The sequence below is a fragment of the Mesorhizobium sp. B2-4-18 genome, assembly GCF_006441385.1.
Lineage (GTDB): Bacteria > Pseudomonadota > Alphaproteobacteria > Rhizobiales > Rhizobiaceae > Mesorhizobium > Mesorhizobium australicum.
Genome location: NZ_VFUW01000019.1, coordinates 1 through 51303, shown reverse-complemented (window position 1 = coordinate 51303; position 51303 = coordinate 1). Strand labels below are relative to the sequence as shown.

At 63.9% G+C, this 51303-nt stretch carries 51 protein-coding genes; 35 read left to right on the top strand and 16 right to left on the bottom strand.

Features of this window, described 5'->3' with window-relative positions:
- Positions 1-245, top strand: a 245-nt coding sequence (locus FJ527_RS29520; RefSeq protein ID WP_210241273.1) for a hypothetical protein, incomplete at its 5' end; no start/stop codon positions are given.
- A 150-nt stretch (positions 246-395) separates the two neighbouring features.
- On the opposite strand, the gene FJ527_RS28965 is transcribed toward FJ527_RS29520, so the two are convergent.
- Together FJ527_RS28965 and FJ527_RS28960 are read right to left on the bottom strand one after the other, a co-directional pair.
- Entirely contained in the window at positions 396-1187 is a 792-nt protein-coding gene (locus tag FJ527_RS28965; RefSeq protein ID WP_140824674.1) for a hypothetical protein, read from the bottom strand.
- A 77-nt stretch (positions 1188-1264) separates the two neighbouring features.
- The gene (locus FJ527_RS28960) at positions 1265-2296 is read right to left on the bottom strand and encodes a LacI family DNA-binding transcriptional regulator (RefSeq protein WP_140711836.1); all 1032 of its coding nucleotides are present in this window, start codon (positions 2294-2296) and stop codon (positions 1265-1267) included.
- 134 nt (positions 2297-2430) lie between these two features.
- Between FJ527_RS28960 and FJ527_RS28955 the strand changes: the two genes are divergently transcribed.
- The 3 genes from FJ527_RS28955 to FJ527_RS28945 are packed head-to-tail and all read left to right on the top strand — an operon-like array spanning position 2431 to position 5099.
- Positions 2431-3522, top strand: coding sequence for a fatty acid desaturase family protein (locus FJ527_RS28955; protein WP_140711838.1), 1092 nt, complete (start codon positions 2431-2433; stop codon positions 3520-3522).
- A gap of 27 nt (positions 3523-3549) precedes the next feature.
- A complete protein-coding gene (locus FJ527_RS28950; protein ID WP_015314574.1) occupies positions 3550-3864 on the top strand; it encodes a MocE family 2Fe-2S type ferredoxin in 315 nt (104 codons plus the stop codon).
- Positions 3865-3869: 5 nt separating this feature from the next.
- Positions 3870-5099 (top strand): FAD-dependent oxidoreductase, encoded by a 1230-nt coding sequence (locus FJ527_RS28945; protein WP_140824673.1) that lies wholly within the window; start codon positions 3870-3872, stop codon positions 5097-5099.
- Between the two features lie 288 nt (positions 5100-5387).
- Here the strand turns inward: FJ527_RS28945 and FJ527_RS28940 are convergent, their stop codons facing one another.
- From FJ527_RS28940 to hslV, 5 genes are all read right to left on the bottom strand, one after another.
- Entirely contained in the window at positions 5388-6347 is a 960-nt protein-coding gene (locus FJ527_RS28940) for a DUF1402 family protein (RefSeq protein WP_140719330.1), read from the bottom strand.
- A 170-nt stretch (positions 6348-6517) separates the two neighbouring features.
- On the bottom strand, positions 6518-7828 hold the full coding sequence (gene hslU / locus FJ527_RS28935) for an ATP-dependent protease ATPase subunit HslU (protein ID WP_015314577.1): 1311 nt from the start codon (positions 7826-7828) through the stop codon (positions 6518-6520).
- A gap of 4 nt (positions 7829-7832) precedes the next feature.
- A complete protein-coding gene (locus tag FJ527_RS28930) occupies positions 7833-8432 on the bottom strand; it encodes a DUF2585 domain-containing protein (RefSeq protein ID WP_140792020.1) in 600 nt (199 codons plus the stop codon).
- 8 nt (positions 8433-8440) lie between these two features.
- A complete protein-coding gene (locus tag FJ527_RS28925; protein WP_140792018.1) occupies positions 8441-8956 on the bottom strand; it encodes a GNAT family N-acetyltransferase in 516 nt (171 codons plus the stop codon).
- A 47-nt stretch (positions 8957-9003) separates the two neighbouring features.
- Entirely contained in the window at positions 9004-9555 is a 552-nt protein-coding gene (gene hslV / locus FJ527_RS28920) for an ATP-dependent protease subunit HslV (RefSeq protein ID WP_015314580.1), read from the bottom strand.
- Between the two features lie 235 nt (positions 9556-9790).
- Between hslV and hisB the strand changes: the two genes are divergently transcribed.
- The 9 genes from hisB to coaA all read left to right on the top strand — a co-directional run bounded on the left by hisB (position 9791) and on the right by coaA (position 15560).
- Positions 9791-10390: an imidazoleglycerol-phosphate dehydratase HisB gene (gene hisB / locus FJ527_RS28915; protein ID WP_140792016.1), complete on the top strand. Its 600-nt coding sequence runs from the start codon at positions 9791-9793 to the stop codon at positions 10388-10390.
- Positions 10391-10394: 4 nt separating this feature from the next.
- On the top strand, positions 10395-10871 hold the full coding sequence (locus FJ527_RS28910; protein WP_140792014.1) for a DUF2628 domain-containing protein: 477 nt from the start codon (positions 10395-10397) through the stop codon (positions 10869-10871).
- Between the two features lies 1 nt (position 10872).
- On the top strand, positions 10873-11523 hold the full coding sequence (hisH, locus tag FJ527_RS28905; protein ID WP_140824672.1) for an imidazole glycerol phosphate synthase subunit HisH: 651 nt from the start codon (positions 10873-10875) through the stop codon (positions 11521-11523).
- A gap of 3 nt (positions 11524-11526) precedes the next feature.
- The gene (locus FJ527_RS28900; protein WP_140824671.1) at positions 11527-11817 is read left to right on the top strand and encodes a DUF1330 domain-containing protein; all 291 of its coding nucleotides are present in this window, start codon (positions 11527-11529) and stop codon (positions 11815-11817) included.
- Positions 11818-12567 (top strand): 1-(5-phosphoribosyl)-5-[(5-phosphoribosylamino)methylideneamino]imidazole-4-carboxamide isomerase, encoded by a 750-nt coding sequence (hisA, locus tag FJ527_RS28895; protein ID WP_015314585.1) that lies wholly within the window; start codon positions 11818-11820, stop codon positions 12565-12567.
- The gene (locus tag FJ527_RS28890; protein WP_140620590.1) at positions 12564-13400 is read left to right on the top strand and encodes an arginase family protein; all 837 of its coding nucleotides are present in this window, start codon (positions 12564-12566) and stop codon (positions 13398-13400) included. Before hisA ends, FJ527_RS28890 begins: the two co-directional genes overlap by 4 nt.
- A complete protein-coding gene (gene hisF / locus FJ527_RS28885; protein ID WP_181166531.1) occupies positions 13397-14191 on the top strand; it encodes an imidazole glycerol phosphate synthase subunit HisF in 795 nt (264 codons plus the stop codon). The genes FJ527_RS28890 and hisF overlap by 4 nt, the downstream gene beginning before the upstream one ends.
- A gap of 61 nt (positions 14192-14252) precedes the next feature.
- Entirely contained in the window at positions 14253-14576 is a 324-nt protein-coding gene (locus FJ527_RS28880) for a phosphoribosyl-ATP diphosphatase (protein WP_015314588.1), read from the top strand.
- Positions 14577-14600: 24 nt separating this feature from the next.
- Complete coding sequence (coaA, locus tag FJ527_RS28875; protein ID WP_140660227.1) at positions 14601-15560, top strand: type I pantothenate kinase; 960 nt, start codon at positions 14601-14603, stop codon at positions 15558-15560.
- A gap of 57 nt (positions 15561-15617) precedes the next feature.
- Here coaA and FJ527_RS28870 read toward each other — a convergent pair whose 3' ends face one another.
- From FJ527_RS28870 to FJ527_RS28850, 5 genes are all read right to left on the bottom strand, one after another.
- A complete protein-coding gene (locus FJ527_RS28870) occupies positions 15618-17165 on the bottom strand; it encodes a DegQ family serine endoprotease (RefSeq protein WP_140824669.1) in 1548 nt (515 codons plus the stop codon).
- A gap of 186 nt (positions 17166-17351) precedes the next feature.
- Positions 17352-18071 carry an MBL fold metallo-hydrolase gene (locus FJ527_RS28865; RefSeq protein ID WP_140824668.1) on the bottom strand — a complete coding sequence of 240 codons (720 nt, stop codon included), beginning with the start codon at positions 18069-18071 and terminating at the stop codon, positions 17352-17354.
- Between the two features lie 70 nt (positions 18072-18141).
- A complete protein-coding gene (locus FJ527_RS28860) occupies positions 18142-19308 on the bottom strand; it encodes a diphosphate--fructose-6-phosphate 1-phosphotransferase (protein WP_015314592.1) in 1167 nt (388 codons plus the stop codon).
- 153 nt (positions 19309-19461) lie between these two features.
- Positions 19462-20229: a L,D-transpeptidase gene (locus FJ527_RS28855; protein ID WP_140824667.1), complete on the bottom strand. Its 768-nt coding sequence runs from the start codon at positions 20227-20229 to the stop codon at positions 19462-19464.
- 64 nt (positions 20230-20293) lie between these two features.
- Positions 20294-20563 carry a hypothetical protein gene (locus FJ527_RS28850; RefSeq protein WP_140660229.1) on the bottom strand — a complete coding sequence of 90 codons (270 nt, stop codon included), beginning with the start codon at positions 20561-20563 and terminating at the stop codon, positions 20294-20296.
- Here FJ527_RS28850 and FJ527_RS28845 point away from each other — a divergent pair.
- Complete coding sequence (locus tag FJ527_RS28845; RefSeq protein ID WP_140824666.1) at positions 20562-21185, top strand: LysE family translocator; 624 nt, start codon at positions 20562-20564, stop codon at positions 21183-21185. The two genes, FJ527_RS28850 and FJ527_RS28845, sit on opposite strands and share 2 nt — an antisense overlap.
- Positions 21186-21215: 30 nt before the next feature.
- Here the strand turns inward: FJ527_RS28845 and FJ527_RS28840 are convergent, their stop codons facing one another.
- On the bottom strand, positions 21216-24002 hold the full coding sequence (locus FJ527_RS28840) for an autotransporter outer membrane beta-barrel domain-containing protein (protein WP_140824665.1): 2787 nt from the start codon (positions 24000-24002) through the stop codon (positions 21216-21218).
- Between the two features lie 226 nt (positions 24003-24228).
- Here FJ527_RS28840 and FJ527_RS28835 point away from each other — a divergent pair, with 226 nt between their 5' ends.
- Positions 24229-25554: a tetratricopeptide repeat protein gene (locus FJ527_RS28835; RefSeq protein ID WP_140824664.1), complete on the top strand. Its 1326-nt coding sequence runs from the start codon at positions 24229-24231 to the stop codon at positions 25552-25554.
- Positions 25555-25634: 80 nt separating this feature from the next.
- Positions 25635-27089 carry a xylulokinase gene (gene xylB, locus FJ527_RS28830; protein ID WP_140824663.1) on the top strand — a complete coding sequence of 485 codons (1455 nt, stop codon included), beginning with the start codon at positions 25635-25637 and terminating at the stop codon, positions 27087-27089.
- 299 nt (positions 27090-27388) lie between these two features.
- On the opposite strand, the gene FJ527_RS28820 is transcribed toward xylB, so the two are convergent.
- Positions 27389-27751 (bottom strand): nuclear transport factor 2 family protein, encoded by a 363-nt coding sequence (locus FJ527_RS28820; protein ID WP_140620574.1) that lies wholly within the window; start codon positions 27749-27751, stop codon positions 27389-27391.
- A gap of 113 nt (positions 27752-27864) precedes the next feature.
- Between FJ527_RS28820 and xylA the strand changes: the two genes are divergently transcribed.
- A complete protein-coding gene (gene xylA, locus FJ527_RS28815) occupies positions 27865-29190 on the top strand; it encodes a xylose isomerase (RefSeq protein ID WP_140824662.1) in 1326 nt (441 codons plus the stop codon).
- Between the two features lie 207 nt (positions 29191-29397).
- Complete coding sequence (locus FJ527_RS28810; RefSeq protein ID WP_015314600.1) at positions 29398-29607, top strand: hypothetical protein; 210 nt, start codon at positions 29398-29400, stop codon at positions 29605-29607.
- A 10-nt stretch (positions 29608-29617) separates the two neighbouring features.
- Here FJ527_RS28810 and FJ527_RS28805 read toward each other — a convergent pair whose 3' ends face one another.
- Entirely contained in the window at positions 29618-30595 is a 978-nt protein-coding gene (locus FJ527_RS28805; RefSeq protein ID WP_015314601.1) for a GlxA family transcriptional regulator, read from the bottom strand.
- 79 nt (positions 30596-30674) lie between these two features.
- On the opposite strand from FJ527_RS28805, the gene FJ527_RS28800 reads away from it, so the two are divergent.
- From FJ527_RS28800 to FJ527_RS28765, 7 genes are all read left to right on the top strand, one after another.
- Positions 30675-31592, top strand: a complete 918-nt coding sequence (locus FJ527_RS28800) for a 3-keto-5-aminohexanoate cleavage protein (RefSeq protein ID WP_023772124.1) — start codon at positions 30675-30677, stop codon at positions 31590-31592.
- Between the two features lie 22 nt (positions 31593-31614).
- Positions 31615-32244, top strand: a complete 630-nt coding sequence (locus tag FJ527_RS28795; protein ID WP_140660233.1) for an HD domain-containing protein — start codon at positions 31615-31617, stop codon at positions 32242-32244.
- Complete coding sequence (locus tag FJ527_RS28790) at positions 32241-33335, top strand: carnitine 3-dehydrogenase (RefSeq protein WP_140620568.1); 1095 nt, start codon at positions 32241-32243, stop codon at positions 33333-33335. Before FJ527_RS28795 ends, FJ527_RS28790 begins: the two co-directional genes overlap by 4 nt.
- A 4-nt stretch (positions 33336-33339) precedes the next feature.
- Entirely contained in the window at positions 33340-34503 is a 1164-nt protein-coding gene (locus tag FJ527_RS28785) for an acyl-CoA dehydrogenase (protein ID WP_140660235.1), read from the top strand.
- 3 nt (positions 34504-34506) lie between these two features.
- Positions 34507-36585: an acetate--CoA ligase family protein gene (locus FJ527_RS28780; RefSeq protein ID WP_140824661.1), complete on the top strand. Its 2079-nt coding sequence runs from the start codon at positions 34507-34509 to the stop codon at positions 36583-36585.
- Positions 36578-37360, top strand: a complete 783-nt coding sequence (locus FJ527_RS28775; RefSeq protein ID WP_140824660.1) for a carnitinyl-CoA dehydratase — start codon at positions 36578-36580, stop codon at positions 37358-37360. The genes FJ527_RS28780 and FJ527_RS28775 overlap by 8 nt, the downstream gene beginning before the upstream one ends.
- 216 nt (positions 37361-37576) lie before the next feature.
- Entirely contained in the window at positions 37577-38518 is a 942-nt protein-coding gene (locus tag FJ527_RS28765) for an alpha/beta hydrolase (protein ID WP_140824659.1), read from the top strand.
- A gap of 18 nt (positions 38519-38536) precedes the next feature.
- On the opposite strand, the gene FJ527_RS28760 is transcribed toward FJ527_RS28765, so the two are convergent.
- Positions 38537-39238, bottom strand: a complete 702-nt coding sequence (locus tag FJ527_RS28760; protein ID WP_181166528.1) for a GntR family transcriptional regulator — start codon at positions 39236-39238, stop codon at positions 38537-38539.
- A gap of 216 nt (positions 39239-39454) precedes the next feature.
- Here FJ527_RS28760 and FJ527_RS28755 point away from each other — a divergent pair, with 216 nt between their 5' ends.
- The 10 genes from FJ527_RS28755 to FJ527_RS28705 all read left to right on the top strand — a co-directional run bounded on the left by FJ527_RS28755 (position 39455) and on the right by FJ527_RS28705 (position 51147).
- Positions 39455-40495, top strand: coding sequence for an ABC transporter substrate-binding protein (locus tag FJ527_RS28755; protein WP_140660240.1), 1041 nt, complete (start codon positions 39455-39457; stop codon positions 40493-40495).
- Positions 40496-40568: 73 nt separating this feature from the next.
- Positions 40569-41654: an ABC transporter ATP-binding protein gene (locus FJ527_RS28750; protein ID WP_140824658.1), complete on the top strand. Its 1086-nt coding sequence runs from the start codon at positions 40569-40571 to the stop codon at positions 41652-41654.
- Positions 41651-42577 (top strand): ABC transporter permease, encoded by a 927-nt coding sequence (locus FJ527_RS28745; protein WP_015314612.1) that lies wholly within the window; start codon positions 41651-41653, stop codon positions 42575-42577. The genes FJ527_RS28750 and FJ527_RS28745 overlap by 4 nt, the downstream gene beginning before the upstream one ends.
- Positions 42574-43374, top strand: coding sequence for an ABC transporter permease (locus tag FJ527_RS28740; protein WP_140824657.1), 801 nt, complete (start codon positions 42574-42576; stop codon positions 43372-43374). Before FJ527_RS28745 ends, FJ527_RS28740 begins: the two co-directional genes overlap by 4 nt.
- A gap of 64 nt (positions 43375-43438) precedes the next feature.
- Positions 43439-45025, top strand: a complete 1587-nt coding sequence (gene ggt, locus FJ527_RS28735; protein WP_140824656.1) for a gamma-glutamyltransferase — start codon at positions 43439-43441, stop codon at positions 45023-45025.
- A gap of 247 nt (positions 45026-45272) precedes the next feature.
- Complete coding sequence (locus tag FJ527_RS28725) at positions 45273-46793, top strand: acyl--CoA ligase (protein WP_181166529.1); 1521 nt, start codon at positions 45273-45275, stop codon at positions 46791-46793.
- A gap of 2 nt (positions 46794-46795) precedes the next feature.
- A complete protein-coding gene (locus tag FJ527_RS28720; RefSeq protein WP_140824654.1) occupies positions 46796-47776 on the top strand; it encodes a 2-dehydropantoate 2-reductase in 981 nt (326 codons plus the stop codon).
- Positions 47777-48532: 756 nt separating this feature from the next.
- On the top strand, positions 48533-49171 hold the full coding sequence (locus FJ527_RS28715; RefSeq protein ID WP_224525446.1) for a hypothetical protein: 639 nt from the start codon (positions 48533-48535) through the stop codon (positions 49169-49171).
- A gap of 137 nt (positions 49172-49308) precedes the next feature.
- A complete protein-coding gene (locus FJ527_RS28710; protein WP_246677833.1) occupies positions 49309-49866 on the top strand; it encodes a hypothetical protein in 558 nt (185 codons plus the stop codon).
- Positions 49867-50013: 147 nt separating this feature from the next.
- A complete protein-coding gene (locus FJ527_RS28705) occupies positions 50014-51147 on the top strand; it encodes a glycosyltransferase family 9 protein (RefSeq protein ID WP_246677832.1) in 1134 nt (377 codons plus the stop codon).
- The last annotated feature ends 156 nt before the right edge of the window (positions 51148-51303 follow it).

Sequence of the window (51303 nt, the reverse complement as noted above, 5' to 3'; positions counted from 1 at the left end):
CGGCCATGGCCGATGAACTCATCAGCGCCGCGAAGGCGACGCCCAAAAGCAGTTTCTTCATTGTATTTCTCCTCCACTTTTGGTGTCCGGTTGCACCGATCTCTCCGGAATCCCCGTTCTGCCTGGGGAATCTCTCCCGATTACCGTCTCTCTCCCCGGGTTGCGCCTGCCGTTTGCTGGAACGCCAAGGCCTCTTGATGAAACAGATGTTCCGGAACGAAAGAACCAAAATACGTGACTGGTGAAATATTTATTCCATTTGCTCGGGAGGCGTCAAGGGAGATTCCAGAACCGGATGTGCGATTTTGGCGGACACGGGAATGCGGTGCGGAGCCGACGGCGTCTGCGCGCCGGGTCCATTCCTTGGATGCCGTCGGCGGGCGATGGCATGGCGTTCAGAAATGCCAGATGTCTCTCTGCAACAAGAGGTCGAGCGGCGCTCTCCAGACCCTGCACGACGCCGCCTGCTTCACCTGCCGTTCGACACTGAGCTTGCCGTTGAGATCGAAGAAAGCTTCAATTCGCCTTCGGGCATGGAGCTTCTTTCCCCTGGTACTGTAGTTGCGGATCGGCAGCCAGTGGCGGCTGATCGTTCGCCCATCCTGGGATAGCGCGACGCCGGTACAGAATTGTTCCGGGGTGTGCAAATGCACGATTTCACTGACTTTCTCGCTGGCCGCGTATGCTCGCTCCAGCGCCGGAATGTTGTGATGATGAACGCCAAGGACGCCGCTCGCCCACATCGTTTCATCTCCGATCAGGATGCGGCCTCCAATGGAGAGCCCCTCGCCTTCGAGCGAGCGATAGGGAGCCTTTGGGCGCCCTTCGCACCGCCACATTATCGAGGACAAGGCTGAAATTCGGTTGAAACAGCGCGATATGTCGCCGGTCGGATACATGTCCGCATCCATGAAGAACAGGCGCTCGCAACGTTGAAGCAGATCGATGATGCCGGCGGCCTTGATGCCAAATCTGTATCGATTGCCGAAGGACATCTCGGTCTGTCTCTGAGCCGTGAGCTCGATCGCTTCGATGGGATAGCCGTCGAAAATGGAGGGTCGGTCGGTCAGCACCGTGATCCTGGCACCCGGGCAATAGTGAAGCAAGCGAAGCGCGCTGAAGAGCGCGCCACGCGCATAGAGCTCGTCGCTCCCAAAAGCGATGTACCCAAACCCATCCCCGTCCATTGGGTATGTATATATTAGCGATCGGTAATGCGTCAATTTGGATGCAGGTCGGGCGCTATGCTTTAGGCCAAAGCTCGCTAGATGTTCTCGGGCAGGTAGATGTCGAACGGCAGGAAGGTCTGGCCGGGTGCGTTGGCCGCGCCCGTCTCGATGGCATGCGCCATGAGGCCGAGCAGTTCGCGGCACAAGGCAGCCAGCGGCGTGGAGATCACCATGGTCAGCACCCCGTCCGCCAGGGCGGACCGCGAGACCGCCGATATCTCGTTGCAGACGACCGCCGGCATCTCGGCGGGCCTGGCCTGCCGCAGCGCCGCGACCGCGCCTTCCATGCCACCGCCCGCGACGTAGCAGCCGACGAGGTCCGGGTGGCGGCCGAGCAGGTCGAGCAGCGTGTCCTGCGTGATCTGGTTGGCCTCGAGATTGACCAGCGTTTCCAGCAAGGTGAAGTCCGGTGCCTGCTCGCGGAAGAAGGAGCGGAAGCCGATCTCGCGCAGTTCATGGCCGTGGAAGCGGTGGCTGCCGACGAAGAGCGCGACCTTGCCCGGCCGCTTCGCCGCCTTGGAGATCATCCAGGCCGCGGTGCGGCCGACCTTGCGGTTGTCAAGGCCGACATAGCCCTCGCGAATGCCGGCCGCGAAGTCGGACAGCAGGGAAAAGACCGGCAATCCCTTGGCCTTCATCTCCTCGACGGTGACCGTCAGCGCCGGGTGATCGGGCCCGACCAGGGCGACCGCCCTGCATTTAGCCGCCAGCTTGCGCGTGCGCTCGACGATTTCATCCGGCGTCAGCGAACTGGCGAAGTCGATGATGGCGACGCCGCGGAAGCGCTGCGATTGCGACAGCGCGAGTTCGAGCTGCCGCGCGAACTCCGTGTAGAAGACGTCGTTGCCTCTCAAAAGCAGGAAGCCCAGCCGGTATTCCGGCAGCTCGTGGCGCATCCTCTGCTTGATCAGGCCGGCGGCATGATAGCCGATCTCGGTCGCGGTCTCGTAGACGCGGCGCGCCGTTTCCTCGCGTACCGGCAAGCGATTGTTGAGCACGCGGTCCACCGTGGCGACACTGACGCCGGAGACGCGCGCCAGATCAGTGATGGTCGGCCGTTTCGCCATGATCGCCCTCGCTCGATTGCCTGATATCGATACCTTACTTTGATAGGAAATGATAGAAACTATCTTTGTGATGTTGAGTCTATCATGGCGCGGCGTTATTCTGGGTATCGAGCCCGTTGCCTTGGGAGGCAATCATGACCGCAGCGCCGTCACGGCGTGACTACAGCCTGATCGGCCGCGACGCCCGGCTTGCCGTCGAGAACGGCCTGTCGGCCGCCGAGTGGTATCACACCGACATTCCCCGCAAGCAGATGAAGGAGCTGATGCAGCGCTCCGATGGCCCGGCGATCCGCGACACCGCGATCTGGCTGACCGCCCTCATCGTCAGCGGCGCCGGCGGTGCCTGGTTCTGGGGCAGCTGGTGGTGCGTGCCGTTCTTCTTCGTCTATGGCGTGCTCTACGGCTCGTCGACCGATTCACGCTGGCACGAATGCGGCCATGGAACCGCGTTTCGCACGCAGTGGATGAATGACGCGGTCTATCAGATCGCCTGCTTCATGATCATGCGCAACCCGGTGACCTGGCGCTGGAGCCACACGCGCCATCACACCGACACCATCATCGTCGGCCGCGATCCCGAGATCTCGGTGATGCGGCCGCCGGACCTGGCGCGCCTCTTCCTCGGTTTTGTCGGCGTGCTCGACGCCTGGCACGCGATGTCGGACATGCTGCGCAACGCCGCAGGCAACATCAGCGCTGCGGAAAAAACCTTCATTCCCGAACAGGAGCAGCCCAAGGCGATCCATATTGCCCGCATCTGGACGGCGATCTATGCAGCGACTATCGCGCTGGCACTCTATACCGGGTCGTTCCTGCCTTTGATGCTGGTCGGCCTGCCCCGGCTCTACGGCGCCTGGCATCATGTGATGGTCGGCCTGCTGCAGCATGGCGGCCTTGCCGACAACGTCACCGATCATCGGCTGAACAGCCGTACCGTCTACATGAACCCGATCAGCCGCTTCATCTACTGGAACATGAATTACCATGTCGAGCATCACATGTTCCCGATGGTGCCCTACCATGCGCTGCCCAGGCTGCACGCGCTGATCAAGCACGATTTGCCGGCGCCGACGCCCTCGATCCTGGCCGGTTACCGCGAGATGATCCCGGCCTTCCGCCGCCAGCTGCGCAACGAGGATTATTTCCTCAAGCGCGAGCTGCCGCCGACCGCCAGGCCGTACCGCGAGGAATTCCACAACGACATCGTCGCCGCGGCGGCGGAATGACATCCGACAACTCCAGGGGAGGACTGAATGAGCGATTGGGTCGAGGCCTGTGCCGCCGGTGACATCGACGAAGAAGATGTGATGCGTTTCGATCATGGCGGGCGCACCTTCGCCATCTATCGCAGCCCGGACGACGACTATTTCGCCACCGACGGACTTTGCACGCATGAGAAGGTGCATCTCGCCGACGGGCTGGTGATGGACGACATCATCGAATGCCCCAAGCACAATGGCCGCTTCAACTACAAGACGGGCGCGGCCAGGGGCGCGCCGGTCTGCGTCAACCTAAGGACCTATCCGGTCAAGGTCGACGCCGGCAAAGTGCTGGTTCAGATCGGGTAAAGGGCATGACGCCGGGAATGGTGATCATCGGGGCCGGCGAATGCGGCGGACGGGCAGCACTGACGCTGCGCGATCTCGGCTATGATGGGCCGGTGACGCTGGTCGGCGACGAGCCGCATCTGCCCTATGAGAGGCCACCTCTGTCCAAGGAGGCGATGGCCAGCGACGCGCCTGCAATCAAGGCGATCGCCAGCGACGAAATCCTGGCGGGAAAAGCGATCCGGCATATCCATTCCGTTCAGGCGATCGCGATCGATCGCGCGGCGCACACGGTGCGCCTGTCCGACGGCTCGGTGCTGCCCTACGACAAGCTGCTGCTGGCCACTGGCTCGACCCCACGCAAGCTGCCGATGCCTGGCCTTGGCGGGCGCTGCGTCTATCTCAGGACCTTCGCCGATGCGCTGGCCATCCGCGCTCATCTCAGCGCCGGCAATCGCATCGCCGTCATCGGCGGCGGCTTCATCGGCCTCGAGCTTGCCGCGGCGGCGCGCAAGCTCGGCACAGATGTCACCGTCATCGAGGCGCAGTCGCGCATCCTGATGCGCGGCGTTCCGGCCGAGATCGCCGAAATCACCCATGACGCGCATGTCGCCGAGGGTGTCGACGTGATCTGCGGGGAAGGCATCTCCGCCGTCGCCGACGACGGCAAGGAGGTGCGGGTGACGCTCGCCGGCGGCCGGGAGATCATTGCCGACCTCGCCGTGATCGGCATCGGCGCCGTGCCGGTGACCGGACTGGCGGCGGGGGCCGGCCTGGCCATCGAAAACGGCATCGCGGTCGACGCAGAACTGCGCAGCAGCAATCCCGACATCTTCGCTGCCGGCGACTGCTGCTCGTTCCCGCTTGCCATCTATGGCGGCCGTCGCGTGCGGCTGGAAGCCTGGCGCAACGCGCAGGAACAGGGCGCACTGGCGGCCAGGAACATGCTGGGCGCCGGCGAGCCGCATGCCGCTGTGCCGTGGTTCTGGTCGGATCAGTATGGCCTGTCCCTGCAGATCGCGGGATTGTCCGACGAAGGCCGTAGCACCGTGCGCCGCGATCTCGGTGACGGCGCCTTCATCCTTTTTCATCTGGCCGAGGACGGCAGGCTGGTGGCGGCCAGCGGCATCGGCCCGGGCAATGCGGTGGCGCGCGACATCAGGCTGGCCGAAATGCTGATCGCGAAGCGGGCAAAACCGTCGGCGGAGGCGCTGGGATCGCCTGAAGTCAAGCTGAAGGCGTTGCTGGCGGCATAGGGGTCGTGCACCTTGTGGATGTCGGCGCCGCCCCTCATCTGCCTGCCGGCATCTTCTCCCCGTAGAACGGGGAGAAGGGGGCTATGGCAACCTCGCCGCAATTCATGCACCGATTGGCGAAATCATTGATGACAGCGTCTTTCTCCCCGTCACTACACGGGGAGTTGAGAAGTGGTCCGCGCAGCGGACGAAAAGCCAATTGCTTGGCTTTTCGAACGACGAACGTCCGGCAGGACAATGAGGGGCGGCGCGGCTTTGGCAAATCAACGTCAGCGCGCCGGGTCCGCCCTAAAACAGCGCCTTCAGCTCCGGCAATTTGTCGTTGACCAGCCAGCCGTAATAATTCTCTTCCGGCAGCTTCTCCGGCTCGCCGGTGGCGCCGCGTTTTTCGTTTTCCGCCTTCAGCGCATAGGCGCGCTGTTCCGGATTGCCGACATTGTAGAGCGTGGCGGTCAGGCCCGGATTGCCCGAAATGTCGAAGCCGGCGATGCTCTTATAGGCGTCGATCGACTTCCTGATCGTCGCGGCGACGTAAGGAAGCGTCAGGTCCGGATCCATGATGGTCTTGTAGACCGAATTGGGATCGGAGACGTCGAGCTTCGGCAAGCCCGACACCTTGTGCACGAGATCGCTCATCTGTAGGGCGGTCAGCGGGTTGAGCTGGCCGAGGCCGAAGGTCTGGCCGGCATAATAGGGCTGGAAGAAGGTGGCGCCGAAGCGGTTGTCGGGGAAATCCTCGCCGCCGACGGTCTTGCCGCGAAACGAGCGGTTCCAAACCTGTTCACGGCATTCCCACAGATCGTAGCTGTCCGAAATCGCGTCGCATTTCCTGAATTCCGGCCGCTGCACGAAATCGGTAATGTCCTCACCATCATAGGCGAAGGAGAGCTTGCTCGAGAGGTAGGAGATCGCCTTGACATAATAGGTCTGCAGCCGGTCATAGGCGTCGACATTGTAGGTGTGCTCGCCAACGATGGCGCCGACGATGTGCATCGGGTCGATGCCATAGGCGCTTGCCGCCTTCTTGATCTTGCCGCGCAGGTCGGGGTCGTTCTGCAACAGCGCGTAGACCTTGCGATACTTCGCCTGGAAGCTGGTGTTGGTCGCCTGGGTGCGGCGACTGGAGGCGCCGGGAATGTCGGGCTGCTCGGCATTGCGGTTTCCCGGCGGCACCAATGTCGCCGCGTCGGCGGCGAACAGCGTCGCCGCCAGCGTCAAGCCGAGAATGACCAGGATGAGTTTTTTCATGCGCCGCCGCCTAGAGAATTGCCGCGCAAACTAGGTAAAGCACCTGGTCGAGTCGAGAGCGCCTCTTCATCCGGCGAGACGAAAGGTGGCCAGATGATACCATCTGGCCACACATGGCTCCTGCCGGAGTTGTTACTCGATGCCGCGCCGGACCGCTCCGGCGTCTTCGTTCAGAGGATGAACCGCGACAGATCGGTGTTTCTGGAGAGGTCTCCGACATGCTTCTGCACATAAGCAGCATCGATGGTGACGGCCGTGCCGTTGCGGTCGGGCGCATCATAGGAGATCTCGTCCAGCACTCGCTCCATCACCGTCTGCAGCCGCCGCGCGCCGATATTCTCGATGCTGGCATTGAGGTCGACGGCGACGCCGGCCAGCGAATCGATGGCGTCGTCGGTGAAGGTCAGCTCGACGCCCTCGGTTTTCATCAGCGCGATATACTGCTTGATCAGGCTGGCCTCGGTCTCGGTCAGGATGCGGACGAAATCGTCCTTCTCCAGCGCACGCAGTTCGACGCGGATCGGCAGGCGACCCTGCAATTCCGGCAACAGGTCTGACGGCTTCGAGACGTGAAACGCACCCGAGGCGATGAACAGGATGTGGTCCGTCTTCAACGGCCCGTATTTGGTCGCCACCGTGGTGCCCTCGACCAGCGGCAGCAGGTCGCGCTGCACGCCTTCGCGCGAGGGGCCGCCCGAAATGTCCGACCTGGCGGCAATCTTGTCGATCTCGTCGAGGAAGACGATGCCGTCATTTTCCGCTGCGTCCAGAGCCCGGCGCACCACCTCGTCCTGGTCCAGCAACTTGTCGGACTCGTCGCTGACCAGCAGGTCGTAGGACTCCTTCACCGTCGTCTTGCGCAGCTTGGTCTTCTTGCCGCCCATTGCCTTCGACAGCATGTCGTTGATGTTGAGCACGCCGATATTGGCGCCCGGCATGCCGGGAATTTCGAAGCCGGGCATGCCGCCATTGCCGGTGTCGGCCACCTCGATTTCGATTTCCTTGTCGTCGAGTTCGCCGTCGCGCAGCTTCTTGCGGAAACTATCGCGCGTCGCCGGGCTCGCCGTCTTGCCGACCAACGCTTCCAGCACGCGTTCCTCGGCGTTGACATGGGCGCGTGCCTTCACGTCCTCGCGCATCTTTTCGCGCACCAGCCCGATGGCGATTTCGACCAGGTCACGGATGATCTGCTCGACGTCGCGGCCGACATAGCCGACTTCGGTGAACTTGGTCGCCTCGACCTTGACGAAAGGCGCGCCGGCCAGCCGGGCCAGGCGGCGCGAGATCTCGGTCTTGCCGACGCCGGTCGGGCCGATCATCAGGATGTTCTTCGGCATCACCTCTTCGCGCATCTGGCCTTCGAGCTGCTGGCGGCGCCAGCGGTTGCGCAAGGCAATGGCCACGGCGCGCTTGGCGTCCTTCTGGCCGATGATGAAGCGGTCGAGTTCCGAAACGATTTCGCGGGGAGAAAATGTGCTCATATCACTAAATTCCACTTTGCCACTGCTTGATGGCCTCGAACGGATGCAGCAGCATGATCACGTTGAGTGTAAGATTGTCCCGGATAAGATAGCCGGTACCCAGTTCGAAGAGGATGGCGAGGCTGACGATCACCCATATAGGTAGCCTTCGCGCCATCACAAATCCCAGCACCATGGCCAGTGTGTCGGACACCGAATTGATGATCGAGTCGCCGTAATAATCGAGCGAAATGGTGCCGGCGCGGTAGCGCTCGATGATGAACGGGCTGTTTTCGAGGATTTCCCAGCCGCCCTCGACGAGGACGGCGAATGCCAGCCGCAAGCCGATCGGCGAGCGCGGGAACAGGAACCGGGCCAGCGCATAGAACAGGAAGCCGTGGATGATGTGCGAGAAAGTGTACCAGTCCGAAATGTGCTGGGAGTTCTCCGAACTGTTCACCACGCCATGCCACAGCTTGACATAGCCGCAGGTGCAGATCGGCGGATGGCCCATCAGGTAGAGCGTGAGAGCCTGGGCGACGAGCAGGCCGGCGACGATCAGCAGCCCCATCCGCCAGCTGTCTTCGTAGGCCGAAAGGCCCTTGTCCTCGCTGGATGTGACCATGCCCTGGATTACCCCTCTTGCGCGTCTTCGGCATCGATCGCCATCAGCACGACGTCGCCATGGATCGACTGCCTGCGATCAATGGCCCGGAAACCCGCCTTTTCATAGGCGCGGATGGCCCTGAGATTGGCGGGGTCGGGATCGATGATGACACGCGGCACGCCTTCCTCGAACAGGTCTTCGACGAACTGACGCACGATGGCAGAGCCATGGCCGATGCCGATCAGTTCCGGCCGGCCGATCGAGACATCGATGCCCAACGTGCCGAACGGCTGATCGGCATAGGGATGGCCGTCTTCCATGTGCGGGTCATAGCTCTGCAGATAGGCGATCGGCTTTCCGTCGAGCTCAACGATCAGCGGCTCGACGGAAATCGAGTCTAGGTGATCGGCAATCTCCGCGATTTCCGTCTCGGGATCGTCCCACCACTCCGCAACATGAGGCTCGGCGAGCCAGCCGGCGATCATCGGCAGGTCCTTTTTGGTCACCGGCCGAAAATCGTAGCTACTTTCTTGTTTGACCATGATCTTTTCCGAAAACCGGTTCCCACCTTGCGGGGTCATGGTCTGCTTCAGGCGGCATCGAGCGTTTCGACGACGAAATTGTTGTTGGTGTAGACGCAGATGTCGGACGCGATCTGCATCGCCCTGCGGGCGATCTCCTCGGCATCCTTGTCGGTGTCCATCAGCGCGCGCGCCGCAGCGAGCGCGTAATTGCCGCCCGAACCGATTGCCATGACGCCATGTTCGGGTTCCAGCACGTCGCCATTGCCGGTCAGCGCCAGCGAGACCGACTTGTCGGCGACCAGCATCATCGCCTCCAGCCGGCGCAGATAGCGGTCGGTGCGCCAGTCCTTGGCGAGCTCGACGCAGGCGCGCGTCAGTTGGTCGGGATATTGTTCGAGCTTGGCTTCGAGGCGTTCCAGCAGCGTGAAGGCGTCGGCGGTGGCGCCCGCGAAACCGGCAATCACATTGCCGCCCTTGCCGATGCGGCGCACTTTGCGGGCATTGCCCTTCATGATGGTCTGGCCCAGGCTGACCTGGCCGTCGCCGGCGATCACCACCTTGTTGCCCTTGCGCACCGTCACGATGGTCGTGGCGTGCATGGTCAATTCATTGGACATTTCTCTTGGCTCCGATTCGCACCATCCCTTCAAAAGGCGATTTGGCGCGGTACGAGTGACTTTGATCGGCCATATGTATGCACGGGGCCAATGATTGCAAACCGCTCGATAGCGGCCGGGATCGCAACTGGCAATCGCCGGATCATGCTGCTAGAAGGCTCTCGTTTTCAAGCCAGCGAGCGCTTGAGACCCGTGAACCGGTCACGATCTGTACCACTGGCACAAGGATAGAGTGATGGCGCCTCGTTCCGCCGATGCAAGCCGCAAGACTGGGGAAACCGACATCTCCGTGTCGGTCCATGTCGACGGCTCCGGCAAATCGGACATCGCCACCGGCGTCGGCTTCTTCGACCATATGCTGGACCAGCTTTCCCGCCATTCCCTGATCGACATGACCGTCAGGGCGACGGGCGACCTGCACATAGACGACCACCACACGGTCGAGGACACCGGCATCGCGCTCGGGCAGGCCCTGACCAAGGCGTTGGGCGAGCGGCGCGGCATCATGCGCTACGCCTCGATTGACCTTGCCATGGACGAGACGCTGACGCGCGCGGCGATCGACGTGTCGGGCCGCCCCTTCCTGGTCTGGAACGTGTCGTTCTCGTCGCCCAAGATCGGCACCTTCGACACCGAACTGGTGCGCGAATTCTTCCAGGCGCTGGCGCAGAACGCCGGCATCACGCTGCATGTCACCAACCATTATGGCGCCAACAACCATCATATCGCCGAGACCTGCTTCAAGGCGGTGGCGCGCGCGCTGCGCGCCGCGCTCGAGCGCGATCCGCGCCAGCCTGACGCGGTTCCCTCCACCAAGGGTTCTTTGAAGGGATAGCCTCATGACCGCCTATGTCGTGATGGAGCCGCCTGGCCGCAGCGAGAAAGTCGACACGACGACCTTAGTCCGCGACGGCTTCACCTGGCTCGGCCTGCTGGTGCCGCCGCTGTGGCTTGCCTGGCACCGGATGTGGGTCGAAGCGGCGCTCGCCTTTGTCGTCATGGGCGTGCTTTCAATGCTTGGCCAGAGACTTGGCCTCGGTGTGGCCGGCTCGCTTTTGTCGCTGCTCGTCTCGCTCTATGTCGGACTGGAAGGACAGGGCTTGCGCATCGCGGCACTGCGCCGCCGCGGCTGGCATGAGTGGGGCGTCGTCGAGGCCGGCTGGCTCAGCGATGCCGACATGCGCTATGCCCTTGAGGTGGAAGGGCTTTCGGATGAAGCAGCACCCGCGCCGCGCATCATTCCCGATGCCGCTTTGGCGCGCCCGGCGCAGCCCGGCATGGCGCTGGGGCTGACCCACATTCCGGGACGGCGCTGAGATGCGGGTTGCGATCATCGATTACGGTTCGGGCAATCTGCGCTCGGCCACCAAGGCCTTCGAGCGCGCCGCGCGCGAGGCCGGCATCGCGGCCGAGATCGACCTGACGGCCGATGCCGACCGGGTGCGCACCGCGGACCGCATCGTCCTGCCCGGCGTCGGCGCTTACGCCGATTGCGCGGCCGGCCTGCGTGCCGTGGACGGCATGTGGGAGGCGGTCGAGGACGTCGCCATCGCCAAGGGCCGGCCTTTCCTGGGAATTTGCGTCGGCATGCAGCTGATGTCCGAGCGCGGCCTCGAAAAGACCGTCACCAACGGGTTCGGCTGGATATCGGGCGACGTCAAGGAGATCACGCCTTCCGATCCGGCGCTGAAGATCCCGCAGGTCGGCTGGAACACGATCGAATTGAGGCATAAGCACCCATTGTTCTCCGGCATTCCGACCGGCGAGACGGGACTGCATGCCTATTTCGTCCACTCCTACCATCTCGACGCAAAAAAGCCGGACGAGGTCCTCGCGGTCGCCGACTATGGGGGTCCGGTGACGGCCACGGTCGCCCGTGACAATCTCGCCGGCACGCAGTTTCATCCTGAGAAGAGCCAGGCGCTGGGCCTGGCGCTGATCACCAATTTCCTGCGCTGGAGGCCCTGAACCATGAGCAAGAAGGGCTATTGGCTGGTAATGCTGACGGTGACAGACCCGGAAGGATATCAGCGTTACCGCGACGCCATCGGCGACGCGGTTTCGTCTTTCGGAGGCCGCTATCTCGTGCGCGGCGGACAAGTGACCAATCCCGAAGGGTCGGAATTTGGCAGGCAGGTGGTGGTCGAGTTCGACTCTTATGAAACCGCGCTCAGCTGCTATCGATCGCCAGCCTACCAGACAGCGTTGCAGAACAGGCTGGCGGCTTCGACCGGACATTTCGCGATCGTCGAGGGTGCCTGAGTGATCCTGTTTCCAGCCATCGACCTCAAGGACGGCCAATGCGTGCGGCTGAAGCACGGCGATATGGCGACCGCGACGATCTACAATGACGACCCCGCCGCGCAGGCAAAAGCCTTTGAAGGGCAGGGCTTCGAGTGGCTGCATGTCGTCGACCTCAACGGCGCCTTCCAGGGCCAGAGCGTCAACAGCGCCGCGGTAGGGGCCATCCTGAAGGCGACGAAGAACCCGGTGCAGCTCGGCGGCGGCATTCGCACGCTGGAGCAGATCGAGGACTGGCTCGACCGTGGGCTGGCCCGCGTCATCCTCGGCACGGTGGCGGTGCGCGATCCCGATCTGGTCAGGCAGGCCTGCAAGGCATTTCCGGGCAAGGTCGCGGTCGGCATCGATGCCAAGGGCGGCAAGGTAGCGGTCGAAGGCTGGGCCGAAGCCTCGAGCCTCGGCGTCATCGAACTGGCCAGGAAATTCGAGGGCGCCGGCGTCGCCGCCATCATCTATACCGACATCGACCGCGACGGCGTGCTGACCGGCATCAACTGGGACGCCACCATCGACCTTGCCGACGCCGTGTCGATCCCGGTCATCGCCTCGGGCGGACTGGCCTCGATCGCCGACATCGTGCGCATGACCATGCCCGATGCGAAAAAACTCGAAGGCGCGATCTCGGGCCGTGCCCTCTATGACGGCCGCATAGATCCCACAGAGGCGCTGGCCATCCTGCGGGGCCGGCCGGCGATGGAGACGCGGTCGTGAAGGTTTCGCTCATCCTGGCCTCCTATGACAGCGGCCACTATCATGGCGGCATGGGCCAGGGACCGGACGCGCTGATATCGGGCGGGCTCGTCGATGCCCTGACCCTTGCCGGCCACGACGTCACGGTCGAGGATATCGGGAGGGTCGGCGACGGCCAGGAGCGCGAGATCGCCACGGGTTTTGCCGTCTGCAACGCCGTCTCGGGCGAGGTCCGCATGGCCCGCGACAGGGGGCGGTTTCCCATCGTGCTGGCCGGAAACTGCCTGACGTCAGCCGGCGCGGTCGCCGGCGAAGGCGCCGACGCGATCATCTGGGCAGACCAGCATGGCGACCTCAACACGCCCGAGACCTCCGTCTACGGCTTTCTCGACGGCATGGCGCTGTCGACGGTGCTCGGCCTGTGCTGGCGTCCGATGGCGGCCGCCATTCCCGGCTTCAGGCCGATCGATCCCGCGCGCTGCGTGCTCCTCAACGCCCGCGATCTCGATCCGGCGGAGGAAAACCTTCTCGAAACATTGCCTGTCATCCGGACGGAATGTCCAGGCGTGGCGCAAGCGACGGAAAAACTGAAGGTCGCCGGCGCCAACAGCGTGCACATGCATCTCGATCTCGACGTGCACGACCCCAAGGCGCTGCAGGCCAACCGCTACGTCACATCGGGCGGACCGAACCCGGAGCAGCTGCGCGACGCGGCCTGCGCCATGGCGCTTGCGGTACCGGTCGTCGGCATCACCGTTTCAGCTTACGATCCGGCCTTCGATGCCCAGGCCGATGTGCCGCCGCTGGTCGGCCAGCTGCTCAACGATCTGCTTGCCACGATAGAGGGTCGCTGATGCTGAAGGCCCGCGTCATCCCTTGCCTCGACGTCAAGGACGGCCGTGTCGTCAAGGGCGTCAATTTCGTCGACCTCATCGACGCCGGCGATCCCGTGGAGGCCGCCAAGGCCTATGATGCCGCCGGCGCCGACGAACTTTGCTTTCTCGACATCACCGCTTCGTCGGACAATCGCGAGACCATCTTCGACGTCATCGCCCGCACCGCGGAACAATGCTTCATGCCGCTGACCGTCGGCGGCGGCGTGCGCCAGGTGGCCGACATCCGAAAATTGCTGCTGGCGGGGGCCGACAAGGTGTCGATCAACACGGCGGCGGTGAAGAACCCGGATTTCGTCGCCGAAGCCGCCGACAAGTTCGGCAACCAATGCATCGTCGTCGCCATCGACGCCAAGAAAGTCTCCGGCCCCGGCGAGGCCGACCGCTGGGAGATCTTCACCCATGGCGGGCGCGAGAAGACCGGCATCGACGCCGTGGAATTCGCCCGGAAAATGGTCGATCGCGGTGCCGGCGAGATCCTGTTGACCTCGATGGACCGCGACGGCACCAAGGCCGGCTACGACATCGCGCTGACCCGCGCGGTGTCGGACGCGGTGCGCGCGCCGGTCATCGCTTCGGGTGGCGTCGGCACGCTCGACCACATGGTCGAAGGCATTCGCGACGGCCATGCGGGTGCTGTGCTGGCGGCGTCCATCTTCCATTTCGGCACCCACACCATCGCCGAAGCCAAGGCGCATATGGCCAAGGCCGGCCTGCCGATGCGGCTGGACTCGCTGGGCAACAGGTCCTAGAGCATGCTCCCGAAGCCGGCTTTCGGGAAAAACCCGGCTTAAACAAGAAGATAGATCGAACATGGCCGAGTTTTCGCTCTCCGACCTGGAAAAAATCGTCAGCGACCGCGCCCATTCCGGCGATCCGGATTCGTGGACGGCCAAGCTTTACGCCCGGGGCATCGACAAGGCGGCGCAGAAACTCGGCGAGGAGGCGGTCGAGACCGTGATCGCCGCCGTCAAGGGCGACAAACAGGGCCTCGTTTCCGAAAGCGCCGATCTTATATATCATTGGCTTGTCGTTCTCGGCATCTCGGGTGTCCCGTTGAACGACGTGCTCAAGGAGCTTGAAGCCCGTACCGGGCGTTCGGGCATCGCCGAAAAGGCGTCGCGGCCCAAGGGCTGATCGGGAGGAAGGGCAGGTATCTCGATGGATCAGCTCGCGCCAACCGAGAAATATTCTCCGTTTCGCTTCTTCTCAGCCGAGCAATGGTCGCGGTTCCGAGCCGATACGCCGCTGACGCTGAGCGAGGACGAGTTCCGCCGCCTGCGTTCGCTCAACGACCCGGTCGACCTCGAAGAGGTCAAGCGCATCTATCTGTCCTTGTCGCGGCTTTTGTCGGCGCATGTCGAGGCGAGCCAGCTTCTGTTCCGGCAGCGCCAGGCCTTCTTCAACGCCGCCGACGTGGCCAAGACGCCTTTCATCATCGGCATTGCCGGTTCTGTCGCGGTCGGCAAATCGACCACGGCGCGCGTGCTGAAGGAATTGCTGGCGCGATGGCCGTCGAGCCCTAAGGTGGACCTCATCACCACGGACGGCTTCCTGCTGCCCAACGAGGTGCTGCGCCGCGAAAACCTGATGGAGCGCAAGGGTTTCCCCGACAGCTACGATGTCGGCGCGCTGCTGCGTTTCCTCTCGGGTATCAAGTCGGCGTTGCCCGATGTCCGCGCGCCGGTCTATTCGCACCTTACCTATGACGTCATCCCCGGCGAGTTCGTCACCATCGACCGGCCCGACATCCTGATCTTCGAAGGCATCAACGTGCTGCAGCCGGGCAAGCTGCCGCAGGACGGCAAGATCGTGCCCTTCCTGTCGGACTTCTTCGACTTCGCCATCTACATCGATGCCGACGAGAAGCTGATCCACAATTGGTATATTTCCCGCTTCATGCGGCTGCGCGAAACCGCCTTCCGCGATCCGGACTCCTTCTTCCACCGCTATTCGCAGCTGTCGGAGGATGCGGCCAAGGCGATCGCCGAGGGCCTGTGGACCAACATCAACCTGAAGAACCTGCGCGAAAACATCCTGCCGACGCGTGCCCGCGCCGACTTGATCCTGCGCAAGGGCGCCGACCACCTGATCGAGGAAGTGGCGCTGCGCAAGTTGTAGCCGATAGACTGGGGGGTGGCGGGCGCTCCACAAGCCCGCCACGCCGCTGTTTGTGTGTCAGCCATTGGCGAACGGCACGGCGACATAGATCTGGGTGCCGCCGCGCTCCACCAGAAGCAGCACCGATTTGCGTCCGGATTTGCCGGCTTGGGCAATCGCTTGGGTCACCTGCCTGGCGCTCTTCACCGGAGCCTGGTTGACGGCGACGATGACATCGCCCGGCTGGATGCCGGCAGTCGCCGCCGGCTTGTCGGGATTGACGCTCGCAACCACCGCGCCGTGCTCGTTCTCGGGCAGGTTCATCTGCTGGCGGATGTCCGGCGTGATATCCATCAAGCCGAGGCCGACGGCCGGCACGCGGGAACCCTGTTCGGTGCCCGGCGCGCTGGAGTCATCCGTCGACGCCGTTTTCACATCGTCGCTGTTGCGTCCGACCTCCACCGAGATCTGCATGGCCTTGCCCTTGCGCCAGACATCCAGTCTCTCCTTGGCACCCGGCGCGACGTCGGCGACGGCTCGTGACAGGTCCTTGGGATCCTTGACGTCCTGCCCGGCGAAGCCGGTGATGACGTCGCCGGTCTCGACGCCGGCCTTGGCCGCGGGCGAGCCGTCATTGACCTGCGAGACCAAGGCACCGCTGGGACGGTCCAGCCCGATGGCGCTTGCCACATCCGGGGTGACGGGCTGGATCTCGACGCCGAGATAGCCGTATTCGATGTTGCCGCCCTTCATCAGCTTGGCGACCACCTTCTCAGCCTGGTCCGACGGAATGGCGAAACCGACACCGACGCTGCCGCCATTGGGCGAATAGATCGCCGTGTTGATGCCGACGACATTGCCATTGACGTCCACCAGCGGGCCGCCGGAATTGCCGTGATTGATCGGCGCGTCGATCTGGATGAAATCGTCGAACGGCCCGCTATGCAGGTCGCGGCCACGCGCCGAGACGATACCGGCCGTTACCGTGGTGCCGATGCCGAACGGATTGCCGATCGCCAGCACCTGGTCGCCTGTCATGAGCTTGTCGGAGTCGCCCCACTTCACGGTTGGCAACGACTTGCCGGCGTTGATCTTCAGCACGGCGAGGTCGTTCTTGGCATCGTGACCGACCAGCTTGGCCGGGAGCTCCGTGCCGTCGTCGAGCGTGACCTTTATCGAGGAAGCGCCGTCGACGACATGGTTGTTGGTGACGATGGTGCCGTCGGCACCGACGATGAAGCCCGAACCGAGCGCTTCGGCCCGCGGCAACCGCTGTTGCGGAGGCGTCTTGGGAGCGGGCATGCCCTGATCGCCGAAGAACTGGCGGAAATAGTCGTCGAAGGGCGAGGCGCCATCGAAGGGCGACGCTTCGTTCATTGCTTCCGGCTGTCCTTTCATGACCGTGGTCACGGTCACGACGGCCGGCTTGGTCGTGGCCACGATCGGCGCCAACGAACCGCTCGGGGCCGTGGTCCCGGCAACGGGGGTCTGCGTCGTTGCAACCGTGTTGCCCGTGCCGACGCCGTTCGCGCTGTCGGCGAATGAGACGACAAAGGGAGAAACCAGCAGCGCGGCGCCCAGCAGGGCGGCGATGCGATGCCTACGAAGAATGCTCAGGTTTGACATGGTCGTTCTGTCCGGGCGAGGGGTTGATCCGCGCCGCGGGTCTTCCTGGGAGAAGTGCCCGTCAGCGTGCCGACGGCCCGGGTTGCCTGCCTCGCCACGCATGGCAGCCGGCCGGATCGACAACAACTATCTAGGGCGCCGATCCGCGCGATTTAGGGTTTTAGCCCGACCTTACGAAGATTTAATTCAGAGTGCGCTTACGGATCGCAGATAGGCCGACGCGATTTCGCGCATGCGCCCGCCGTCGAAGCTCGGGCCGTGGCCGCCATGGCCGATCCTGATCGGCAGGTCGAGCAGCCGGCGCATCGTGTTGCGATAGGCCTCCCGGTCGGAATCCGGCAAATCGTCGATCAGCGTGTCGTCATAGATGGCGTCGCCGCTGAAAAACAGGCCGTCGGCCTCATCGAAAAGCGCGATCGAATCCGGCGAATGTCCGGGGAGATGCAGCACCCGAAACCGGCGGTCGCCTAGATCGACCACGTCGCCTTCGTCGAGCATACGCGTCAACGGTGCCGGCGCTATCGCATAGTCGGCCGACTTCCAGCCAGGCGCCGGCAATTTCGAAACGGCCCCCTCGAGATCGTGGAACATGTAGGCGTAAGTCGCGGCCTCATCCATGCTCTCGAATTGCGCTGCGCTCATCCTTGGCCCGGCCCGCAGCGGAAATTCGTGCAGCGAGCCGACATGGTCGAGGTGAATATGGGTGGCGACGACCAGAAGCGGCTTGCCTTCGGCCGTCTTTATCTCCGGCGCCAGCGGACAGATGCCCATCCCGGTGTCGACCAGAAGGTCGGCGTCGCGGCCGGTGAAATGCCAGATATTGGCTCGCACATAGTCGTGCACGAACGGCTCGGTCAGCATCGTCGTCCTGCCGTCGACAATGCGCCTGGAGAACCAGTTATCCATCAGGTGTGAGCCTGGGCATCAAGTGTGAGCCTGGCATCAGGTGTGAGCCGGGCATCAAGCGGACCCGGCATCAGACGAACGGCTTTCCGACCTTGTATTTTTCCGGCACCAGCCGCTTGAGATAGGCCATTCCGGCCTCGGACAGCTGGTTGGCGTCGGGCTTCATGAAATCGTCGGGCATGTGGCGGGTCTTGCCGGCAACGTTCTTCAGCGGCACCTTCTTCAGCACTATCTTGCTGCCATCATATTGCAGCGCCACCGAGCCGCCGCCCTGTTCGGCGACGCCGACGGCAAAGGCGCCGGCATCGAAGGCCTCCTGCGCATCGACCGGGCTGATGGAGCCGACATAGCCGCGCGGCATGTAGCCGAGTGCGTCGACGCGGGCACGCTTGCCCGGCAGCCCCTCGGCCAATGCCCGTTCGAGCGCCGCCGGCAGGTCGCTGCCCGAGAGTTTGACGTTGCCGTGCTGGTCGCGCTCGAGCTTGTCCGCCGGCACCAGGCTTTCGACCAGTGCCTTGCCGTCGGCGGTGCTGACGCCTTCCGACACGGCGACGATGCAGCGCTTGTGGCGGTCGAGGGTGGCGCGCACGTCGTCGATGAAACCGGCGGCGGAGAACGGCCGCTCCGGGACGTAGACCAGATGCGGGCCGCTGTCGGAATCGAGCTGCCAGGCCGCCGACGCCGCGGTCAGGAAGCCGGCATGGCGGCCCATGACGATGCCGACATAGATGCCGGGAAGCGCGCGAAAATCGAGATCGACGGACAGGAAGGCGCCAGCGACGAATTCGGCCGCGGACATGAAGCCCGGCGTATGGTCGTTTTCCTCGAGATCGTTGTCGATGGTCTTCGGCGCATGGACGAAAGCGATCTTGCCGCCGGCGGCATCGGTCAGGATCTGCTGCGTGCCCGAGGTGTCGTTGCCGCCGATATAGATGAAAGCGTCGGCGCCCGCCTTCTGCAGGCCCTTCAGGATGACCTCGCAATAGGCGGCATCCGGCTTGTCGCGCGTCGACCCGAGGGCGGCGCTCGGCGTTCCGGCGATCAGCCGCAGCCGGTCCTCCGGGATGGCGGAGAGGTCGACATAGTTGCCGTCACGGATGCCGCGCACGCCGTGCAGGGAGCCCAGCACCTTGGCACCGGGATGGCGCCTGCGGATCTCCAGCGCGGCGCCCACGACCGTCTGGTTGATGACGGCGGTCGGGCCGCCGCCCTGCGCGATGACGAAAGTTCCAGCCATGCTTGATGTCTCCCTAGGGCATGACGCCGAAAGAGACGGATTCGGATTTCAGGTCGAACGGACCTGAAATCATCCGGCTCTAGGCGATGGTTTTCAGGTCACCTTGGCCTGTCTTGCCGCATCGCGCAACGGGAGAAACGGAGGGCTGGACGATCACATGACGACGACGGGGTTTTTCTTCGACACCCGGCTGTAGAGGTCGATAATGTCCTGGTTGATCAGGCGCACGCAGCCCGACGACATCGCCTGGCCGATGCTCCACCATTCCGGCGAGCCGTGGATGCGGTAGCCGGTGTCCTTGCCGTCCTGGTAGATGTAGAGCGCACGCGCGCCGAGCGGATTGGTCAGGCCGCCGGGCTGGCCGCCCTGCCACTTCACCAGTTCCGGCTTGCGCTGGATCATTTCGGGCGGCGGCGTCCAGGTCGGCCACTCCCTGCCGTACTGGATGTTGGCGCGGCCGGACCAGCGGAAACCGTCCTTGCCGATGCCGACGCCGTAGCGGATGGCATCGCCACCCGGCTGGACGAGATAGAGCATGCGTTCCTTGAGATGCACGACGATGGTGCCGGGCGCCTCGCCGGTCGTATCGACGACGATCTGGCGACGGAACTCCGGCTTGACCTTGAGGTAGGGCACCTCGGGCACGTTGAAGCCGTTATCCGTCAAGGAGGCATACATGACGTCGGGGCTGGTGATGTTCTTGTCGACACTGATCGAGGGCCGGATCGGCACCGAACCGGTGACCGTATCGTCGAGCTGCAGCGCCGGCAGATCGACACCACCCGAGGTCGAGCAGCCGGCGACGCCGAGCAATGCCAAAGCGCCCGCCCCGGACAGGACGGCGCGGCGGGAGAGAAGAAGATCGGTTTCGATTGCGTCGCCGTTTCGTGGCGGCGTCGGACCTTGCGGCAACTCACGCATATACCCAAACCCTACGCTGTCGGCGGGAAGCACGGTCCGGCCGGATAGTGGGCATTTTCATCATTCATGGTTGATAAAGCGTGAATGCCTTGCGCTGCTTGCGTTTGCGCCTTGCCGAGGCGCCGCTCCGCCCTCCCGCGCGGTCGCCATTAAACATCTGCAAGACGTTGAAACCGTCATCAAGCTTTTTGCCGCTGGCGCAATTGACGTCGCGGTCCCGTAAGAGTCGTGCCGGTTGCCCGGCCGGAATACGCAAAAACAAGGATTCGGTCCCTTTACATTCTTCGGGAGCCAAGGATTTATCCTCTTCTTTGAGCTCAAAGGAGACGAGCATGTCCTTCGAAAACTGGGCCGCCTTCGCTGCCGCGTCGACCATCCTCCTCATCATCCCGGGCCCGACAATCCTTCTGGTCGTCTCCTATGCGCTGGGCCAGGGCTGGCGCACCGCTTTGCCGATGGCCGTCGGCGTGGCGCTCGGCGACTTCACCGCCATGACCTTGTCGATGCTGGGCATCGGCGCGCTGCTTGCCGCTTCGGCTGGTGTTTTCACCATCCTGAAACTGATCGGCGCCGGCTATCTGATTTATCTCGGCGTGAAACTGTTCCGCGCCGGCGGCACGCTGAAGGCTGAACCACGCACCGACGCGGTGTCGTCGGCCAAGATGATGGCGCATGCCTGGCTGGTCACCGCGCTCAACCCGAAAAGCATCACCTTCTTCGTCGCCTTCCTGCCGCAGTTCCTCGACCGGCACGCCGACTTCCGGACGCAGATGCTGATCTTCGAGACGACCTTCCTGGCGCTCGCCTTCGCCAACGCCTTCGGTTACGCGCTGATCGCGGCACGCGCCCGCAACGTGGTGCGCAATCCCAAGGCGATCCGCATCTTCAACCGCACCGGCGGCACGCTCCTGGTCGGCGCCGGCATCGCCACGGTGGCGATGCGTTCCGGCAATTGATGTCCTGACGCGGGTGAGGCCCGGAGGGCCTCACCATTTAACGCTGAAGCCCAGATTGCCCTCGAGGATGCGGCGTTTGTCGCCGCCGAGATTGGTGGTGTAGTCGCCGGTGGCGAAGATGCTGACCTTGTCGGTCACCTTGGCGACAATACCGCCGCCGAACTCGAACGAGGTTGACCTGCCCTCCGTCGAGATGTCGGTGGTGTCGAAGCTGACACGATCGGTGCCGCCAAAATCATGCCAGATATTGGCCTTGAGGTAGGGCTGCAGCGCTATGCCATTGACAGCGGACTCGCCCTGCAGCCGAGCCCCGATCCGGCCGGTGACGCTGCCCTCGCTATCGAAGGAAACCGACGAGAAACGATCCTTGGCATCGTCGAGCGACAGATGCTGCCAGATCAGTTGCGCCTGCGGTTCGAGCGTCCAGCCCTGCGCCAGCGCAATGCGATAGCCGCCCTCCAGCGAGGCGGTGACACCTGTTCCGCCAATGTCGATGCCGACATCGCGCGACGACGTCGCGTCGCCGCCGAAGAAGGTGGCCATGAGGACGCCGTCGAGGTACCAGCCGCCTTGGCCGATGCGGGTCCAGTAACCGCCGACGCTGGTGCCGCTGAGATCGATGCCGCCGACGGACAGATCATTCTGCCCCAGCGCCTGGCCGCGCACATCGCCCTTCATGCTGGCATAGGCGACGAACAGGCCGGCGCGATCGATCCCGCCCGACGCGGTTTCGCGTCCGAAGACGTCGAAGCCCGCCTGCAGGCCGAACAAGGTGCCGTCGAAGGACGGCGACACCGTTCCCGACCAGCCCATCTTCGCGTCCTGGCCGTAGATGCGGCCCCAGACCGGCGACAGCTCCGTGTTCGACAACAGGCTCTGTTCGCCGCGCCGCTCATGGAAGGTGCCAAGTGTCGTCATCGCCAGATGCTCGGCCACAGGCGGCACCGCGGAATAGACCGGCACCTCGACGCGATAGAGCAGGATTTCCTCCCCTGCCGCGGGCATCGGAAGATCGGGCACGGCGGTCGGGACCGGCGGGGGCGGTGGCGGTGGATCAGCCGCCGGCGCCGGCGGCGGCAGTGGCGGCGGCACGGGCACCGGATCGCTAGCCTGCACGGGCGGCGTCGGGTCGGCCGGCGGAGTGTTGATATCGCCCTCGGTCGGCGCCGGCACCGGCGGCAGCGCGGATGGCGGCGGCGGAGGTTCGGTCTCGGGCGGCACCGGTTCCGGCGCGGGTGTTGGTTCTGCCGCCGGCGGCGCCGCGGCCGGCGATGTCGGCGTTATCAGCGACGAGCGCAGATACCAGTTCTCCGCGCTGCCTGCGGTGACGCCACCCTTGAACAGATAATATTCGAAGGCGCCTGCCGCGACCGGCACGTCGAGCGCGAAGGCGCTTGAGGTGGAGGTGGCGCCGTTGACCGCCTGGACGACCATGATGCCGTCCTGCATCGTTTCGGCCCCCGCGCCGCCGACATTGACCACCGCGATGCCGGTCGAGCCGGAAGCCGTGCCGCCCGAAAGCACCAGCCTGTCCGACGCCGACGAATCATCGCCGAGCTCGGTCTGGATGAGCAGCAGGCCGCCGAGCCCGGTGTAATTGCCCGAAATCATCAGCCGGTCCGTCGCGCCGGTACTGCCATTGGTCAGGTCGATGCGGCCTGCATTGACGACGTCCGCAAGCTGGCCCGACGTAAAGGCCTGGATCGATGCGTTGAAGCCGCCGCCATAGAGCGTGCTCGCGGCATCGACATTGAGCGATCCCGTGCCGGTGCCGCTGTCTCCAAGCACGAGATTGCCGTCCAGCGTGAGCTGGGTGTCGTTGGTGGCGTCGACGGTCTCCCAGTTCTGGATCCGGCTGATGCCGTCGAGCTTGACGTTATCGAAGGTCAGCGTATCGGTGCCGAGACCGCCATTCAGCGCGTCGGCGCCGCCCAGATTGGCTTTGGTCAGGTTGCTCAGCTTTGCCGTATCGTTGTCGCCGCCGAGGTCGACGGCGCCATAGATGATGCCGCCGCCATTCCACACGAAATTGTCCGCGCCGAAGCTCATCAGCACATCGCCGCCGACGGTGCCGCCCGTGATCGTCACGCTGTCGTTGCCGCCGCTGACGCTGATGTTGCCGCCGATCGTGCCGCCGGAGAGAATGATGGTGTCCTGGTCGAAGCCGGTGACCAGGTTGCGGTCGATGATGCCGCCCGACATGTTGAAATAGTTCTTGTCGAGCTTCATGTTGACGCGGCCGATGCGGCCGTCGGTCATCACGGCACGGTCGCCGTCGTCGAAGAAATCGACGATGCGCCCGCCGGTCATGGTGAAGGTGTCCAGCCCGTCGCCCTGGTTCAGCGAACCGACCTGGCCGCCGCTCATGTTGAAGTCGTCGATGCCGGCGCCCTGCTGGACATTGCCGGCGACGGTGCCGCCGCCGATGGTGAAGAAATCCGTGCCGTCACCCTGATCGACCGTGCCGGTGATGGTGCCTGACTGCATGTTGATGCGGTCCGTGCCCGGGCCGAAGGTGACGTTACCGCTCACCTGGCCGGTGCCGCCGGCGGGAAAGTTCAGCGTGTTGTTGCCGATGGTGTCGTTGAGGCTGCCGCCCGAATCGCCACTATCGCAAGTGAAGACGTCATTGCCCGGAGACGGAACCAGCAGGCATGCCGCCAGGGCCGCGGAGTTCGGCAGCAACATAAGGGTCGTAGTTGCAAGTAAGCTAATAAACCCAGCATTGATCCGCCTGGGCTTTCGCTGCAGCAAAGAAACAGCCCTGCCAATGCGCTCCGAACCGCTGTTCGGAACCTGTATTTCAAAATGCCGCATCGCGTCCCCTCTCAGATCGCGATTTCAAGCCCCTTACCCGCGCCGCAATCAAGCCACAATTCGTCCAGTTTTACAAAGCCTATTCTGTCTCCCATGGTTGATGAACTGCAAAAATGTCTGACATGCCGCGGCGCGACTCGTGAAATGGCGTAGCCGTGGCCTATGCTTTAAGATCACGCTGGACCGTGGGCATCATGCCCATCGGGCCTCGACCGGGGACTCTCGCATGGCCATCAGGGACGCATTTGGCCTGGCATTTTCGGGCGCGACGGAAGCTGGATTCGCGCCCTACGGCCAGGCCGTGCGCGAATTGCAGTGTTTCATTGGCGATCCCGTGAAATCCGTCGATCGCGCCATCGCGCAGGACCCCGGTTTTGTCATGGCGCATGTCTTCAAGGGCTACCTTTTCGGCCTTGCCACCGAACCGGAGGCGACGGCCGTGGCCAGGATCTGCCACGAGGCGGCGCTGCCGCTTGCCGCGACAACGCGTGAGCGGGCGCATGTCTCGGCCCTCGGCCACCTCGCCAACGGGCGCTGGCATCAGGCCTCCGGCATTCTGCGGGACATAGCGATCGATTTTCCGCTCGACGCCGTGGCGCTCCAGGTCGGACACCAAGTCGATTTCTTCACCGGCAACGCCCGCATGCTGCGCGACCGCATCGCCCGCGCCCTGCCATCATGGCAGGCGGACATGCCGGGGTATCACGCCATTCTCGGCATGCAGGCCTTCGGGCTCGAAGAGATGGCTGAGTATGCGCAGGCCGAAAGGCTCGGCCGTACGGCGGTCGAGATCGAACCGCGCGATGGCTGGGCGCAACATGCGGTCGCGCATGTGATGGAGATGCAAAGCCGGCAAAGGGACGGCATCGCCTGGATGCGTACCGATCCCGAAGCCTGGACGAAGGAGAGCTTGCTCCAGGTCCACAATTGGTGGCACCTGGCGCTGTTCCACTACGATCTCGGCGAGACCGGCGAGGTGCTGGCGCTCTATGACGGGCCGATCTATGGCAGCAGATCGACGCTGGCGCTCAACATGGTCGATGCATCGGCGATCCTGTGGCGGCTTCACCTCGGCGGCGTCGACGTCGGCGACCGCTGGACGGCGCTAGCCGCCAATTGGGTGCCCAAGGCCGCTGCCTCCAACTATGCCTTCAACGACGCCCACGCGATGATGGCCTTTGTCGGCGCCGGGCTCGATGCTCCGGCCCGGACCCTGCTCGGGGCACAGCGCGAAGCGATGCGGGGCGGTGACGACAATGCCGCTTTCACGCGGGATGTCGGCCATCCCCTGACGCTTGCGATCAAGGCGTTCGGAGAGGGCAACTACGCCGAAACCATCCGACTGATCCGGCCGATCCGGACCATCGCCCATCGATTTGGCGGCAGCCACGCGCAGCGCGACGTCATCGATCTGACGCTGATAGAAGCCGCCTTGCGTGCCGGCGACGGTGCACTGGCCAGGGCGCTGACGACGGAGCGCTCGACCGTACGCCCGGACAGTCCGCTGTCGGCGCTGTTTTCGAGACGTGCCGCCGATTTGTCAGAGAATTGACCCGGAGCGGATCTTGCCTTAAAAACTGGCTCAAACATATTTTTCGGGTTCCGAAAAAAATAAGAACGTGGGAGGAAACCATGTATCTCGGCCTCGACCTGGGCACATCGGGCGTCAAGGCGCTGCTGATCGATGCCGGACAGGGCGTCATCGGCTCCGGCCATGGCACGCTTGATGTTTCTCGCCCTCACCCGGGCTGGTCCGAGCAGGATCCCCTGCACTGGATACGCGCCTGCGAAGACGCGATCGCCGAACTGAAGGCGGCACATCCCGGGCAGTTCGCGGCGATCGAGGGCATCGGCCTGTCAGGCCAGATGCATGGCGCGACCTTGCTCGATGCCGCCGATCAGGTGTTGCGCCCCTGCATCCTGTGGAACGATACGCGCAGCCATGTCGAGGCGGCGGCACTGGACGCCGATCCGCGCTTCCGCGCGCTCACCGGCAACATCGTCTTTCCCGGCTTCACCGCGCCCAAGCTCGCCTGGGTGAAGAACAACGAACCCGCTGTCTTCGCCAAGGTGGCAAAGGTGCTTTTGCCCAAGGATTTCCTGCGGCTCTGGCTGACCGGCGAGCATATTTCGGAAATGTCGGATTCGGCAGGCACGTCCTGGCTCGATGTCGGCAAGCGGCGCTGGTCTTCCGAGTTGCTTGCGGCGACCTCGCTTGAGGAAAAGCAGATGCCGTCGCTGGTCGAGGGCACGGAAAAAGCCGGCGCCCTGCGCGCCGAACTCGCGTCGCGGTGGGGCATCGCGGCCGGCACTCCGGTGGCTGGCGGCGCCGGCGACAATGCGGCTTCCGCCTGCGGCATGGGCACGGTCGGCGCCGGCCACGCTTTTGTCTCGCTCGGCACATCGGGCGTGCTGTTTGCCGCCAACGCCGCCTATCTGCCCAACCCGGCCAGCGCGGTGCACACCTTCTGTCATGCGCTGCCCAACACCTGGCACCAGATGGGCGTCATCCTGTCGGCAACCGATTCGCTCAACTGGCTGTCGGAGATCACGGGCAAGGGCGCGGGCGAACTGACATCGGAACTCGGCGAGACGCTGAAGGCGCCGACCGGCGTATCCTTCCTGCCCTATCTCTCGGGCGAGCGGACGCCACACAATGATTCCGCCATTCGCGGTTCGTTCACAGGACTGGCGCATGAATCGGGCCGCGCAGTGCTGACACAGGCCGTGCTCGAAGGCGTCGCCTTTGCCTTCCGCGACAGCCTGGAGGCATTGAAAACCGCCGGCACGACCTTGACGCGCGTGACCGCGATCGGCGGCGGCTCGCGCTCGCGCTACTGGCTGAAGGCGATCGCCACCGCGCTGCAATTGCCGGTGGATATTCCGGCTGATGGCGATTTCGGCGCTGCATTTGGAGCGGCCAGACTTGGCCTGATCGCCGCGACCGGCGCCGATCCGCTGGCGGTGTGCTCCGCGCCGAGGACAGATGCGACGATCGAGCCGGATGCAGCTCTTGGCGGCGCCTTCGCCGATGCCTATCACCGCTACCGCGCGCTCTATCCGGCGATCAAGGCCGTAACCGCGTGAGTTGGCGCTTGTCCCATTCCTTTCGTCCGGGCGCTGGCGCTGCCCCTCACCTGCCTGCCGGCATCCTCTCCCCGCATAGAGACGGGGAGAGGGGCGCTGTCATTGCTGGTTTCGCCAATCGCCATGGTCGCAGGAAAGGCGTCGAGATTGCCGCCGGCCCCCTTCTCCCCGTCACTATACGGGGAGAAGTGCCCGGCAGGGCGATGAGGGGCGGCGCCGACTTCGCCAATCGGTCCCCTCTACAGGTTGGACAAGCAACTACCGTAAGAGTGGGAGCCACTCGACTTGCCGGCAAAACCTCACTGCGCCGGCACCTTGTCGAGGAAGCCGGTGACGCTCTTCAGGCGGCCGTTCTCGATGATGCCGATGTCGGTGCCTTCGATGACGGAAGCAGTGCCCTCGGGCCCGAGATTCCAGGAGAAGCGGATCTTGTCGGCAAAGCCGTCCGGCGTGCCCTTCAGCGAGAAGCGGAAGCCGGCAAAGCGCTGCTGGACGCCGCCGATCAGCGCCGCGACGCCTTCATGGCCGTCGCCCTGCATGAGCGGATCGCGATAGCTGACGTCCTCGGTGAAGACAGCCTTGAGCAAGGCCGCCCGGCGGTCGGCATCGCTTTCGTTCCAGGCGGTGATGTAGTTCAGGGCGATCGTGTTGAGGTCGGTCATGGCCTGTCTCCTTCGTTTGACGGTTTTGACAGGACCGTTTTCGACCAGCCTCGGTGTGAAACCAATTACGCCTGAGGTAATCGGGCAAACCTATCTTGGAGAGGAAGAGAACCATGAGCAGCGGCTTTTTCGGCGATATCCAGACAATCAAATATGAAGGACCGGATTCGACCAATCCGCTGGCCTACCGTTTCTACAATCCCGACGAAGTGGTGGCCGGCAAGCGGCTGGAAGACCATCTGCGCTTTGCCGTCGCCTACTGGCATTCCTTCGCCTGGCCGGGCGGCGACCCGTTCGGCGGCCAGACCTTCGACCGTCCCTGGTTCCCCAAGGCCGGCGGGATCGACACGATGGAACTGGCGAAACTCAAAGCCGATGTCGCCTTCGAGATGTTCTCGCTGCTCGGCGCTCCCTATTTCTGCTTCCACGACGCCGATGTGCGGCCTGAGGGCAAGGATTTCTCCGAAAGTGCGGCCCGCCTCGATGAGATCGCCGATTATTTCGCCGGCAAGATGAAGCAGACCGGCGTCAAGCTTTTGTGGGGCACGGCGAACCTGTTCTCCAACCGCCGCTTCATGTCGGGCGCGGCGACCAATCCCGATCCGGATGTGTTCGCCTACGCGGCCGCGACGGTGAAGAGCTGCATCGACGTCACCAAGCGGCTGAAGGGCGAGAACTACGTGCTGTGGGGCGGGCGCGAGGGTTATGAGACGTTGCTCAACACCGACCTTGCCCGCGAGCAGGAACAGGCCGGCCGTTTCCTGAACCTCGTCGTCGACTACAAGCACAAGATCGGCTTCGAGGGCACGATCCTGATCGAGCCGAAGCCGCAGGAGCCGACAAAACACCAGTATGACTACGACGTCGCGACCGTCTACGGCTTCCTCAAGCGCTTTGGCCTGGAGAAGGAGGTCAAGCTCAACATCGAGCAGGGCCACGCCATCCTGGCCGGCCACTCCTTCGAGCACGAACTGGCGCTGGCCAATGCGCTCGGCGTCTTCGGCTCGATCGACATGAACCGCAACGACTACCAGTCGGGCTGGGACACCGACCAGTTCCCCAACAACGTGCCGGAAATGGCGCTGGCATATTACCAGGTGCTCCAGGCCGGCGGTTTCAAGACCGGCGGCACCAATTTCGACGCCAAGCTGCGCCGCCAGTCGCTCGACCCGCAGGACCTGCTGATCGGCCATATCGGCGGCATGGATTCCTGCGCGCGCGGCCTCAAGGCGGCAGCGAAGATGGTAGAGGACAAGGCGCTGTCGGGTCCGCTCGCCGAGCGCTATGCCGGCTGGAACAGCGCCGAGGCCAAGGCGATGCTGTCGGGCAAGCGGACGCTGGAAGAGATCGCCGAGCGCGTGGTGAAGAAGAAGATCGAGCCGCAACCGCGCTCCGGCCGCCAGGAACTGCTCGAAAACATCGTCAACCGCTACGTCTGACGCTGCCTGACCGTCGGCAATCCAAGCCGGCGCACTATGCGATTCGAAAGCTTGGCGCGCGGAAACTTTCTGCGCGCCATGCTGAAATCGACGACAAGGTTTTGCCCTTGCCGCCTCTCAATGACCTCGCTCTTGCCTTCAAACTGCCGTCACGAATCTCGTATAGGTATGGCTCGTGGCGGGAGAGGAAGAAGGAGGCGAACCGATATGCAGAACGAACGTGAAATCGACGCCCTGCTCTCACCTGGCGAGGCCGGATCGATCATCGACCGGTTGATGGCAATGCCGCATCCCAGGGATGGCGCGCGCCGGTCCAACGAATGGGATCGTGCTGTTGCCAGCCGTTTCGAGACCCATCTGGCTAGACAGATGCGCTCACAGATCGATGGCGGCAGCGACCGGCAAAACGCCGCCTGAGCCACCTGGATCAACCTCGGCGAAGCCTGACAGGGGCTTCGCCAAAAGCCCTTGAAAATGCTCTCGAAAAGGCCGCGGCAGACGAGAACCCCGTCCGCCCGGCGATATCCGCCATGGCGATCCGGGTGTCGACAACGAGCCGGCGCGCGGCGCCCAGGCGCAGCCTGAGATAGTAGGCGCCCGGCGTCTCGCCGATCGACTTGCGAAAGATGCTTTCCAGGGTACGCGCCGTCACCCCGGCGCGCCTGGCCACCGCGTCGATGGTCAGCGGCTGGTCGACATGCGCTTCCATCAAGCGGATCGCTTGCGCCAGCCGCGGATCGTAGCCGTCGAGCCGGCCGAGCGAGACCAGCGGCTGGGCATCAGTCGCGGCACGCGCTTGGTCGTAGATGAAGACGCTGGCGACATCGAGCGCCACCGCCATGCCGAGCCGCGTGCGAATCAAGTGCAGCATCAGATCGAAGGTCGGCGAGGCACCGCCCGAGGTGAACACCGGCCCATCGATGACATAGCGGTCCGGCCGGACATCGACGCCGGGAAAAGCCGACGAAAAATCCTCCATGTCTTCCCAATGGGTGGTGGCGCTGCGGCCCTCCAGCAGGCCGGCGCGCGCCACCAGCCAGGTGCCGGCCTCGACGCCGCCGCACGCGCGGGCCGCCCGCGCTGCCCTCCGCAAACCTGAAAGCAGAGCCGACGTCGCGTAATTCTGGGTGCCGAAACCGGCGACGACGACGAGAACGTCGGTTGTCTCCTTGGCGTCGAAACGGCCGCTGACCGCCACCGGCAGGCCGCAGGTGGTAACCGGCGCCTCGCCTGTCACCGAGACCAGCTTGAAGTCGAACAGGGTCTCGCCGGAAATGCGATTGGCGGCCCGCAGCGGGTCGACGGCGGAAGCGACGCACATGATCGAGGAGCCGGAAAACACCAGGAACGTTACCTTGAGGGTCTCACGTTCGGCGCGAAAGACGGACTTTTCGCTTTTGATCATGTCGCCTTCGTAAAACGCAAAGCAGCTTTGATCAAGTCGAGCGATGGTAGGGGCTGTTTCGAATGGGAGGAGAGTTTCGATGCCGCTCGCGATGAACCGTGAGGTCTTCATTACCTGTGCCGTGACCGGGTCCGGCGGCTCGCAGGATCGCTCACCCCACGTGCCGCGCTCGCCCAAGCAGATCGCCGATTCGGCGATCGACGCGGCCAAGGCCGGCGCTGCCATCGTCCATTGCCATGTGCGCGACCCCGAAACCGGCAAGCCCAGGCGCGACGTGCATCTCTACCGCGAGGTGACCGAGCGCATCCGCGCGGCGGATGTCGACGTCATCCTGAACCTTACCGCCGGCATGGGCGGCGACATGGTGTTCGGCTCGCCCGAGGCGCCGCTGCCGCTCAACGAAAAAGGCACCGACATGGGCGGCGCCACCAACCGCATGGAACATGTGCGCCAGTGCCTGCCGGAAATCTGCACGCTCGACTGCGGCACCATGAATTTCGCCGAGGCCGACTATGTCATGACCAACACGCCCGGCATGCTGCGCGCCATGGGCGGCATGATGACGGCGCTCGGCGTCAAGCCCGAGATCGAGGCCTTCGACACCGGACATCTCTGGTTCGCCAAGCAACTGGTCGAGGAAAAGGTGCTCGATCCGGACGCGCTGGTGCAGCTCTGCATGGGCGTGCCGTGGGGGGCGCCCGACGACCTCAACACCTTCATGGCGATGGTCAACAACGTGCCGTCGACATGGAACTGGTCGGCTTTCGCCATCGGCCGCAACCAGATGGCCTACGCCGCTGCCGCCGTGCTCGCCGGCGGCAATGTCCGCGTCGGCCTCGAGGACAATCTGTGGCTCGACAAGGGCGTGCTGGCGACCAATGCGCAATTGGTCGAGCGTGCCGCCTCGATCGTCACCAATCTCGGCGCCCGGATCCTGGGGCCGGAAGAAGTGCGCAAGAAGCTCAACCTGACCAAGCGAGCGCCGATCGCGGCATAAATTATTCGCAGGGAGGGTCGATATGGCTACTGTAAAATTCACCGCCATGAAGGATGGCGACAGGCAAGACTACGAGTTCCTGACCGCGCACGAGATCGACTACGCGGCCAGGACCGGCGAGCGGCTGCTCGACGCGCTGGTGCAGCTCGACGAAGGCCTGTCCGGCTACAAGATCACGCGGCTGGGTCATTCGCTGCAGGCGGCGACGCGGGCCTGGCGCGACGGCGCCGACACCGACTGGATCGCCTGCGCCGTGCTGCACGACATCGGCGACATCTACGCGCCCTACAATCACGACGAATACGCCGCTTCGATCCTTAAACCTTTCGTGCGCGAGCAATGCACCTGGGTGGTGGAAAAGCATGGCGACTTCCAGCGCCTCTATTACGCCCACCATCTCGGCGGCGATCGCCATGCGCGCGACCGTTTCGCCGGCCATGCCTATTTCGACGATTGCGACCAGTTTTGCGAACGCTGGGACCAGTCGAGCTTCGACCCTGACTATGAGACGCTACCGATCGACTTCTTCCGGCCGTTCGTGCTCGAAGTCTTCGCCCGCAAAGCCTACGACCCATCGGTCATCCGCGCCGGCGAGCGCGTGCCTCTCACCGATCCCGAAACCGCCAGGACAAGAACCGGAGCCTCTCAATGAGCATCATCAACAAGGCGGCCGCCATCGGCGGCGGGGTCATCGGCGCCGGCTGGGTGGCGCGGCTCCTGCTCAACGGCATCGACGTGTCGATCTTCGATCCCGATCCCGAAGCTTCGCGCAAGGTCTCGGAAGTGATGAAGGGCGCGCGCCGCGCCTATAGGCAGATGGTGCCGGGCGGCCTGCCCAAGGAGGGCAAGCTGACCTTCGCCAAGACGATCGCGGAGGCGGTCGCGGATGCCGACTTCGTCCAGGAAAGCGTGCCGGAACGGCTCGACCTCAAGCACAAGGTGCTGGCCGAGATCGACACCCACGCGCCGGCCAACGCCATCGTCGGTTCGTCCACCTCGGGCATCAAGCCGACCGACATGCAGGTGGCGATGAAGAAGCACCCGGAACGGCTGGTCGTCGGCCATCCGTTCAATCCGGTCTATCTGCTGCCGCTGGTCGAGATCGTCGGCGGCGACCAGACTTTCCCGGAAGCCATCGAAGTCGCCAAGGAAATCTATGCCTCGATCGGCATGAAGCCGGTCGTCATCCGCAAGGAGATCGAGGCTTTCGTCGGCGACCGCCTGCTCGAAGCCGCCTGGCGCGAGGCGCTGTGGCTGATCAAGGACGGCATCTGCACGGTCGAGGAACTCGACGACATCATGCGCTACGGCTTCGGCCTGCGCTGGGCGCAGATGGGCATGTTCCAGGTCTATCGCGTTGCCGGCGGCGAGGCCGGCATGCGCCACTTCATGGCGCAGTTCGGGCCCTGCCTGAAATGGCCGTGGACCAAGCTGATGGACGTGCCGGAGTTCAACGATGAGCTGGTCGACCTGATCGCCACCCAGTCTGACGACCAGGCGCACGGCCTGTCGATCCGCGAACTGGAAAAGATCCGCGACGACAATCTGGTCGCGATCATGGATGCGCTGTCGAAGCAGAACAAGGGCAAGGGCTGGGGCGCCGGCGCGCTGCACAAGGATTACACAAGACAGCTCGCCAAGCTGGCGGCGAAGAAGCCCGTGGCCTCAAAGGCAGCGGAAAGGGCCAGGGCCGCCAAGCCAGTGAAGAAAGCCGAAAAGCCGAAGAAAAAGAAGAAGGGCTGAGACCATGGATTTCGGTCTTTCGGAAGAGCAGAAACTCATTGTCGAGACGACGCGCGCCTTCGTCGAGAACGAGCTTTATCCGCACGAGCGCGAGGTCGAGCGCACCGGCGTGCTGCGCCGCGAGCTGATCGAGGAGATCAAGGCGAAGGCGATCGAGGCGGGCCTCTATGCCGCCAACATGCCTGCCGATGTCGGCGGCGCGGGGCTCGATACGGTGACCTGGCTGCTCTACGAGAAGGAACTCGGCCGCGCCAATTACGCGCTGCACTGGACCTGCGTGGCGCGCCCTTCCAACATCCTGCTCGCCGGCACGCCGGAGCAGCGCGAAAAATATCTTTTCCCCTGCATCCGCGGCGAGAAATGGGACTGCCTGGCGATGACCGAGCCGGGCGCCGGCTCCGACCTGCGCGGCATGAAGGCGACCGCCGTGCAGGATGGCGACTACTGGGTGCTGAACGGCACCAAGCATTTTATCTCCCACGCCGATCTCGCCGATTTCGCCATCGTCTTCATGGCCTCGGGCGAAGAGGATTCACCGCGCGGAAAGCGCAAGAAGATCACCGCCTTCTTCGTCGACAAGGGCACCAAGGGATTCACGGTGCGCGACGGCTATCGCAATGTCTCGCATCGCGGCTACACCAACGCCATCCTCGAATTCGACGATTGCCGCCTGCCGGCATCCCAGGTTCTGGGCGAGGTGCACAAGGGCTTCGACGTCGCCAATTCCTGGCTCGGCGCCACGCGGCTGCAGGTCGGCGCCACCTGCCTCGGCCGTGCCGAGCGAGCGCTCGGCCATGCGGTCGAATATGCCGCGCAGCGCCAGCAGTTCGGCCAGCAGATCGGCAAGTTCCAGGGCGTGTCGTTCAAGCTCGCCGACATGGCGACGGAACTCAAGGCCGCCGACCTGATGGTGTTCGAAGCGGGCTGGAAGTACGATCAGGGCACCGTCACCGACCAGGACATGGCCATGGCCAAGCTGAAGGCCACCGAAATGCTCGCCTTCGTTGCCGACGAGGCCATCCAGATCCATGGCGGCATGGGGCTGATGGATGACCTGCCGCTGGAGCGCATCTGGCGCGACGCCCGCGTCGAGCGCATCTGGGAAGGCACGTCGGAGATTCAGCGACATATTATTTCGCGGGCGCTGCTGCGCCCGTTCGGGGCTTGATCGATGCATAGACTTGAACGCCTCCTGCGCCCCAAGTCGATCGCCGTGTTCGGCGGCGTGCAGGCCGCCGCCGTCGTGGCGCAATCGATCAAGATGGGCTTTGCCGGCGAGATCTGGCCGGTGCACCCAACCAAGGACGAAGTGGCCGGACGCAAGGCCTACCGATCCGTCGCCGATTTGCCCGGCGCGCCGGACGCCGCCTTTGTCGGCGTCAACCGGCACCTCACCATCGAGGTGGTCAAGGCGCTGGCCGAACGCGGCGCCGGCGGCGCCGTCTGCTTTGCCGCCGGCTTCCTCGAGACCGAGGCCTATGACGAGGACGGCGAGCGGCTGCAGGCCGAACTGGTGGCCGCCGCCGGCCAGATGCCGATCATCGGACCGAACTGCTACGGCCTGATCAACTATGCCGACGGCGCGCTTTTGTGGCCAGACCAGCATGGCGGCATCAGGTTGGAAGAGGGCGGCAAGGGTGTCGCCATCATCACCCAGTCGTCCAACATCGCCATCAACATGACGATGCAGAAGCGCGGCCTACCGATTGCCTTCCTGATGACCGCAGGCAACCAGGCGCAGACCGGCCTGTCCGAAATGGCGCTCGGCCTGATCGAGGACGAGCGCGTCACCTCGCTTGGCCTGCACATCGAGGCGTTCGATTCGGTAGCCGGCTTCGAGCGCCTGGCGGCAAGGGCACGTGAGCTCAAGAAGCCGATCATCGCCATGAAGGTCGGCCGCTCCGAGCAGGCGCGGCAGGCAACCGTCTCGCACACCGCTTCGCTTGCCGGCTCGGACGCTGCTTCCGGCGCCTTCCTGAAGCGGCTTGGCATCGCTCGCGTCGATTCCATCCCCTCCTTCATCGAGGCGCTGAAGCTGCTGCACATCACCGGCCCGCTGCCTGGATATACCTTGTCGTCGATGAGTTGTTCGGGCGGCGAGGCATCGGTCATGGCCGACAGCGCCGAAGGCCGATGGGTCAACTTCCCGGTCCTGAACGACACCCATCGCGCCCATGTCAAATCGACGCTCGGGCCGCTGGTCGCGGTGGCCAATCCCCTGGACTATCACACCTTCATCTGGAACAACGAGCCGGCGATGACCGCCACCTTCACCGCCATGGTGTCGGGCGGCTTCGACCTCAACATGCTGGTGCTCGACTTCCCGCGTCCCGATCGCTGCTCGGTGACCGACTGGTGGGCGACGCTGCGCGCTTTCGAATCGGCGCTGAAGACCAACAAGGCGCATGGCGCCATCGTCTCCTCGCTGCCGGAGAACCTGCCGGAGGAATACACCGCCGAGCTGATGGCGCGGGGCATGGTGCCGCTTTTCGGCATTTCCGAGGCGATGGATGCGGCCCAAGCTGCGGCCTTCATCGGCTGGGCCTGGCGCGAGCCGCAGGCGCAGCCGGTGGATACATCGGCGTCGGGCGCGGCCGGTGGCGATCATGTTACGCCCGACGAGGCGCAAGCCAAGGCGCGGCTGATCAAGGCCGGGCTTCCAGTGCCAAAAGGCGAACGCGCCGGCAATGCGGTCGAAGCGGTGATCTCGTCCATGGCGCTTGGCTTCCCCGTCGCCCTGAAGGCGCTTGGCGTCACCCACAAGTCCGAGGTCGGCGCCGTCAGGCTGAACCTCAAGGACGCCGAATCGGTCAGCACGGCGGCGCATGACCTGTTGCCGCTCGGCACCGGGCTCTATGTCGAGCGCATGGTGCGCGACGGCGTCGCCGAACTGATCGTCGGCTTCACCCGCGATCCGATGTTCGGCGCCGTGATGACGCTGGGCACTGGCGGCGTGCTGGTCGAATTGCTGCGCGACAGCGTCACGCTGATGCTGCCGGCAACGCGCGACGACATCGAGGCCGCACTGCGCGGCCTGAAACTGTTCCCGCTGCTCGAGGGCTATCGCGGCCGGCCGAAGGCCGATGTCCAGGCCGCCATCGACGCCATCGCGGGCATTGCCGGCTTCGTGCAGGACAATGCCGGCGAGATCGAGGAACTCGACATCAATCCACTGATCGTCTGCTCCGAGGGCAAGGGCGCCTGGATCGCCGATGCATTGCTGGTGCTGGGAGAAAACAAGAATGCCTGACGTCATTTCGACCCGCCGCGAAGGCTCGATCCTCGAGGTCACGCTCGACCGCCCCAAGGCCAATGCCATCGACCTGAAAACATCGCGGCTGATGGGCGAAACCTTCAAGGCGTTCCGCGACGATCCCGACCTGCGCGTCGCCATCGTCAAGACCGCCGGCGACAAGTTCTTCAGCGCCGGCTGGGACCTCAAGGCCGCCGCGAGCGGCGACGCGGTGGACGGCGACTATGGCGTCGGCGGTTTTGCCGGGCTGCAGGAATTGCGCGACCTGAACAAGCCGGTCATCGCCTGCGTCAACGGCATGGCGGTGGGCGGCGGCTTCGAGCTGGCGCTGTCCTGCGACCTCATCTACGCCTCCGACCACTCCTCCTTCGCGCTGCCCGAAATCCGCGCCGGCACGCTGGCCGACGCGGCGACGATCAAGCTGCCGAAGCGCATCCCCTATCATGTCGCCATGGACCTTTTGCTCACCGGCCGCTGGATGGATGTCGCCGAGGCGCATCGCTGGGGCCTGGTCAACGAGGTGCTGCCCAAGGAAAAGCTCGAGGACCGCGTCTGGGAGATCGCCCGGCTGCTCGCCAGCGGCCCGCCGCTGGTGTTCGCAGCGATCAAGGAGACCGCGCGGGTGGCGGAATCGCTGACCTTCCAGGAGGCGATGAACAAGGTGACGCGCCGGCAGTTGCCGACGGTCGATGCGCTCTACGGGTCGGAGGACGGCATGGAGGGTTTCCGCGCCTTTGCGGAGAAGCGGGAGCCGGTTTGGAAGGGGAGATAGCTCGCCGACGATGATGTTCCGTCACACCCCCCTCTGGCCTGCCGGCCATCTCCCCCGCAAGGAGGGAGATCGGCAGCTTCGCCTGCGGTGCTTTTGTCGCGGTGCTGGCGATTGGCGAAAGCGGAAACGCCATCCGATCTCCCCCCTTGCGGGGGAGATGTCCGGCAGGACAGAGGGGGGTGCCTGGGCTCGACCTTTGACGTCGGTTGAGCCGACATGACCGACTACAAAACCCTGATCGACGCCGAGACCTGGGCCTTCATCGAGCGGACGAATTCCTATTATCCGCCGGACACGATCGATTACACGATCGCGCAGCAGCGCGAGATCTACGATCGCATGTGCCGCGAGTTCTTTGCCGGCTATCCGCAAGGCGTGACGGCCGAGACGACCGCTATTGCCGGGCCGGCATGCGATGTCCCGATGCGCATCTACCGCAACGCAAAGCCGGACCATGCCGCCATGGTGCTCTACCTCCATGGCGGGGGCTTCATCCTCGGCGGGCTGGACAGCCATGACGACGTCTGCGCCGAGCTTTGCGGCCGCACCGGTTATGAGGTGGTCTCGGTCGACTACCGGCTGGCGCCGGAGCATCTGCATCCGGCCGCTTTCGACGACGCGATGAGCGCCTTCGAATGGGCCGCCGGGACCTACGACCGCCCGGTCTTGCTGTGCGGCGACAGCGCTGGCGGCAATCTTTGCGCCGCCGTCGCGCACGCGACACGTGGCCGCGCGAAAAAGCCGATCGGCCAGGTGCTGATCTATCCCGGCCTTGGCGGCGATCGCGCGCGCGGCTCCTATGTGACGCATGCCGAGGCGCCGATGCTCACGGTACGCGACCTTGAATTCTACAAGAACATCCGTACCGGCGGCGTGGACCAGACCGGTGACATCACGCTGTATCCGCTGGCCGATGCCGATTTCGCCAATCTGCCGCAGACCATGCTGATCACCGCCCAGTGCGACCCGCTGTCATCCGATGGCGAGGCTTATCGCGATCGCATCGTCGCGGCAGGCGGGCGCGCCGCCTGGTTCGAGGAGCCCGGCCTGGTGCACGGCTATCTCAGGGCTCGGCATACCGTTGGCCGCGCCCGCGCGAGCTTCACCCGGATCGTCGACGCGGTGGCCACGCTCGGAAAGGGCGGCTTAACCTGGTAGGACGAATGGCTGCCCTGCTCAGGACGCCTTGGCCAGGAAGCTCTGATAATCAGATTTCGCCTGCAGCAGGCGCAGCACGTTCTCGCGCGAACCGCGCACATGCGCGCGGGCCAGCGCGCCGGCGCGGCTGATATCATTTGCGCAGATCGCCTCGACGATCTCGGCGTGTTCGTCGCGGGCGATCTTCCATTCATCGAGCCACAAGAGTTCGGTCCAGACATAATGCTGGCACTTGTCGAGGATGCCGCACAGCATGCCATGCAGCATGACATTGCCGCTGATCTCGGCAATGACGCGGTGGAGATCGATGCCGACCTCCAGTTCCTGGAATTTTTCGCGCGTCGTGCGATCGGGAATGGCGGCCAACCGCTCGCACTCGGCCAGCATGGCGCGCAGTCGCGCCTTGTCCTTCTCGGTCGCGGCGGCCGCCGCCAATTCCGTCGCATGGCCGTCGAGCAATTCGCGGATTGCGAAGGCCTCGCGGAACATGTTGATGTCGAACTCGGTGACGGCATAGCCCTGGCGCGGCCGGCCGGTGACCAGCCCGTCGCGCTCAAGGCGATTGAAGGCTTCGCGCACGGGGGTGCGGCTGACATTGAGTTTCGCCGCGATGTCGCTTTCGGTGACGCGCGCGCCCGGCGGAATCTGGCCGGTCACGATCATCGCCTTGAGCGCGGAATAGACCGAGTCGCGCAGCGTGTTTTTTGGTTCCTTGGCCAAGTTCCATTTCCAGTTCTCCGGCCGCTTTAGCCGGACATCGCCTCGTTTGTAGTCGCAGTCGGCGTAATTTGCCACGCCCCGCGGCGCCGTTCCCACCATCCAATCGATCGCGCCCGCCGCAGTTGACAACACCGATCTCTCGGTTACATTCTAAATTGTATACAAAATCGCATGCCAAATCAAAAAACAAATGGGAACACCGGTCGGAGAACCGAAATGAACAGGACCATCAGCTTTAGAAGTCTAGCGATAGCCGGGCTCATTGCCTCCGTGGCAGTGCCCGCCGTCGCCGCCGACACGATCACCGTCGCCTCATGGGGCGGCACCTATCAGGAGGCACAGACCAAGGCCTTCTTCAAGCCGACCGCCGATGCGCTCGGCATCACCATCAAGGAAGACACGACCAACGGCCTCGATGACGTACGCCTGCAGGTCACCGGCAATGCGGTGAAATGGGACATCACCGAACTCGGCGCCGACGAATGCGCGCGCGGCTCGAAGGAAGGGCTGTTCGAAAAGCTGGATTACGGCATCATCGACAAGAGCGGCATCAACCCCAAGCTGGTGCATGACGACTGGGTCGGCATTTCCTATACGTCCGTCGTGCTGATCTATCGGACCGATGTCTTCGGCGACAAGGGCCCGAAGACATGGGCCGACTTCTGGAACGTGGAAAAGTTTCCGGGACGGCGCGCGCTGAGCAGCAGCCAGGCGACGGAGACGCTGAGCGTCGCAGCGCTCGCCTCCGGCCTGCCGATCGACAAGGTCTATCCCGTCGACATCGACGGCGCGCTGAAATCGGTCGACAAGATCCGCGGCCATGTCGATGCCTGGTGGACCTCCGGCGCCCAGGCCATGCAACTGGTGAAGGATGGCGAAGTCGACATGGCGAGCATCTGGAACGGCCGCGCCGGCACTTTGAAGAAGGAAGGCGCGCCGGTCAGCTTCTCCTTCGACCAGGGCGTGCTCACCGCCGATTGCATGGTCATCCCCAAGGGCGCCAAGAACAAGGACGCGGCGATGAAGGCGCTGGCCATGTTCGTCAGCCCGCAACTGCAGGCCAACCTGCCGCTCTATGTCGACAATGGGCCGGTGAACGAGAAGGCCTTCGAGACCGGCAAGATCCCGCCGGAGCGGATCAAGGACATCAACTCGGCGCCCGAAAACGTCAAGAAGCAGGTGTTGCAGGATGCCGAGTTCTGGCGCGACAACCTCGTCGAGGCGACGGAAAAGTTCAATAACCTGATCCAGCAATAGCCGGAATCCTGACATTGCGGGACGGCACCAGCGCCGCCCCGCTGCTTCAGTCTCTGCCTCGGAGATAACGATCTTGTCCATTGCACCATCCGCGCTGCCGATCGGCATGCGCGCGATCGAGAAACGATTTGGCAGCGTGCCGGTGCTGCGCGACCTGAACCTCGATGTCGAGGCCGGCGAGTTCCTGACGCTGCTTGGGCCTTCGGGCTCGGGGAAGACGACGCTGCTGATGATCCTGGCCGGTTTCGTGCGAGCCAATGGCGGATCGATCAAGGTCGGCGGCGACGAGATCATCACCACGCCGCCGCACCGGCGCAATATCGGCATGGTGTTCCAGAACTATGCGCTGTTTCCGCATATGAACGTCTTCCACAACATCGCCTTTCCGCTGAAGCAGCGCGGCGTCGGTGTGACAGAGACAGCGCAGCGGGTGGAGAAGGCGCTGGAGCTGGTGAAGTTGCATGGCCTGGGCGAGCGCCGGGTGGACCAGCTTTCCGGCGGCCAGCGCCAGCGCGTGGCCCTGGCGCGCGCCATCGTCTTCGAGCCGCGCATCGTCTTGATGGACGAACCGCTGTCGGCGCTCGACAAGGGCCTGCGCGAGCATATGCAGATCGAATTGCGTGCGCTTCATCGCCGTCTCGGCATGACCACGGTCTATGTCACGCACGACCAGCGCGAAGCCATCACCATGTCGGACCGTATCGCGGTGATGAACGGCGGCCGCATCGAACAGCTCGACAAGCCCGAAACGCTTTATGCCGCGCCGAAGACGCAATTCGTAGCCGGCTTCATCGGCGAATCGAACTTCATCCCGGTCGAAAGCCGCGATGGCTCGGTCTGGTATGAGGACAGGCTGATCCAGACCGGCGCACCGACGCCGCCGGCCGGTCCGCATCTGATGGTGGTGCGGCCGGAGAAGCTGCGGCTGGTCACGGCATCCGACCCGTCGACCGGCGTCAATGTGCTCGATGCGACGGTCAGCGACATCATCTACCAGGGCGACAGTTTCGTCTGCTATGCCAGCCTGCGCGACGGCCGCCAGCTGACGCTGCGCGACTATTGCCGCAGCGATGTGCTGGCAAGGCTGCCGGCGCCCGGCCAGCCGATCACGCTCGGCCTCGATGCCAAGGACACGATCCTGGTGGCGGCCGAGGGATGAGCGCGCAGTCCGCCTTCCTGACGGAGACCGCCAGTCCGGCGGGGCAGGACCTGAACGCGCAGGCCCTGCGCGCCGATGCGCGGCGCGAGTCATTGCGGCTGCTGGCGCTGCTGGCGCCGAGCCTGTTCCTTGTCTGCGCGATCATCATCGTGCCGATCGGCTGGCTGTTCTGGCTGTCGCTGTTCGACGAGACCGGCGCCTTGAGCGCCGCCAACTATGCGCGTTTCTTCGAGCAGGCCTCCTACATCAGGACCTTCATCACCACCTTCGAGGTCGCCTTCATCGTCACCGGCGCCTGCGTGCTAACAGGCTATCCTCTGGCCTACATGTTGTCGCAGCTGCCGCGCCGGGCCGCATCGATCTGCCTGATCTTCGTCATCCTGCCGTTCTGGACGTCGGTGCTGGTGCGCACCTATGCCTGGCTGGTGATCCTGCAGCGCAAGGGCCTGATCAACAGCTGGCTGATCGATCTCGGCGTGATCAGCCAGCCGCTGTCGCTGGCCAACAATTTTTCGGGCGTCGTCATCGGCATGACGCATATATTGCTGCCGTTTCTGGTTTTGCCGCTCTATGCCTCGATGAAGACGATCGACACCGACTGCCTGCGCGCCGGCATGAACCTCGGCGCCGGCCCGGCCGCCACCTTCCGGCAGATCTTCTTTCCGCTGTCGGTGCCGGGCCTCGCCTCCGGCGTGGTCATCGTCTTCGTGCTGTGCCTCGGTTTCTTCGTGACGCCGGCGCTGATGGGTGGCGGCAAGGTGGTGATGTGGGCGATGCGCATGGAACAGACCACCAGCCTCTATTCCAACTGGGGCGCCGGTGCGGCACTCGGCGTGGTGCTGCTGGTGGTCACGTTGGCGCTTCTCGGCCTGTTCCAGTGGCTGCTCGGCGCGCGGGCCACCGGGGTATGGAGTTCGCGATGAGTGAAGATATCGGATTGCCGATCTCGCATCGGCAACGGCTGTGGCTCTACGCCTTCGGCGGCCTCGTGCTGTTGTTCCTGATCGCGCCGTCGGTCATCATCGTCATCATGTCGTTCTCGGATTCGACGCTGCTGCAGTTCCCGCCGCGGCAATGGTCGCTGCGCTGGTATGAAAGCTATTTCCAGTCGCTGGAATGGCGCGACGCCACCATCGTGTCGGTGAAGGTCGCGGTCATGACCGCGCTGGTGGCGACGCCGCTCGGCACTGCCGCCGCCTATGCGATCAACCGGGGCACGCTGCGCTTCAACGGCACCATCAACGCGCTGCTGACGGCGTCGCTGATCATCCCGGTGATCCTGGTCGGCATCGGCACCTTCTTCCTCTATGCGCGCATCGGCCTCAACAACACGCTGGCCGGGCTGGTCATCGCGCATACGGTGCAGGCGCTGCCACTGGTGGTGCTGACGGTGCTGTCGGGCCTGCGCTCCTACGACATGAACCAGGAGCGGGTGGCGCGCAGCCTGGGCGCGGGGCGCATCGCCGCCTTCTGGCAGGTGACGATGCCGCAGATCCGCTTCTCGATCGTCTCGGGTGCGCTGTTTGCCTTCATCACCTCCTTCGACGAAGTTGTCGTCTCGCTGTTCATCTCGGGCGGGGAGACCACGACACTGACACGCCGCATGTTCAACGCGCTGCGCGACCAGATCGACCCGACCATCGCCGCCATCTCGACCTGCCTGATCGTGCTGTCTGTCGCGCTGTTGTCACTGGCGCAGATCTTCGGCCGCCGGCATTGATTTCATCGGACCCATTCGCTTCAAGTGACCCATTTTTTCAAGACACCGGGGATATCCAGACCAGATGCGTGATTTCCAGTTTCCCGGCCGCTCGCCGGTTCGTGCCACGGAAGCGATTGCCGCGACATCGCATCCGCTCTCGACGCTTGCGGCCATCGAGATGCTGCGCGCCGGCGGCAATGCCATGGATGCCGCCATCTGCGCCGCCGCCGTGCAGGGCGTGGTCGAGCCGCAATCGACGGGGATAGGCGGCGATTGCTTTGTCCTCTACTGCCCCAAGGGGCAAAGCGAAGTGCTGGCTTTCAACGGCTCGGGGCGTGCGCCGGCGGCCGCGACCGTCAACTGGTATCGCGACAAGGGGTTTAGCGAGCTTCCCAAACAGGGGCCGCATGCGGTGACCGTGCCGGGCGCCATCGACGCCTGGTGCAGGCTGCTGGAGGACCATGGCAGCAAGGGCCTGGCCGAAGTGCTGGCGCCGGCGATCCACTATGCCGAGAGCGGCTATGTCGTGCACGACCGCGTCGCCTTCGACTGGGCCGAACCCGAAACCGATCTTTCCGCCGACGAGCATGCCGCGCGCATCTTCCTGCCGGGCGGCATGGCGCCGAAGGCCGGCGACGTGCACAAGCAGCCCGCGTTGGCCGCCACTCTCCGGGTGATCGCCAAACAGGGCCGCGCCGGGTTCTACGAAGGCGCGGTCGCCGACGACATGGTGCGCCGGCTCAAGGAGCTGGGCGGGCTGCACACGGCGGACGATTTCGCCGCGACCAGGGGCGACTATGTGGCGCCGGTGAGCGTCAGCTATGGCGGCCACGAGATCCACCAGATGCCGCCGAACAACCAGGGGCTGACGGCGCTTTTGATGCTGAACGTGCTGTCGGGCTTCAAGCTCGGTGGGCTCGACCCTAACGGCGCCGAGCGCCTGCACCTGGAGATCGAGGCCGGGCGGCTGGCCTATCGCGACCGCGACCGTTTCGTCGGCGACCAGGACCATGTCCCGGTGCCGGTGAGGCAGCTTCTCTCGGCCGCCTATGCCGACCGGCTGCGCGCCGAGATCGACCGCGAGCGCGCCATGACCCATTTGCCCGACGTGCAGCTGCCGGGCAGCGACACGGTCTATATCTCGATCGTCGACCGCGACCGCAACGCGGTCTCCTTCATCAACTCGACCTATTATTCCTTCGGCAGCGGCGTCGTCGGTCCCAAGACCGGCGTCGTGCTGCAGAACCGCGGCTCGAGCTTCCGCCTCAATCCGGCCCACCCCAACGCCATCGCGCCCAGCAAGCGGCCGATGCACACGATCATGCCCGGCATGGCGACCAAAAACGGCCGCGTGGTGATGCCGTTCGGCGTCATGGGCGGCGGCTACCAGCCCTTCGGCCATGTCCATCTTCTGACCAACATGATCGATTTCGGCATGGACCCGCAGCAAGCGCTCGACGCGCCGCGCGTGTTCTACAATGACGGTATGGTGGAGGCGGAGCGCAACGTGCCCGCCGAGGCGGTCGAAGGCCTGCGGCGGCGCGGCCACGCCATCACCGAGCCGCACCATCCGCTCGGCGGCGGCCAGGCGGTGCTGATCGACTGGGAAAAGGGAACGCTGACGGGGGCATCCGATCCGCGCAAGGACGGGATGGCGCTGGGGTATTGAGGAACTACCGGGCGCGGGCGCTGCCCCTCACCTGCCTGCCGGCATCCTCTCCCCGTATAGTGACGGGGAGAGGGGACACTGTCATCGACAGTTTCGCCAATCGCCCACGCTGAACAGGCGCCGAGACCGAAACTGCCCCTTTCTCCCCGTCCCTATACGGGGAGAAATGCCCGGCAGGGCAATGAGGGGCGGCGCTGACATCAGATGGACTTTCGCAAGCCATAGTCTTGAAACATAGCTGGTGACCATGACCCAAATCCACACAGACCTTTCCCACCGCCTCGTCGCCGGCGCCGACGACGCGCCGGCGATCCTGGCGCCCGACAGGCCGACGCTGACCCATGGCAGGCTGCGCGCGCTGATCGCCACCACCGCCACGCAGCTCCATGCGCTGGGCATCGGCCGAGGCGACCGGGTGGCGATCGTGCTGCCCAACGGGCCGGAGATGGCGACGGCTTTCATCGCTGTCGCCGCCACAGCCTCGACGGCGCCGCTCAACCCCGCCTACCGGGCGGACGAGCTCGATTTCTACCTGACCGACATCGGCGCCAAGGCGATCCTGGTCGCCGAGACCGAGACTGGCCTTGCCGTGACTGTGGCCGAGCGCCTCGGCATTGGCGTGCTGCGGCTTGTCGTGCCGCCAGACGCGCCGGCCGGCAGCTTCACCATCGAAGGCGCGGCGGTCGGACCGCAAGCGGCGCCCGCCAAGGCCGGGGACGGCGACATCGCGCTTCTGCTGCACACCTCCGGCACGACGTCACGCCCCAAGCTGGTGCCGCTCAGCCATGCCAATGTCGCGGCCTCCGCCCGCCATATCGGCGCCACGCTCGGCCTGACGGCGGATGACCGCTGCCTCAACATCATGCCGCTGTTCCACATCCATGGGCTGATCGCGGCGGTGCTGTCGTCGCTGGCATCCGGCGGCAGCATCTATTGCACGCCGGGCTTCAACGCGCTGCGCTTCTTCCAGTGGCTGAGCGACGCCGGGCCGAGCTGGTACACGGCGGTGCCGACCATGCACCAGGCGATCCTGGCGCGCGCGGCGCGCAACGCCGAAGCATTGGCGGCGGCACGCCTGCGCTTCATCCGCTCGTCCTCGGCTTCGCTGCCGGCGCAGGTGATGGCCGAACTCGAGGCGACTTTCGGCTGCCCGGTCATCGAATCCTACGGGATGACCGAGGCCGCGCACCAGATGGCGTCGAACCGGCTGCCGCCCGGCCTGCGCAAGCCGGGCAGCGTCGGTGCCGCCGGCGGACCCGAAGTCGCCGTGATGGCGCCGGACGGCCGGCTGATGCAGGCCGGCGAAACGGGCGAGATCGTCATTCGCGGCCCCAATGTCACCTCAGGCTACGAGAAGAACCCGGACGCCAACGCCACGGCCTTCGCGCATGGCTGGTTCCACACCGGCGACCAGGGCGTGCTCGACGATGACGGCTATCTCAGGGTCACCGGCCGGCTGAAGGAGATCATAAATCGCGGCGGCGAGAAGATCTCGCCGCTCGAGGTCGACAATGTGCTGATGGACCATCCGGCGGTGGCGCAGGTCGTCACCTTCGCCATGCCGCATGACAAGCTCGGCGAGGAGGTGGCGGCGGCCGTGGTGCTGCGCGAAGGCATGAGCGCCAGCGAGGGCGATATCCGCGCCCACGCCGCGATGCGGCTCGCCGACTTCAAGGTGCCGCGCAAGGTGCTGATCCTGGAGGAGATCCCCAAAGGGGCGACCGGCAAGCTGCAGCGCATCGGGCTCGCCGCCAGGCTCGGGCTCTGATCATGAAGATCACCATTTTCGGCGCCGGCGCCATCGGCGGCTATGTCGCGGCCAAGCTGGCCATCGCCGGCCGCACCGAGCTGTCGATCGTCGCCCGCGGCGCGCATCTCGACGCGATCAAGGCCAATGGCCTGCGCCTGATGGAGGACGGGCGGGAAACGACCGTCCCCGTCAAGGCCGCCGCCAAGGCGGAAGAGCTCGGCACGCAGGACTACGTCGTGCTGGCGCTGAAGGCGCATTCCGTCGCGCCCGCGCTCGACCAGATCGCCCCGCTGCTTGGGGACCACACAGCGGTCGTCACCATGCAGAACGGCGTTCCCTGGTGGTATTTCCACAAAAACTGCGGCGCGCTCGAAGGCACCAGACTGCAGCAGGTCGACCCCGGCGGCACGATCTGGGACCGGCTCGGCCCGCGGCGTGTCATCGGCTCGGTGGTCTACCCCGCCGTCGAGGTCGATGCGCCCGGCCTGATCCGCCATGTCGAAGGAAAACGCTTCTCGCTCGGCGAACCCTCGGGCGAGAAGAGCGAAAGGGTCACGCTCTTGGCCGGGGAGATGGTCAAGGCCGGGCTGCAGGCGCCGGTGCGCGACGACATACGCGCAGAGATCTGGATAAAATTGTGGGGCAATCTCTCCTTCAACCCGATCTCCGCGCTGACCGGCTCGACGCTGGCCGCCATCGTAGCCGACGAAGGCACCCGCGCGCTCGCCCGCGTCATGATGCTGGAAGCGCAAGCGATCGGCGAAAGCCTCGGCGTGCGCTTCCCCATAGACGTCGACCGCCGCATCAAGGGCGCCGGCGATGTCGGCGAACACAAGACCTCGATGCTGCAGGACCTGGAGCGCGGCCGCCCGATGGAGATCGACGCGCTGGTGGGCGCCGTGCAGGAGCTGGGCCGGCTGACGGGCAAGCCGACGCCGGCGATCGATGGGGTGCTGGCGTTGGTGAAGAGGCTGGCGGTGGAGCGGGGGTGTTATGGGTGAATAGGGAAACCGGCATCGGTTAGTGCCTGCCCGTCCCGAATGACCCGAGAGAGACGTCCATAACTCTACGGTTGGACGGCCGCTTTGCGCCTCATCTCGATTATCGAAGTCAGCTGTGCCGCCGCCGAAAAGCGGGCGTTGGTGACGACGCATCAGACGTGACGGGTGCGCCAGGACCGTACCTAGCCGTGACCCATGTGTGATGTCGACTTGTCCTTAGTTCCCGCTCGTAAAGCGTTGCAGGGCCAAGGTTCCACAGCCGGTAGACACGATCGGGCTCGGCCAAGCCGCGGCCGGGTTCTGTCAAGATATTTGCGCTCCGACGCGGAGTGGATAGCTGCTTCTGCCGACTTTTTTCCGCAAGGTGGAGAAAAACAGTTGGCGACCTACTTCAGAAGGTAGGAACGAACGCTGACTTCAGATTGAAAGGAACGCGCAATGCCGAAGACTACGATTTACCCTTGGTACGCCAAGGACGGGGAAGAGGCCGTGGGCCGCTTCTCCCGAGATCTTTTCCAATAGCGCATTTGGTGCCGATCACCGTGCACGCTCGCCATCGTGACCAAGTGATCCGCTGTACTTCGGTCTTCCGCTTGCAGTGCTTCCCTGCTTAATTCGAGGAAATTTGCACAATTATAGGGTTGCGGCATGATACCAATCTACATCGGCTATGATCCACGGGAATCCCGCGTTCTAGACGTAGCGCGATGGAGCGCTTATCGGCGGACAAGCAGGCCGTTGCAGATACTACCATTGGTGCTCAAAGACCTTGAAGCCCAAGGAATTATGAAGCGACCGATGGTGGTACGGGATGGTAAGCTCTGGTGCCCGATTTCCGAGGCGCCGATGGCGACAGAGTTTGCCATATCGCGCTTTGCCGTTCCGTTTATAAGGCAAGGCGGCTGGGCCATGTTCTGCGATTGTGATGTCCTGTTTCTGAAGGATCCAGCCAAGCTGCTCGATCTAGTCGATCCTTCCTACGCGATTATGGCGGTTAAGCACCAGCAACGCGAATCCGAAGCGGTCAAGATGGACGGACAAATGCAGACGTTCTATCGCCGCAAAAACTGGTCGTCGGTCGTTTTGTGGAATCTAGATCATCCCTCCAACAAACGGCTGACCAACGAGATGCTCAATACGTGGCCTGGACGTGACCTCCACGCCTTCAAATGGCTTGAGGACCACGAGATCGGGGAATTGCCTCTGGCATGGAACTACCTCGTAGGGGCTTCGGCTTCGGAACTCGATCCCGCCGATGTCTCGCTGGCGCACTACACGCTCGGCGGCCCTTGGTTTGCGGGTTGGTCCGGCACCACGCAATGGGACGAATTGTGGAGGCGAGAAGAGAGCATTCTGCGCGCGTTTGAGGAACATGCCGTTCAGGTTCCCGCATGAAAGCTCCGCTTTTGGATTTCTTGCCAATCTTCTCAAGGCCAACTCTTCGGTTGCCCAGGGTCACGGGTCCCGCCTTGGTGATGGGGTCAGCGCCGAATTTTCGCCTCCCGGAGGGACATGGTGTCGATTGGGCCCTAGTGACCGTCAATGCTTCCCAGCTTTTGGCGGAAACGTTCGGCCTCCGCCTTCCTGATATCGCCGTCATCCGCCGCGGCATTTTAGTCGGCGCGAGCGAACAGGACTTCTACAAGCGCGATTTGTTAAAGGGACGGCAGGCGAAACATCTGATCGTACCGGTTTGGCCGGACGTTGAAGACAAGCTGAAAGCTGGTTGTCGCACCTTCAATTATGGTTTCGATACCTTGCAGGCGCTCACCAAATGGCAACTTGCCAACATCGTCTGGCGGCTTAGCGGCAAATATCATGTGTCCCGCGGCTGGCACCGGAAAATCTCCACCGGAGCCTTCGCGATCATGTTGACGCGTTTCGCCGGCTTCGCCCCTGTTGTAGTCAGCGGGTTTTCCCTGTCCCAGGCTGGGCATGGATACGACACCCGAAATGCCTTTCGATATCATGCCGACGAAGATGCGGATTTGCTTCGCCTGGTAGTGAGTAGAGGCGAGCCAATCTACGCAGAGGATAGGGACTTCGCTGCGGAAACTGGATTGCCCTTGTGGCAGGGACAGATGCCATGACGAGTGCTTCTTAGGGGAGCTTGCAACATGGGCTGTCCCGAACGCTATAGCAAAGATGATCTAGCTCCGACGGTGAAAAGAGATATCCATTTCTCGGAGATGCGAACAGACCAATGACCAACATTACCCGCCCTTCAGGAGGTTGGTGTGCTGAATATCTCGATGGTTGATCGGCAGACTGTCAAGTCCATTCTCGTTATTCAGGCGAAGTACATCGGGGACATCATTCTGACTTCGGTGCTCGTGCGAAATCTGCGCCTTGCTTACCCAAACGCTGCGATAGTCATGCTCTGCGCTCCTGGCCTGCGAGACTTCGTAATCAGCCAGAATATCGCGGACCTGGCCATCGGGTTCGACGGTAGAAGTGGTGGTAGAAGTCTGCTTCAGCGGATGAAGGAATATTCAAGCTTGGTCGCCGACCTCCGTCGCCGAAAATTCGATCTCACCATTGATGTAACTGACTCGAAGACGTCAAGGATATTGCACAGGTCAATCGGCGCTCCGCTGCGCGTTGGGTACAACCCCCCGGAAAAGCCCCTGAAGTTTTGGGAAGGTCAGCCTGCTAATATTATTGCTAAACCCTTTGGTCATGGAGGCGCGCACTATTTGTACCGATATTTGTCCCCGCTTGAAGCCCTTGGGATAGAATTACGCGAAGTGACGCCGAGGCTTGAACCCACACCGGTTGGGCGAAGCGCGTCTACCCAGGTTCTGGCGCAAAGCAAGCTGGCTGTAAAAGCTTTCGTCGCTGTGCACGCTGGAGCAAGGTTCGAAGGGCGGTGTTGGCAACCTGAACGGTTCGCTGCAATAATCGACGAGGTTTATGCCGCGACGGGCCTGCGGTCACTACTGGTTGGTGGACCTAATGAAGGCTCAACCGCGCAGACAATCTTGGACATGGCAGCGTCACCATTGGCGAGCGTTGTTGGTAAGATCTCGCTTGAGACATTAACTGCTTTGCTTGCGGATGCATTTATCTTTCTGGGAAACGAGAGCGGCCCAATGCACCTGGCTGCGTCAGTCGGAACCCCGGTTGTGGGCCTTTATGGCCTCACGCCACCCGACATCTGGGGACCTCTTGGGGTGCTTCACCGCACCGTTGAGCCGCCGTTGCCTTGCCAGTGCATTGCGCCCGATTTGTGCAAGCCCGGCAATCCGGGCGGCGTGTACTGCGTTCATCGACTACCCGTTGCCAAGGTCGCCCAGGCGACACGAGACCTGATGGATGCAGTGAGGCAACAGGCGAACGAGACGGCCAATCAAACAGACTCACTCCGGTAGAAACAGCGATGACCGGCCCGCGTGAAACCGTGAAGAAGGCACTGCAGACCTATGTCGACGAGATCGTGCGATCATCAATTCGGTGATAGGCAGGCGGTAAAGGATCGCCAGTAGCGATGCAAACCCTAAGTCACCCCTTCCCCCCCCCCCCCAGCA

Coding starts and splice junctions, on each gene's coding strand:
- FJ527_RS28900 (WP_140824671.1), top strand. CDS start 11,527: ATGAGCAAGAAGGGCTATTGGCTGGTAATGCTGACGGTGACAGACCCG.
- FJ527_RS28725 (WP_181166529.1), top strand. CDS start 45,273: ATGACCCAAATCCACACAGACCTTTCCCACCGCCTCGTCGCCGGCGCC.
- FJ527_RS28780 (WP_140824661.1), top strand. CDS start 34,507: ATGCATAGACTTGAACGCCTCCTGCGCCCCAAGTCGATCGCCGTGTTC.
- FJ527_RS28855 (WP_140824667.1), bottom strand. CDS start 20,229: ATGCGTGAGTTGCCGCAAGGTCCGACGCCGCCACGAAACGGCGACGCA.
- FJ527_RS28820 (WP_140620574.1), bottom strand. CDS start 27,751: ATGACCGACCTCAACACGATCGCCCTGAACTACATCACCGCCTGGAAC.
- FJ527_RS28795 (WP_140660233.1), top strand. CDS start 31,615: ATGGCTACTGTAAAATTCACCGCCATGAAGGATGGCGACAGGCAAGAC.
- FJ527_RS28745 (WP_015314612.1), top strand. CDS start 41,651: ATGAGCGCGCAGTCCGCCTTCCTGACGGAGACCGCCAGTCCGGCGGGG.
- hisB (WP_140792016.1), top strand. CDS start 9,791: ATGGCGCCTCGTTCCGCCGATGCAAGCCGCAAGACTGGGGAAACCGAC.
- FJ527_RS28925 (WP_140792018.1), bottom strand. CDS start 8,956: ATGGTCAAACAAGAAAGTAGCTACGATTTTCGGCCGGTGACCAAAAAG.
- coaA (WP_140660227.1), top strand. CDS start 14,601: ATGGATCAGCTCGCGCCAACCGAGAAATATTCTCCGTTTCGCTTCTTC.
- FJ527_RS28740 (WP_140824657.1), top strand. CDS start 42,574: ATGAGTGAAGATATCGGATTGCCGATCTCGCATCGGCAACGGCTGTGG.
- FJ527_RS28965 (WP_140824674.1), bottom strand. CDS start 1,187: ATGGACGGGGATGGGTTTGGGTACATCGCTTTTGGGAGCGACGAGCTC.
- xylB (WP_140824663.1), top strand. CDS start 25,635: ATGTATCTCGGCCTCGACCTGGGCACATCGGGCGTCAAGGCGCTGCTG.
- FJ527_RS28865 (WP_140824668.1), bottom strand. CDS start 18,071: ATGGATAACTGGTTCTCCAGGCGCATTGTCGACGGCAGGACGACGATG.
- FJ527_RS28790 (WP_140620568.1), top strand. CDS start 32,241: ATGAGCATCATCAACAAGGCGGCCGCCATCGGCGGCGGGGTCATCGGC.
- FJ527_RS28785 (WP_140660235.1), top strand. CDS start 33,340: ATGGATTTCGGTCTTTCGGAAGAGCAGAAACTCATTGTCGAGACGACG.
- FJ527_RS28835 (WP_140824664.1), top strand. CDS start 24,229: ATGGCCATCAGGGACGCATTTGGCCTGGCATTTTCGGGCGCGACGGAA.
- FJ527_RS28720 (WP_140824654.1), top strand. CDS start 46,796: ATGAAGATCACCATTTTCGGCGCCGGCGCCATCGGCGGCTATGTCGCG.
- FJ527_RS28765 (WP_140824659.1), top strand. CDS start 37,577: ATGACCGACTACAAAACCCTGATCGACGCCGAGACCTGGGCCTTCATC.
- FJ527_RS28930 (WP_140792020.1), bottom strand. CDS start 8,432: ATGGTCACATCCAGCGAGGACAAGGGCCTTTCGGCCTACGAAGACAGC.
- FJ527_RS28880 (WP_015314588.1), top strand. CDS start 14,253: ATGGCCGAGTTTTCGCTCTCCGACCTGGAAAAAATCGTCAGCGACCGC.
- FJ527_RS28805 (WP_015314601.1), bottom strand. CDS start 30,595: ATGATCAAAAGCGAAAAGTCCGTCTTTCGCGCCGAACGTGAGACCCTC.
- FJ527_RS28940 (WP_140719330.1), bottom strand. CDS start 6,347: ATGAAAAAACTCATCCTGGTCATTCTCGGCTTGACGCTGGCGGCGACG.
- FJ527_RS28870 (WP_140824669.1), bottom strand. CDS start 17,165: ATGTCAAACCTGAGCATTCTTCGTAGGCATCGCATCGCCGCCCTGCTG.
- FJ527_RS28810 (WP_015314600.1), top strand. CDS start 29,398: ATGCAGAACGAACGTGAAATCGACGCCCTGCTCTCACCTGGCGAGGCC.
- FJ527_RS28850 (WP_140660229.1), bottom strand. CDS start 20,563: ATGCTCGTCTCCTTTGAGCTCAAAGAAGAGGATAAATCCTTGGCTCCC.
- FJ527_RS28860 (WP_015314592.1), bottom strand. CDS start 19,308: ATGGCTGGAACTTTCGTCATCGCGCAGGGCGGCGGCCCGACCGCCGTC.
- FJ527_RS28945 (WP_140824673.1), top strand. CDS start 3,870: ATGACGCCGGGAATGGTGATCATCGGGGCCGGCGAATGCGGCGGACGG.
- FJ527_RS28775 (WP_140824660.1), top strand. CDS start 36,578: ATGCCTGACGTCATTTCGACCCGCCGCGAAGGCTCGATCCTCGAGGTC.
- xylA (WP_140824662.1), top strand. CDS start 27,865: ATGAGCAGCGGCTTTTTCGGCGATATCCAGACAATCAAATATGAAGGA.
- FJ527_RS28840 (WP_140824665.1), bottom strand. CDS start 24,002: ATGCGGCATTTTGAAATACAGGTTCCGAACAGCGGTTCGGAGCGCATT.
- FJ527_RS28845 (WP_140824666.1), top strand. CDS start 20,562: ATGTCCTTCGAAAACTGGGCCGCCTTCGCTGCCGCGTCGACCATCCTC.
- FJ527_RS28910 (WP_140792014.1), top strand. CDS start 10,395: ATGACCGCCTATGTCGTGATGGAGCCGCCTGGCCGCAGCGAGAAAGTC.
- hisH (WP_140824672.1), top strand. CDS start 10,873: ATGCGGGTTGCGATCATCGATTACGGTTCGGGCAATCTGCGCTCGGCC.
- hslU (WP_015314577.1), bottom strand. CDS start 7,828: ATGAGCACATTTTCTCCCCGCGAAATCGTTTCGGAACTCGACCGCTTC.
- FJ527_RS28955 (WP_140711838.1), top strand. CDS start 2,431: ATGACCGCAGCGCCGTCACGGCGTGACTACAGCCTGATCGGCCGCGAC.
- FJ527_RS28960 (WP_140711836.1), bottom strand. CDS start 2,296: ATGGCGAAACGGCCGACCATCACTGATCTGGCGCGCGTCTCCGGCGTC.
- hslV (WP_015314580.1), bottom strand. CDS start 9,555: ATGTCCAATGAATTGACCATGCACGCCACGACCATCGTGACGGTGCGC.
- FJ527_RS28950 (WP_015314574.1), top strand. CDS start 3,550: ATGAGCGATTGGGTCGAGGCCTGTGCCGCCGGTGACATCGACGAAGAA.
- ggt (WP_140824656.1), top strand. CDS start 43,439: ATGCGTGATTTCCAGTTTCCCGGCCGCTCGCCGGTTCGTGCCACGGAA.
- FJ527_RS28755 (WP_140660240.1), top strand. CDS start 39,455: ATGAACAGGACCATCAGCTTTAGAAGTCTAGCGATAGCCGGGCTCATT.
- FJ527_RS28800 (WP_023772124.1), top strand. CDS start 30,675: ATGCCGCTCGCGATGAACCGTGAGGTCTTCATTACCTGTGCCGTGACC.